This window comes from Dyadobacter jejuensis, assembly GCF_003149085.1.
Taxonomy (GTDB): Bacteria; Bacteroidota; Bacteroidia; order Cytophagales; family Spirosomataceae; genus Dyadobacter; species Dyadobacter jejuensis.
Genome location: NZ_QGDT01000003.1, coordinates 346029 through 403699, shown reverse-complemented (window position 1 = coordinate 403699; position 57671 = coordinate 346029). Strand labels below are relative to the sequence as shown.

The 57671-nt window shown below is 44.4% G+C and carries 42 protein-coding genes, 1 tRNA gene and 1 pseudogene (2 of these 44 cut by a window edge); 32 read left to right on the top strand and 12 right to left on the bottom strand.

The genetic code is table 11. The features are described from left to right. On the bottom strand, positions 1-289 hold the 5' portion of the coding sequence (locus CLV98_RS08605) for an SRPBCC family protein (protein ID WP_109673895.1). 125 nt of this gene lie to the left of the window's left edge; only the first 289 of its 414 coding nucleotides appear in the window; the start codon lies at positions 287-289; the stop codon falls past the left edge of the window. A 170-nt stretch (positions 290-459) separates the two neighbouring features. On the opposite strand from CLV98_RS08605, the gene CLV98_RS08600 reads away from it, so the two are divergent. The 3 genes from CLV98_RS08600 to CLV98_RS08590 all read left to right on the top strand — a co-directional run bounded on the left by CLV98_RS08600 (position 460) and on the right by CLV98_RS08590 (position 4482). After that, positions 460-1686 carry an RsmB/NOP family class I SAM-dependent RNA methyltransferase gene (locus tag CLV98_RS08600; RefSeq protein WP_109673894.1) on the top strand — a complete coding sequence of 409 codons (1227 nt, stop codon included), beginning with the start codon at positions 460-462 and terminating at the stop codon, positions 1684-1686. A 103-nt stretch (positions 1687-1789) separates the two neighbouring features. Continuing rightward, the gene (locus tag CLV98_RS08595; RefSeq protein ID WP_109673893.1) at positions 1790-3910 is read left to right on the top strand and encodes a Tex family protein; all 2121 of its coding nucleotides are present in this window, start codon (positions 1790-1792) and stop codon (positions 3908-3910) included. Between the two features lie 113 nt (positions 3911-4023). Beyond that, positions 4024-4482, top strand: a complete 459-nt coding sequence (locus tag CLV98_RS08590; protein WP_109673892.1) for an SRPBCC family protein — start codon at positions 4024-4026, stop codon at positions 4480-4482. Between the two features lie 130 nt (positions 4483-4612). Here the strand turns inward: CLV98_RS08590 and CLV98_RS08585 are convergent, their stop codons facing one another. Both CLV98_RS08585 and CLV98_RS08580 read right to left on the bottom strand, forming a co-directional pair. Next, the gene (locus CLV98_RS08585; RefSeq protein ID WP_229203269.1) at positions 4613-5935 is read right to left on the bottom strand and encodes a putative porin; all 1323 of its coding nucleotides are present in this window, start codon (positions 5933-5935) and stop codon (positions 4613-4615) included. 301 nt (positions 5936-6236) lie between these two features. Continuing rightward, on the bottom strand, positions 6237-8435 hold the full coding sequence (locus CLV98_RS08580) for a T9SS type B sorting domain-containing protein (RefSeq protein WP_109673891.1): 2199 nt from the start codon (positions 8433-8435) through the stop codon (positions 6237-6239). 60 nt (positions 8436-8495) lie between these two features. Between CLV98_RS08580 and rlmD the strand changes: the two genes are divergently transcribed. Then, positions 8496-9896, top strand: coding sequence for a 23S rRNA (uracil(1939)-C(5))-methyltransferase RlmD (gene rlmD / locus CLV98_RS08575; protein ID WP_109673890.1), 1401 nt, complete (start codon positions 8496-8498; stop codon positions 9894-9896). Between the two features lie 73 nt (positions 9897-9969). On the opposite strand, the gene dnaB is transcribed toward rlmD, so the two are convergent. Continuing rightward, positions 9970-11583: a replicative DNA helicase gene (gene dnaB, locus CLV98_RS08570; RefSeq protein WP_109673889.1), complete on the bottom strand. Its 1614-nt coding sequence runs from the start codon at positions 11581-11583 to the stop codon at positions 9970-9972. Between the two features lie 236 nt (positions 11584-11819). Here dnaB and CLV98_RS08565 point away from each other — a divergent pair, with 236 nt between their 5' ends. From CLV98_RS08565 to CLV98_RS08555, 3 genes are read left to right on the top strand one after another with little or no spacing between them, the layout of a single operon-like run. Continuing rightward, the gene (locus CLV98_RS08565) at positions 11820-12770 is read left to right on the top strand and encodes a PhoH family protein (protein WP_109674029.1); all 951 of its coding nucleotides are present in this window, start codon (positions 11820-11822) and stop codon (positions 12768-12770) included. Continuing rightward, a complete protein-coding gene (locus tag CLV98_RS08560) occupies positions 12760-14052 on the top strand; it encodes a M43 family zinc metalloprotease (protein ID WP_109673888.1) in 1293 nt (430 codons plus the stop codon). Before CLV98_RS08565 ends, CLV98_RS08560 begins: the two co-directional genes overlap by 11 nt. Before the next feature lie 26 nt (positions 14053-14078). Continuing rightward, positions 14079-16100, top strand: coding sequence for a ComEC/Rec2 family competence protein (locus tag CLV98_RS08555; RefSeq protein ID WP_158281221.1), 2022 nt, complete (start codon positions 14079-14081; stop codon positions 16098-16100). On the opposite strand, the gene CLV98_RS08550 is transcribed toward CLV98_RS08555, so the two are convergent. Beyond that, positions 16089-17159, bottom strand: a complete 1071-nt coding sequence (locus CLV98_RS08550) for a DUF922 domain-containing protein (protein WP_109673886.1) — start codon at positions 17157-17159, stop codon at positions 16089-16091. The genes CLV98_RS08555 and CLV98_RS08550 overlap by 12 nt on opposite strands. A gap of 83 nt (positions 17160-17242) precedes the next feature. On the opposite strand from CLV98_RS08550, the gene CLV98_RS08545 reads away from it, so the two are divergent. After that, positions 17243-17719 (top strand): deoxycytidylate deaminase, encoded by a 477-nt coding sequence (locus tag CLV98_RS08545; protein WP_109673885.1) that lies wholly within the window; start codon positions 17243-17245, stop codon positions 17717-17719. A gap of 34 nt (positions 17720-17753) precedes the next feature. Here CLV98_RS08545 and CLV98_RS08540 read toward each other — a convergent pair whose 3' ends face one another. Then, entirely contained in the window at positions 17754-18269 is a 516-nt protein-coding gene (locus CLV98_RS08540; protein WP_109673884.1) for an FKBP-type peptidyl-prolyl cis-trans isomerase, read from the bottom strand. Between the two features lie 97 nt (positions 18270-18366). Between CLV98_RS08540 and CLV98_RS08535 the strand changes: the two genes are divergently transcribed. Both CLV98_RS08535 and holA read left to right on the top strand, forming a co-directional pair. Then, entirely contained in the window at positions 18367-18969 is a 603-nt protein-coding gene (locus CLV98_RS08535) for an acyl carrier protein phosphodiesterase (RefSeq protein WP_109674028.1), read from the top strand. Positions 18970-19022: 53 nt separating this feature from the next. Continuing rightward, on the top strand, positions 19023-20042 hold the full coding sequence (gene holA / locus CLV98_RS08530) for a DNA polymerase III subunit delta (protein WP_109673883.1): 1020 nt from the start codon (positions 19023-19025) through the stop codon (positions 20040-20042). Positions 20043-20062: 20 nt separating this feature from the next. Here holA and CLV98_RS08525 read toward each other — a convergent pair whose 3' ends face one another. Next, positions 20063-21841 carry an ABC transporter ATP-binding protein gene (locus CLV98_RS08525; RefSeq protein WP_109673882.1) on the bottom strand — a complete coding sequence of 593 codons (1779 nt, stop codon included), beginning with the start codon at positions 21839-21841 and terminating at the stop codon, positions 20063-20065. A gap of 367 nt (positions 21842-22208) precedes the next feature. Next, a tRNA-Met gene (locus CLV98_RS08520) sits at positions 22209-22282 on the bottom strand. Positions 22283-22481: 199 nt separating this feature from the next. Between CLV98_RS08520 and CLV98_RS08515 the strand changes: the two genes are divergently transcribed. From CLV98_RS08515 to menD, 6 genes are all read left to right on the top strand, one after another. Continuing rightward, a complete protein-coding gene (locus CLV98_RS08515) occupies positions 22482-22874 on the top strand; it encodes an START-like domain-containing protein (protein ID WP_109673881.1) in 393 nt (130 codons plus the stop codon). Further along, positions 22874-24364, top strand: a complete 1491-nt coding sequence (locus tag CLV98_RS08510; protein ID WP_109673880.1) for an LptF/LptG family permease — start codon at positions 22874-22876, stop codon at positions 24362-24364. Before CLV98_RS08515 ends, CLV98_RS08510 begins: the two co-directional genes overlap by 1 nt. 102 nt (positions 24365-24466) lie before the next feature. Continuing rightward, positions 24467-24742 carry a 30S ribosomal protein S15 gene (rpsO, locus tag CLV98_RS08505; RefSeq protein ID WP_109673879.1) on the top strand — a complete coding sequence of 92 codons (276 nt, stop codon included), beginning with the start codon at positions 24467-24469 and terminating at the stop codon, positions 24740-24742. Between the two features lie 117 nt (positions 24743-24859). Next, the gene (gene pnp, locus CLV98_RS08500; protein WP_109673878.1) at positions 24860-26995 is read left to right on the top strand and encodes a polyribonucleotide nucleotidyltransferase; all 2136 of its coding nucleotides are present in this window, start codon (positions 24860-24862) and stop codon (positions 26993-26995) included. A 68-nt stretch (positions 26996-27063) separates the two neighbouring features. Continuing rightward, complete coding sequence (locus CLV98_RS08495; protein ID WP_025761602.1) at positions 27064-27927, top strand: sigma-70 family RNA polymerase sigma factor; 864 nt, start codon at positions 27064-27066, stop codon at positions 27925-27927. A 68-nt stretch (positions 27928-27995) separates the two neighbouring features. Beyond that, positions 27996-29720, top strand: coding sequence for a 2-succinyl-5-enolpyruvyl-6-hydroxy-3-cyclohexene-1-carboxylic-acid synthase (gene menD, locus CLV98_RS08490; RefSeq protein WP_109673877.1), 1725 nt, complete (start codon positions 27996-27998; stop codon positions 29718-29720). Positions 29721-29757: 37 nt separating this feature from the next. Here menD and CLV98_RS08485 read toward each other — a convergent pair whose 3' ends face one another. Then, positions 29758-30801 carry a tetratricopeptide repeat protein gene (locus CLV98_RS08485; protein ID WP_109673876.1) on the bottom strand — a complete coding sequence of 348 codons (1044 nt, stop codon included), beginning with the start codon at positions 30799-30801 and terminating at the stop codon, positions 29758-29760. A gap of 27 nt (positions 30802-30828) precedes the next feature. On the opposite strand from CLV98_RS08485, the gene CLV98_RS08480 reads away from it, so the two are divergent. The 7 genes from CLV98_RS08480 to trmB all read left to right on the top strand — a co-directional run bounded on the left by CLV98_RS08480 (position 30829) and on the right by trmB (position 40019). Beyond that, positions 30829-31080 carry a hypothetical protein gene (locus CLV98_RS08480; protein ID WP_109673875.1) on the top strand — a complete coding sequence of 84 codons (252 nt, stop codon included), beginning with the start codon at positions 30829-30831 and terminating at the stop codon, positions 31078-31080. A 152-nt stretch (positions 31081-31232) separates the two neighbouring features. Further along, the gene (locus CLV98_RS08475) at positions 31233-34244 is read left to right on the top strand and encodes a tetratricopeptide repeat protein (protein ID WP_229203268.1); all 3012 of its coding nucleotides are present in this window, start codon (positions 31233-31235) and stop codon (positions 34242-34244) included. A gap of 34 nt (positions 34245-34278) precedes the next feature. Further along, on the top strand, positions 34279-35961 hold the full coding sequence (locus tag CLV98_RS08465) for a TonB-dependent receptor (RefSeq protein WP_146202248.1): 1683 nt from the start codon (positions 34279-34281) through the stop codon (positions 35959-35961). A 31-nt stretch (positions 35962-35992) separates the two neighbouring features. Then, positions 35993-37012, top strand: coding sequence for an HU domain-containing protein (locus CLV98_RS08460; protein ID WP_109673872.1), 1020 nt, complete (start codon positions 35993-35995; stop codon positions 37010-37012). A 108-nt stretch (positions 37013-37120) separates the two neighbouring features. Next, positions 37121-38044 (top strand): hypothetical protein, encoded by a 924-nt coding sequence (locus CLV98_RS08455; RefSeq protein ID WP_109673871.1) that lies wholly within the window; start codon positions 37121-37123, stop codon positions 38042-38044. A gap of 3 nt (positions 38045-38047) precedes the next feature. Continuing rightward, entirely contained in the window at positions 38048-39346 is a 1299-nt protein-coding gene (locus CLV98_RS08450) for a bifunctional folylpolyglutamate synthase/dihydrofolate synthase (RefSeq protein ID WP_109673870.1), read from the top strand. A 13-nt stretch (positions 39347-39359) separates the two neighbouring features. Next, positions 39360-40019 carry a tRNA (guanosine(46)-N7)-methyltransferase TrmB gene (trmB, locus tag CLV98_RS08445; protein ID WP_109673869.1) on the top strand — a complete coding sequence of 220 codons (660 nt, stop codon included), beginning with the start codon at positions 39360-39362 and terminating at the stop codon, positions 40017-40019. A gap of 74 nt (positions 40020-40093) precedes the next feature. Here the strand turns inward: trmB and gap are convergent, their stop codons facing one another. Further along, positions 40094-41104, bottom strand: coding sequence for a type I glyceraldehyde-3-phosphate dehydrogenase (gene gap / locus CLV98_RS08440; RefSeq protein ID WP_109673868.1), 1011 nt, complete (start codon positions 41102-41104; stop codon positions 40094-40096). 527 nt (positions 41105-41631) lie between these two features. On the opposite strand from gap, the gene CLV98_RS08435 reads away from it, so the two are divergent. The 9 genes and pseudogenes from CLV98_RS08435 (at position 41632) to CLV98_RS08395 (ending at position 54370) form a co-directional block, all read left to right on the top strand. Further along, positions 41632-42447, top strand: a complete 816-nt coding sequence (locus CLV98_RS08435; RefSeq protein ID WP_109673867.1) for a 2,3,4,5-tetrahydropyridine-2,6-dicarboxylate N-succinyltransferase — start codon at positions 41632-41634, stop codon at positions 42445-42447. Between the two features lie 173 nt (positions 42448-42620). Next, positions 42621-43088 (top strand): helix-turn-helix transcriptional regulator, encoded by a 468-nt coding sequence (locus CLV98_RS08430; protein ID WP_109673866.1) that lies wholly within the window; start codon positions 42621-42623, stop codon positions 43086-43088. A gap of 377 nt (positions 43089-43465) precedes the next feature. After that, entirely contained in the window at positions 43466-45811 is a 2346-nt protein-coding gene (locus CLV98_RS08425; RefSeq protein WP_229203267.1) for a DUF1549 domain-containing protein, read from the top strand. 133 nt (positions 45812-45944) lie between these two features. Continuing rightward, positions 45945-47369 carry a DUF1501 domain-containing protein gene (locus CLV98_RS08420; RefSeq protein ID WP_109673865.1) on the top strand — a complete coding sequence of 475 codons (1425 nt, stop codon included), beginning with the start codon at positions 45945-45947 and terminating at the stop codon, positions 47367-47369. Between the two features lie 13 nt (positions 47370-47382). Continuing rightward, positions 47383-47745 (top strand): annotated as a pseudogene (locus tag CLV98_RS08415) (RagB/SusD family nutrient uptake outer membrane protein); the annotation flags it as partial. Positions 47746-48043: 298 nt separating this feature from the next. Next, on the top strand, positions 48044-50728 hold the full coding sequence (locus CLV98_RS08410) for a PQQ-dependent sugar dehydrogenase (RefSeq protein WP_109673864.1): 2685 nt from the start codon (positions 48044-48046) through the stop codon (positions 50726-50728). Between the two features lie 189 nt (positions 50729-50917). Further along, positions 50918-51784 carry a hydroxypyruvate isomerase family protein gene (locus tag CLV98_RS08405; protein WP_109673863.1) on the top strand — a complete coding sequence of 289 codons (867 nt, stop codon included), beginning with the start codon at positions 50918-50920 and terminating at the stop codon, positions 51782-51784. A gap of 366 nt (positions 51785-52150) precedes the next feature. Next, positions 52151-53146 carry a phosphotransferase enzyme family protein gene (locus CLV98_RS08400; RefSeq protein WP_109673862.1) on the top strand — a complete coding sequence of 332 codons (996 nt, stop codon included), beginning with the start codon at positions 52151-52153 and terminating at the stop codon, positions 53144-53146. A gap of 177 nt (positions 53147-53323) precedes the next feature. Continuing rightward, positions 53324-54370 carry a ScyD/ScyE family protein gene (locus tag CLV98_RS08395; protein WP_109673861.1) on the top strand — a complete coding sequence of 349 codons (1047 nt, stop codon included), beginning with the start codon at positions 53324-53326 and terminating at the stop codon, positions 54368-54370. 90 nt (positions 54371-54460) lie between these two features. Here CLV98_RS08395 and CLV98_RS08390 read toward each other — a convergent pair whose 3' ends face one another. Then, positions 54461-55918, bottom strand: a complete 1458-nt coding sequence (locus tag CLV98_RS08390; RefSeq protein ID WP_109673860.1) for a tetratricopeptide repeat protein — start codon at positions 55916-55918, stop codon at positions 54461-54463. Positions 55919-55990: 72 nt separating this feature from the next. Continuing rightward, positions 55991-57671: the 3' portion of a DNA gyrase subunit A gene (gene gyrA / locus CLV98_RS08385; protein ID WP_109673859.1), read on the bottom strand. 932 nt of this gene lie beyond the right edge of the window; the window shows 1681 of its 2613 coding nt (coding positions 933-2613); its start codon lies off the right edge, out of view; its stop codon occupies positions 55991-55993.

Genomic DNA, 57671 nt, shown 5'->3' with positions numbered 1-57671 from the left:
TCAATAAGGAAAGGGATGGAGATATCTGTTGGACCGAAATTTGGACCTGGGTGTCGGTGTTGGTGAAGTCCCAGTCAAAGCTCAAAGCCATAGGAGGCTGAGGGGACTTGAGCCGTATAGTTACCGACGTCTTATCCGGTTTATGCCATATATATCCGTCTGAATTGACCTGTAAGGAATGGTTATAAAGCTTAAAATAGGCAATCAGTTTATCCGAATTTATAATGTTGGCCAGTACTTCATTTTGCGGTTTGTAAATATACATCTCCGTAATAGCTCTAAGGCGCATAATAAAAAAGTAGGTTTCCTATTCTATATAACTGAAAATATGATTCGCTATGAATTTAGATAATTATTTTGAATTCATGTCTAAATTTATGTTTTAAGGGGTACATAATGGTTCTAGTCTGGGGTTTTCCTAGCTTTGTATCCTATAATTTAGACAATCAAGATGCGTTTATGAAGATACATAGAAGCTTGGCCGAGGCGGTAGTTCACGGTTTAGAAGATATTTTTAAGTCGGGCCGACAGGCCGATAAGGTCGTTGAAGCCCTATTGAAGTCCAATAAAAAATGGGGAAAAAGGGATCGCTCCTTCATTGCAGAACATATTTATGAGTCGGTGCGTTGGTGGCGGCTCATATCGTTCGTAGCCGACCAAGAACAGCCACATTCCCGACAAGATTTTTGGAAGGCTTTACAGATATGGCTCACTATCAAGCCAGTACGTCTGTCGATGGAACAAGGGTATTCCCTACCAGATTGGCCGGAATTTCCGCCTCTAGACCAAGCGGAGTTATTGCAACGCTACCATCAGGGAATGAAGATCAGGAAGATTGCTCATTCAATCCCAGATTGGCTCGACCGCCAAGGGGTAGGGGAATTATCTGAAAAATGGGTCAATGAGCTGATCGCTCAGAATAGCCCTGCTCCCGTATATTTACGTGTGAATTCGTTAAAAACCACCCTGGAAGACGTTCTGCAGATTTTCGGTCCTGACGACGCCTTAAAAGTTCCGGGGATTCCATCGGCCTTGCGGCTCGTGAAGAGGCAGAACGTAGCGACCCGGGATAGTTTTAAAATGGGGTATTTTGAGATTCAAGATGCTGGTTCACAGTTAATAGCCCCTTTTGTGAATCCACAACCCGGTGAGCTAATCATCGACGCCTGTGCGGGTGCTGGTGGAAAGGCCTTGCATATGGCTAGTTTGATGGGAAATCAAGGGCGTATCATCGCCATGGATGTAGAGGCCCACAAGCTTCAGGAATTGGAGCGTCGGGCCAAAAGAAATGGAGCCACTATCATAGAATCGCAGGTGATAAGGTCGGATAGGGACCTAGAAAGGTTTACGAATAAGGCCGATCGCGTGCTCCTTGATGTACCCTGCTCCGGACTCGGTGTGCTTCGACGCAACCCAGATGCCAAATGGAAACTGACTTCCGATTTTTTAGAGGAGATTAGAAAAGTTCAAGCTGATATATTATTAAATTATAGCCGTATGGTACGAGTGGGAGGCGCTTTGGTCTATGCCACCTGTAGCATACTCCCTTCTGAATCTGAAGTGCAGGTTGCGCAATTCTTAGAAAGGGCTGGTGACAATTGGAAACTTGTCAAAGAGCACCGTACGAACCCATTTACTGAAGATATAGATGGTTTCTATATGGCATTTTTAGAACGTGTTAAGTAAGTAAATTGTATAAATATAAATCATTATCCTTTTAATACTGGTTTATTATTGTGATTTTGTATTTACTTTATTAATTTGTTATTATTTCCTGAAATTTATCTAAATGAATACAAAATTAATTTCTTCTGCTGTAGGTGTTTCTGAAAAGCAGGTCAACGCCACTATCGCGTTATTGGAGGAGGGGGCAACGGTCCCCTTTATCTCCAGATATAGGAAAGAGGCTACGGGAGGGTTGGATGAGGTGCAGATTGGCGCCGTGCGGGATGCCCTCCAAAAACAAATGGAAGTCATCAAAAGAAGGGAGGCCATCTTGAAATCTATTGCCGAACAAGAGAAGCTAACTCCCGAACTTAAACGGAAGCTGGAAGGGGCCTGGACGCTTGTAGAGCTGGAAGATCTGTATCTGCCTTATAAGCAAAAAAGGAAGACTAGGGCCGTAATGGCCGTTGAAAAAGGGCTAGAGCCATTGGCCAAGCGTTTATTCGAGGGTAGGGTTAGCGATAGTGTTCAAACGGCCCAAGCGTTTGTTAACGATCAGGTGGCTAATACCGACGAAGCATTACAGGGAGCAAGAGATATTATTGCCGAATGGATCAACGAGGATCAAGAAGCGCGCCACCGAATCCGCTTGCTATTTAAGCGTTCGGCCGTGATAAGTTCCAAAGTGAAGAAGAATAAAGAGACGGAAGGGGCCAAATACCGCGATTATTTCGACTTTTCGGAGACTTTAGCCAAGATTCCATCACATCGGTTGCTGGCTCTGAGACGGGGGCAACAGGAAGGGATTTTGACGGTCAATGTCGCCCCCGATGAGGATCATGCACTGGAATCATTGGACCGGCTCTTCGTGAAGGGGGAACCCGACTCCAAAGACCAGCTTATTCTGGCCATATCCGATGGCTACAAACGCCTACTGAAACCTAGCATTGAGACAGAGTTCAATAATTTATCCAAGGAAAAGGCGGATCTAAGCGCTATCCAGATATTTTCTGAAAACTTGAGGCAATTATTATTAGCATCTCCATTGGGGCAGAAAACCGTGTTGGCTATCGACCCTGGTTACCGGACGGGTTGCAAAGTCGTCGTGTTGGATCCTCAGGGCACGTTATTAACCGATACGGTTATCTATCCCTTCGAAAGAAGTAGAGAGGCAAGTGCCGTCATCATGGAACTGCTCAAGGCCTATAAGGTCACCGATGTAGCCATAGGAAACGGTACGGCCGGTCGGGAGACCGAGGAGTTTGTCCTTAAGCTGTTGCAGACTATGGGTAAAGCGGAAGACATAGGCTTATACATGGTGAGTGAACAAGGAGCCTCTATTTATTCGGCATCTGACTTGGCGCGAGAGGAGTTTCCGGATAAGGATGTTACCGTTCGCGGATCTATCTCCATTGGTCGGCGGTTAATGGACCCCTTGGCCGAATTAGTCAAAATTGACCCTAAATCGATAGGGGTAGGGCAATACCAGCACGATGTGGACCAGGGGGCCCTTAAAAATGCCTTGGATACGGTGGTAGAAAGTTGTGTAAACTCGGTAGGGGTTAATCTGAATACGGCCAGCAAGCATTTATTGCGGTATGTGTCGGGCTTGGGTCCTGGATTGGCCCAAAATATTGTAGAATTCCGAGGAAAAAACGGGGTCTTTAAGAGTAGACAGCAGCTTCTAAAGGTTCCTCGACTAGGTAATAAGGCCTTCGAACAAGCCGCTGGTTTCCTAAGGATCGAACAGGCAGCAAATCCACTCGATAACAGTGCCGTTCATCCAGAGCGGTACAATATTGTGGAACAAATGGCCAAAGACCTAGGAACAACCGTGGCGCAACTGATGAAGGATGCTGAAAAACGGAAGCAGATCGATCTGAAGACTTATGTTTCCGATTCCGTAGGCCTACCCACCCTGACCGACATCTTAAAGGAACTGGAAAAGCCCTCTAGAGATCCCAGAGAAACGGTTCAACGTTTTGAATTTGATCGTACGGTTCGTCGTGCTGAAGATCTACAGGTGGGGATGATTTTGCCCGGAATCGTCACCAATATTACGGCCTTTGGTGCCTTTGTGGACATTGGGGTGAAGCAAGATGGGTTGGTTCATGTGTCACAATTGGCTGACAAATTTATTAAAGACCCTAATGAAGTCGTTCACTTGCAACAGGCTGTTCAGGTGAAAGTTACAGAGGTGGACTTGAATCGTAAAAGAATCGCTCTAACGATGAAAGGGCTGTGATGGAGGCCTTCTGTCCTTCTTAGCCCTTTTTTAAGGTGGCAGGTCGACCTGGAAGGAGGGGGTTGGAATGCTATTTGTAGAAGGTATCTTTTAGCATTCCTATCCCTATCCTCATGAGAGAACTATATTTTCGACAAACGCTTCCTATTTCCTTAGATGAAGCCTGGGCATTTTTTTCTAACCCAGACAATCTTAAGGAGATAACTCCATCCTACATGGGCTTCAAAGTGCTTAGTAAGCACCAGGGGAGTAAGATGTATCCGGGCCAAATCATTAATTACACGGTATCACCCGTCCTAGGTATCCCTTTAAAATGGTGCACGGAAATAACACATGTTTCCGATCGACACTATTTTGTGGATGAGCAGCGCTTTGGTCCTTATAGCTTTTGGCATCACCAGCACCGATTTACCGAAATGCCTGGGGGGGTATTAATGGAGGATATCCTCCATTATAAGGTACCTTTGGGCCCCTTGGGCCACCTGGTGGATCGCTTGATGGTGGGCCAACAAGTACAAGCCATTTTTGATTATCGCAAAAAGGTGTTGGAACAACGTTTTGGAACCATATAAAAGAGGTCAGATCACCCCGGATACGGTATACGAATTTTCCCCATAGGCACCGATCCACCAGCCTCATGCCAGACAATCGTTTACACGGAACGTCGGATGGCGAACCGACTTCTTGTAATTATATCTATTCCTAAAAATTGTATTGTACTCGGCAAGTAAATACGTTGTCGGGAAGGTCGGTCGTGAAGCCTTCTAGGGAAGTCTTTTCGTTCTTGATGATGTCGTAGTAAAATATAAATTTTAATGTACTGTTCGCTCGGTGGAGGTACCCGAATCCAAAGGTGTCGTACCGGACGTCAGCGGCAGTAAACCCTAAGTCTTCCGTTACTTGTTGACCGGTTGACTTGGTGTTGGGGTCATAGTAGTCGTATTTTAGGATGAGTTGATTGTCCTCGCCTCCCAGGTTTTGAATAAGACAAAAATAGGCTCCATTAAAGGACCGTATGTATAGGGGATCGAGCTGGCCGTTGACGGTGGGATAGCTTCCTGGCGACTGGCTGGTGCTTGCGGTGGCGGTTTGCAAGCCACCTATGAATTCGGCTCTAAGCTCCGTGGTAAACGGCTTCGGATTGACTTTGAGCTGTACATCGGCCCCAAAATAGCGCCTCGGTGCCGTGCTTTGTACATTCTGCTGGGAGGAGTCGGCTTGCATTTGATAACCACCATTGATGCGCTGGGCCTGGTAGAGCACTGGACTTCGATTGGTAATTCCACCTAGATACCCCGAAATACCCGCCGTCAGTATAAGCTCTTGACAGGAGAGTAGGCTGGTAGGTTTCAGGCTGAGGCGGCCAATCACGTCTTTATGGCTGTCGTAGTCCATGGTTCCAGCCAGCCCCTGGCCGTTGAAAACGCCAATATCTAATTTCAGGTAGCTGAGTCGATTGGTTATCGTTCGTGATGACATCGACAACATCGCGCCCAGATCTCTTTCAGATTTCATCAGAATCTGCGACATACGGCCCCGCTCTGGACTTTCTCGCCTAGAGGATGATAAGTTCACCTCATAGCCGAAGGGTCGGGCAAACATACCTGTGGTCAATGAAAATAACTTAAACTTGTTTTCATAGAATCGACCCCAGAAGTCCCGTATGGCTACTCCTCGCTCCGTACCGTCGAACTGGAAAACAAAATAGGAGCTCGGTTGGCCCTTATGGTTCATATGGGCATAGTCGACCCTGAGTCGGCCTCTTCGGAGCATAAAGCGGTTATTAGCGAACTCCGAAAAATTGGGCCCGGCATAGATTTCTGCTCCTTTAGCCGAGGCAATTTGAAATTGTGGCTGGATATAACCACTTAATTTGACCTTGTTGTAACGTTCGTATATGGATAACATCCCCTTGCCCATCTGATTGGTGGTGTCGATCATGTCCATTAAAAATCGTTGGGCTTGGGTACTCCTAGGTAAGGCTAAGAAGATAGACAACAGAATTGCCGCAAATACATTTTTCATTAAAGAATATTGAGTTGGTGTCTGAGACAAGACTCATGCAGGGCTTCTAATAAAGGAGCCCTGCATGATCTTTTTTGAATTACAAAGTTGTAGATACTGCCGAAGGATTAATAGAATTTTTAAAAAATTATTAGTCCCATATTATAAGTACTATATGGCACGTACTTATGATACTTATAATACGTATTTGAAGTATTTTTAAATGACCTGGGAAACAATGTTTTAAGATATATACCTATCTAAAATTATTATACTTTAGAAAAGTATATAAAGAATAATAATAACGAAAAGGTTGAAAAGGTTACTGTAGGATGGTTAATCCGCTTTTAATATTTTTGTGGGTATATCGAATCACGTAATAGTAATATCCCGCCGAAATATTTTCTGGGCACCAGTCATCGGTAGTTTTGGAATAGTATACTTTTTTGCCCCATCTATTAAATATGGTAAGGTCTATAAATTGTTGTGCACAGTTATCGGTTGGAAGGTCCGACAACACCAAACAGTCGTTTTTGCCATCATTATTGGGCGTGATTACGTTAGGCATTTCCGGAAAGGGTTGTTCTGGGGCATTTTCTAGGTTGATGGTCATCGAGATGGTATCAAGTGCCGCCGCGCAGGACTGATCGGCCACTACAAAGTCTATGATAAAACTACGGTTGGGATCTCCTTCCAATGCCTGGCAATTGGGCTGCCATTGAAATTGACTATTGACGACCGAGATACCCGATTGAGGTTCAAACTGCATTCCGACACTACTAAGGTCGAAACCCCGCCCTATGGCCGAAAGTACGATCCTATTGGTGTCGACGTCGGTTCCTGTTACCTGAAATGAGATAGGTGTTTTTTGGTCTAATCGATAATCGATGATATGATCACTTTCGGAGTAAGAAACCACTGGCGGAGTGTTGGCTGAGGAGCCGACTATGAAGTAAACCGTCTTAATTTTTTTTAGGGTATTGTCTGGGCATCGTTGGTCTTCTCCAAGGAAGTCGACAGCCAAAACATCGCCAATTTTGGCTGAACATGGGGGTGTCCATTCGAAGTTTTGTTGTATTTGTCCTTTACCACTGGTGGGTAAAAAATTCATCCCATAATCGGCAATTAGAAAGTTTTGCCCTGCCGCCGAGAGTGCGACAAGGTCCACGTCTATGTCTTCACAGAACACATCGAAGGTCGTTTTTTCACCAGCCGCTACGAATACGGTATCGGCAGCCAAGCTGGTCGACACCACCGGGGGATTATTACCTGCATCGGTCCTCTGAATATAGATATTGAGGGTATCGAGCAAGGGAATCGGACAGGTTTCATCCTCGGCAATCAATTGTAAACGGATGGGACGGGTGTCGTAGGAGATAAAACAATCGTCGAGGCATATCTGAAAGCGCAGCGTATCGTTGCCTGCGGTAGTCTTAAAGCTGTTGGGAAGTATTTGAAAATACTGGTTCGTATTATTGAAGGCGGTTCCCCTAATTTTTACTATTTGGTTGGGGGATGGGTCGGTCACCATTACTTCAAAGCATTGATCGTCTTCTTTACTGAGTTTAATTATTTCGTTTTCCGAATAAAATTGGTCGGTTCCTACCGGCTTAAAAAGGAGTAGCGGCGGGTCTTGTTTGGGGCAGTCCACCACCTTGAGCTGAAAATCACGGGTAACGGTACCGATTTTTACTCCTTTTCGGTATTCATCTATCTGAACTTGGAATACATATAGGCCCAGGCTGGAAGCTGTGACAGACAATTGCCCCGTTTTGTTGTCTATTGTAAGGGGTTTGGGTCCGGGTATAATGTTCTTTTCGCTGATACCATTCTCCCAGGTGATAGTAGGATAGTTAGACGATCCCTGCCCGAAGGCACTAGGGTTGTCGCTACTAGAAAAGCCCTGCCGGGGCGTCACTAAAGAATATACCAAGCTATCGCCGTCGGCGTCGGTTCCACCAAAATCGAAGGTAAAAGGGCTATCTACGCATGCATAATCTCCTTTTATTTCGGAAAAGGAGGGGGAGGAGTTGACAAATGCCACGCCTTGCTTTGAGATAGGGGGAAACTCCAGGTAAAACAGGCTCCCTGCCTGTCCGGGGTTTTTGATGTTGGTAATGGAATTGTTCCTACAGCATCGATCCCATATCATATAATACCCGTCTGGATCGGAAAATGCCGTCACTTCCAAGCGTAGGTCTATCGCATAGGTGATCATAAATGTTTGTAAAGTGGATATTCCACAGATCGGATTTGCGTAGGTAATAGATTTTCGACTTACTTTTGGGACTGGAATCTGAGCTATAGGTAAATTGTCTCTTTTTCGGAAGATATATATGTTTACTAACTCGTCTTCGGCACCTGCATTTCCATTTAAGGCATCGAAGTACATGGTAAGGCCTAGGGTATAATTGTACTGCCCCGCTTTGCTGGCTTGTATAAACAGGTTACCGCCTACAATATGAGAGGCTTGAACTTGGATCAATGTAAAAAGGAGTAATATTGTAAACCTTAATTTCATACGGCTTGCGATTGGAGAAGTTTAGAGAAATATACAAAAAGTTAAGAATAAAAGATAGGTATGAGTAAGAATCAAAGTTATGAGTCCGTAGAAATTACTGATTTTGCGGCTGAAGGCAAGTGTATTTATAAGTCGGAGGACGGGGTGATTTTCGTGGAAGGCGATGTAGCCCCTGGTGATATTGTGGACCTGAGAGTCGTCAAAACCAAAAAGAAACTAAAGGAAGCCGTAGTGACTAAGATACACGAACGGTCTACCATGCGCCAGGAACCCTATTGCCAGCATTTTGGAGTATGTGGTGGTTGTAAATGGCAGCATATCGGTTATCAACATCAGCTCAATTTCAAACAACAACAGGTAATGGATCACTTCCAAAGGATTGGGCATATCAAAGATGTGGCCATAAATCCTATTGTGGGCGCCCCTGTTACGGAATACTATAGGAATAAGCTTGAGTTTACATTTTCTAATTGGCGGTGGTTGACAAAAGAACAAATGGATTCGGAGGAGACCTTTAGCCGTAACGCCTTAGGTTTTCATGTTCCCAAGCGATTCGATAAAATATTTAATGTGGAGCATTGTCATCTACAACCCGATCCCTCCAATGCCATTCGGAATTCGCTTCAGGCCTTTGGCCTAGAAAGTGGGATCCCGTACTACGACGTACGTTTTAATAGAGGTGTGCTGCGTAACGTCGTGATACGTACAGCCAATTCTGGCGACTTAATGGTTATCGTACAGTTTGGGGAGGATAGCCCCGAGGCGATCGAGCAAGTCATGCAATTTCTGGTTAACAACCACCCTGAAATTACTTCCCTGAATTATATCATTAATTTGAAGGGCAATGATTCCTATCAAGATCAAGAGGTGGTACATTATGCCGGTGTGGAGAAGATTCGGGAGTACATGGAAGACCTAACCTTCTATGTAGGCCCGAAGTCCTTTTATCAAACCAATTCCCAACAGGCTTATGAACTATTTAAGATTACCAGGGAATATGCCGGACTTACAGGCTCGGAGTTGGTCTACGATTTGTACACGGGAACGGGAACGATAGCTAATTTTGTGGCGCAAAAGGCCAAAAAGGTGATTGGACTGGAATATGTGGAGGCTGCTGTGGCCGACGCCCGCATCAATTCGGAGCTTAACGGAATCACCAACACCGCCTTCTATGCCGGCGATATGCGACGCGTGCTCAATGACGACTTCCTGTCGGTTCATGGTAGGCCCGACGTCATTATAACGGATCCTCCACGGGCGGGTATGGACTTGCCGGTAGTGGAAACCATATTGAGGGCGGCTCCACAGCGCATTGTGTATGTGAGTTGTAATTCGGCCACTCAAGCCAGGGATCTGGCCCTTATGTCGCAAGACTACCGCGTAGCTAAGGTTCAGCCGGTAGACATGTTCCCCAATACCCATCATGTAGAGAACATCGCATTATTGGAACGTAGATCGTAGTATGCTTTCAACAAAAATGGCGGGGTTTAACCAATATAAACCCCGCCATTTTTTATTTTATCATTCTGCCTGTTTAGAATGGAGGCTCTTGGCTGGGACCATTATAATCAAAATTACTCAGGTCGTTGGCCCGGCTTCTTAAGGTGCCTCCGCTTGCTGGTGGGGACATCTGTTTTTCAAATGAATCGATGGGGTTACCAGTTGAAGGAAGAGGGCGGTCTGCCGCCATGGGAGCTGGGGCAAATTGGCTATCTAAGTCGGCAAACTTGGTGTATTTACCTATAAACCGCAGTTGAATGGTATCCAAAGAACCAGCCCTGTTTTTGGCGAGGATAACCTCCCCAATTCCGGCTACAGAGTTACCCGCTTCGTCTTCGGTAATGCCGTAATATTCGGGGCGGTACAGGAAAATAACCATGTCGGCATCCTGCTCAATTGACCCCGATTCCCTCAAATCGGAAAGTTGAGGACGTTTTTCACCTCCTCTGGTTTCAACGGCTCTACTCAACTGAGATAGGGCTATGACGGGAACATCCAGCTCTTTAGCCAAATTCTTCAAGGAACGTGATATCTGGGCAATTTCCTGTTCCCTATTCCCAGCACCTTTGCCGCCCGTGTCGCCAGTCATCAGCTGCAGGTAGTCAATTACGATCATCTGAATGTCGTGCTGGGCCTTTAGCCGTCTACATTTGGCCCTTAGCTCAAGAATAGAAAGAGCGGGGGTATCGTCGATAAAGATGGGTGCATTCGTCAATCGGTGAATGCGGTGATGTAGCTGTTCCCATTCGTGAGGGGCCAGGCTACCCTTCCTGATTTTTTCGCTGTCGATCTCCGCTTCGGCCGATATAAGCCTGTTGACCAGCTGCACCGACGACATCTCCAGGGAGAATATGGCGACGGGCATATTGAAATCCACCGCGGCATTCCGCAAAGAAGATACTACAAAAGCTGTTTTACCCATACCTGGCCTTGCCGCCAGAATCATAAGTTCGGTTTTTTGCCAACCTGAAGTTAGGCGGTCGAGGGCGCTAAAGCCAGAAGGCACCCCAGTAAGTCCATCTTTATTGTTTTTTTTCTGGTCGAGTTCTGCCAGAGCTTGGCGCATCAGAGCGCCCATATCGGCATAGTTTTTCTTAATATTGGACTCCGATATTTGAAACAGGGCCTGTTCCGTTTTGTCGAGTAGGCGAAATACATCCGTAGTCTCTTCAAAGGCCTCCTTTTGTATTTCAGAACTTATCTTGATCAGCTCCCTTTTTATGGAAGCTTGGGATATAATTCTCGCATGGAATTCGATGTTGGCAGCGGAGTTGACTCTGGAGGTAAGCTCCATGATATAGGAAGCACCACCTATCAGTTCAAGCTCTGCAGTGCTCCTAAGCTTGGCCGTCACCGTTAGCATGTCGATGGGCTCGGAGTCAGCAAATAAGGTAATAATGGCCTTGTATATTCTTTGGTGAGAGTCCTTATAAAAACTCTCAGGACGCAGGATATCGGCTACGGCCGTAAGCGCATCCTTTTCTATCATCAGCGCCCCCAATACCGCCTCTTCCAGGTCGGTAGCCTGGGGAGGTAACTTACTAAAAATCTGGTCGTTGCCAGAATTCCTAGCTGCCGACGGCCTTCGCGTAGAGGCTGGTCGAGGGGCATTTTTATTAAAATTGGTGTTTTCCTTTTGTTTATCCATGATTATTGCAAAAATAGTCATAGATCGGCACTCAGAAAAACTTAATTGAAGCACATTTTTATAAATGGCTGGGAAGTGTCACTCTGAGGCTGTAAATGAAACGGTTGGGGCTTCATTTAGATTGAATCAATGCAGGTCAGCGTAATGTTTTAAAGATTATTGGCATGATTTTTCCTAATTATGGGTTATTATTACTAACTTTTAGAAGTTTTTATGAACATTTAATACTTAATCGTTTGCTCGAAAAAATTATTACGCTTGAAGATGTTTCGATGGTCGATTTTTTGGGGATCCATAATTCGAACATCAAGGAAGTTGCCGCCGCTTTTCCGAAAAGTAAAATCATATCCCGCGGTAATGAAATTAAAATCCAGGGAACGGCACCCGAAATCATGCGCATTTCGGACCTGCTAGATTCTCTGGTAGTTCATTATCAAAAATACGGTAAAATAACCCAAGATCATGTAAGAGGGGTGTTGAATGGAATTGGTAGTGCTATTTCGGCCCCGGTAGAGGAAGAGGATGATGAGGTTATTCTGTATGGTAACAAGGGCGTTACAGTAAAGGCCAAAACGGACAATCAAAAGAAGTTGGTGGAAGCCTCTACGAAGTACGATCTTGTGTTTGCCGTTGGTCCGGCAGGTACGGGTAAAACCTATACCGCAGTAGCTATAGCCGTCAGAGCATTGAAAAACAAGGAGGTCCGTAAGATCATTATCACTAGGCCCGCCGTGGAGGCAGGGGAGAACCTGGGCTTTTTACCAGGGGACCTGAAGGAGAAAATAGACCCCTATTTGCGGCCGATCTACGATGCTTTGGACGATATGGTGGCTCCAGAAAAACTAAAATTATACCTTGAAAGTAGGGTGATCGAAATAGTACCTCTGGCCTACATGAGGGGACGTACCTTGAATAACGCCTTTATCATATTGGATGAGGCCCAAAATACGACACCCATGCAGATGAAAATGTTCTTGACCAGGATGGGGCCGAGTAGCAAGGCCATGATCACCGGTGATATGTCTCAGATAGACCTTCCTAAGAACTTAAAGTCGGGGTTGGTCGATTCCATTAATCTACTGAAGGGAATAAAAGGGATTAGTTTCGTTGAGCTTGATGGTAAGGATGTTGTAAGACACCGCTTGGTGCGGGATATTTTGGCCGCCTACGATAAGAATGAAAAATAGATATCTTTTGATGGGTTTTTTGGGACTGGCCAGTATCACTTTGGCCAGATCTCAACCGGCCCATGAACCGATTCAACGCTGTGCTACTGCCGATAGGGATGCTCTGCTGTATGCGGCTAACCCTGGCCTGCTCCAGCGCCGCCTTGAGGGAGAACGAGCCCTAGAACGCTACTTAAAGGGCTCCTCGACCAGAAGTTTTCGGAAGGCTGCCACTGAACTTATCACGATTCCGGTGGTTGTTCATGTGGTCTATAACTCCCAGGATGTAGGCAATAATCCGGGATCTGGGGCTGCCGACGATGGAAACCTATTGGATAGCCAGATTCAAGAACAGATAGCCGTGCTCAACGAGGACTATGGCAACTTGTCGGGGATTCAAACCTACTACTCCGACTCCTTAGGCGTGGATACGCAAATACGCTTTAAATTGGTGGAAATACGGCGGACTTACAGTGAAAAGGCCGATTTTGATCCTCGAAGGGACGGCCCTGTTCTGGCGGCTATTTCACCGGCTAGGCCCACCAATCAATTCCTAAATATTTGGGTGTGCAAACTTTCGTTGGGTTATCTGGGAGGCTCTCAGTTCCCAGTCGTTACCGAAGCTACGGGCAATACCCAAGGGCTCGATTTGGCCGACGATACGGACAACCCAGACATAGATGGCGTAATGGTCGATTACCGCTATTTTGGACGGTCTGGCCCCACCATTAATAGCCAGCTGTACAATCTGGGGCGTACTGCTACCCATGAAGTGGGGCATTGGCTGGGGCTCATACATATTTGGGGTGATACCAGTTGTGGCACCGATTACTGCGACGATACTCCCCAGGCACAGACCTTCAATCAACTGAAAGTACCCAATTGTCAACCCGTATTTTCTACTTGTCAACGGATCACTACTCGGAACATGACGGATAATTATATGGATTATTCGCCTGACCGTTGTATGGGGCTCTTTACGGCCGACCAAGCCGCCCGTATGCATGCTGTACTGGCTTTGAGCCCTCGACGAGCTCAGATGGTCGCTTTTGCCAATCGGTCCGATGAGCACTTGTCGGTGACCATAGCGCCTAATCCCGTGACAGAGTATTTGAATGCAGCAATCTATGCACCAAACTATTCCGATTTTACAGTGAATATCTATTCAAATAATGGTAAATTGCTTCTTCAAAATTTACGAAATCAGTCCCGTATTTCTTTAAAGAATTTTGCCTCTGGAGTTTATTTGATGAAAGTAAGTACCAATACCGAAACGGTTACTAAACGCTTTTTGATTCCCTAGAATGAATGATATCCCGGGCGCCTTTCATGGGGTTTGTCCTGTGTTATGGAATAGGACTTCTGCTAGGTGAATACTATTCGCTGAGTTGGAATATCGTGTACCTGATAGGCGGCTTACTGGCGTGCATTGTATTGGTTTTATTAATTTACAATTCCAGGGACCGCCTTTTCCCTGGTCTCCTTTGTGGAACTGCACTGTGTGTAGTGGGTGTGATGAACTCCGTAAGGGTCGATCTGAACTACCGCAACTCCGTCCAACATTCGGGACTAGGCCTAACGGAGTTTTATACTGCCATGGTAATAGCGCTTCCTCAAAAACGAACCAATTCTATTCAAATACCCTGTGAGTTACGGCAAATTTATTATGCGCAAGGTTGGCATTCCTTTCGTCAGAAGATCATCATTAGCCTACCGGCCGATCAGGGGCAGGTGCCTAAGCCAGGACAGTTAGTAGTCGTGAGGGGCAAACCAGAAATTCCTAGAGCGCCACTCAATCCGTTTCAATTCAACTATGCCCAGTTTTTAAAGAATAAAGGAATATATTTTACCGACTATATTCGTGGTCCCAGCCTGGTGGTTATTGATATTCCTTACCATCGAGGCCTGAAGCATTGGGCCTTAGAGGTATCGAGCTGGACGGACCTTACCCTACGTACCAATCTTCAGGACGACCGTTCTTATGGTCTTTTAAAAGCCATGCTGTTGGGGCGCCGCGACGACCTACGCTCCGACCAAATCCGAGATTATACCGTATCGGGAGCCGTACATATCCTGTCGGTTTCGGGGCTACATGTCGGAATCTTATATCTTTTCTTAAGTGCTCTTTTGGGGTGGATAAAAAGATGGAGATGGGGGCATTTTATCTATCTGGTTCTTATGCTGCTGGTTCTCGGGTTTTATGCCGTGCTTACAGGCTTGCCCGACTCGGTGGTACGTGCCACGCTGATGTTCTCCATATTTTTACTGGCTCAGGTATTTCAACGCAAGCAGGCTTCTGTCAATAGTTTGGCTATAGCCGCATTGCTGCTATTAATTTGGGATCCACGTGCTTTACATCATGTAGGGTTTCAGCTTTCCTTTTTGGCGATGCTGGGAATTTTATTGTTTTATAACCCTCTTTATAGGCTATGGGGGCCTGAGAACGCCGTAGTTCGCTTTATTTGGCAAGTTACCTGCCTTTCTGTCGCCGCTCAGTTAGGTACTTTCCCCTTGTCTGTTTTTTACTTTCATCAGTTTCCAGTCTATTTTTGGCTTATCAATCCATTCGTGATTCTGCTGACCGAATTCTTGCTTCAATCCACCTTAGGCTTACTTTTTTTCGAAGTATTTCACCTAGAAGTGCTCTCCGGAATAGCTGGTTTCTGGGTGGGTTGGTCGGCATTTCTAACCAACCTGCTGGTTTCAATGCCCAAGCATCTTCCGGGATATTTGCTCGAAGGTCTCCACTTCGATATTGTGGAGGTGCTATTACTGTATTCAGTCCTTTTGCTGTTGTGGCTCGCCAGCAGCTCGGGCCATCGACATTACCTTGGCTGGGCTGGGGCAGTCCTGGTACTAGCCACGGTATATTCAAGTTTGTTATCGGTGGAGCGCTTTAAGCTTCAGGAAGTCGTCGTTTTTTATAGCCCAGGCCACGATATACTCGCGTATAAGCGAGGGAATCGGCTAAGGGTGTTTAAAACGAACGAGGACGGGTCCGATACGCTGTTTCTCAAAAACCTGCTCAATAACTATGTCGTGGAAATGAACATTGATGAGGTGATTTATTTGAAATTGGACGACAGTACGGAGATTAGAAAATTAGGTCAGGGAGGGCTCATCTTCTGGAATGGAAAGACGATCTACTTAGGGCCTTATTTGTCAACTATTGACGGGGTCGATTTGGCTATTATAACCAAGATCCCAAATGTTCACCTCCTTGTATTTCCAGATTCTAACACGTTGTATGTGCTTGGTGGGCAAATAAGAGGTGAAAAGCGTCGTAAATCGGCTGAGGCTTTGCGTCGAGTACATTATTACGAACTGGCAGAGGGAGCTCTAAGGTTTTGAAAGGACTGAGTCGTTAATGGCCTTGTGGATCTTACGTTCCCAATCGGCCTGTTGCCCTGAAATGGTACCATGGGCCGTCGCAGCATCGTAGCGCTCTTGGTCGTTATTCATTTGCCTAAAGGCCTCAATAAACTGGTATTGTATTTCACTATCATAATCTTCGATGGTTAGCTCGGCCTTCATCAGTCTTTTTTTAAAATTTTCGGCCGCTAGTTTGGTTATGTCGAAGTGTATTTGCTCATGCCGAAGCGTGGAGGCAGTTTTAGACTCCTGTCTGGCCCAGGAGTTCGGTTTTACCATAAATACCTTCAATCCTATTTCGAGTACCAACGTATCTCCTGCTGCATGGGCATGACCTTCATAGGAGAAACTTGTAAACACGGCTGCAGCATATCGGCTAAGTGGCCTTTGTGAATTGCCTTTGAAATCGGTCCATACCAAGGGACGGTTGTGCTGATAATAGAGGGTGTCGCTACTTTCCTTTTCGGTTATATTTTTAAATCGAAGTGCTATCGTCCTGGTAAGCGCCGGATTTTTTCCTCTATTCAAATCAATCCATTTCTGTAAATGCGCCACAGTCTGGTCCAGGAGTTTAGGCATCACTTCCGGGTGTAATTGTTGACTTTCGGGTCTGGAAAACACCACTTTGGTTTCGAAACTGGTAAGCGCTACTGGTTGGATGGAGCGGTACCAATAGTAGGATACCTTAATTTTCGCCTCGCCATTCACTTTATTGGGGGCTATTCTTTTTTCCTGAATGTTGTAATCCTCCAACCGTACATATATGGGCCACTGCTGATGGCTCCGTTCGGGAGCGGCTGCCTGGAAATAGTCGAATAAAGTTTTTTCCAAAGCATTTTCTACCAGTAAGTTGTGCGGTTTTCCCTCATGTATCACAGATCCTACCGATCGACTGCGTGCAGAGCGCAGGTCCTCCACGGCTACAATATAATAATCTAAGGAAGTAGGGGCAGTGCGTGGAGGAGTGAGTCGTAGCGCTTTGGGCAGCGACTGGCCCCATACCCCATAGGGCATCAGAGCACCCAGTAGGATTACCATTAATTTTGGACCAATCGACCGCTGCAGTTGAATAGCAACCATGCTTTCCTTAATTTCGTGTTTATTTTCCTCAATATAGCATAATGACATTAGAGCCTTCAACGATTCGTCCAGATTTCGACGATATATTCATGGACCTGGCCCAAAACCTTGCATTAAAATCACATTGTATCAAAGCCCAGGTAGGCGCTGTACTGACCAAGGATACAAGAATTATTTCAATAGGTTATAATGGTCCACCCGCTGGAACGCACAATTGTGACGAAGAGTTTCCGGAAGTAGGGTGCCCTAGAGATGCCAAGGGAAGTTGCTCCTTAGCATTGCATGCAGAGCAGAATGCTATTTTGTTTGCCGTTAAAAACGGATCGAACATCGAAGGGTCTACCTTGTTTGTTACCTTAGCCCCTTGCATTGCCTGTGCTAGGGTCATCTATACCATGAAGATTAAGAAGGTGATTTTTCTGCATTCCTATGCCGCCTATAAGGGCATAGCCGTTGAGGAAGGCGTGGAGTTTTTAAAAAGGTTCGGCGTAGAAGTTCTTCAGTATAAGTCCAAATAGATAAAAATAAGGGGAGGGAGCCTCCCCTTATTTTTTATTCGTGGTCAACACCACCTTCACCATGCACATGTCCATGGTCGATCTCTTCTTGGGTTGCTTCCCTAATGGATAGTACTTTACCGCGGAAGTGCATTTCTTTTCCCGCCAAAGGATGGTTGAAGTTCATGATCACAACATCCTCCTTCACCTCCACGACCTGTCCATGCATTCTTTCTCCGTCTTCGTTGGTCATAGGAATGACATTTCCGATTTGGAGCAATTCCTCTTGCTCTACATCGGGCATTTCGAATACCGACTTAGGTAGGTCCACGACGGCCTCTGGGTCGAAATCGCCATAACCTTCTTCGGGAGACACGGTGAATTCGAAGTCTGCACCGGCTTCCAATCCCTCTAGCTGCTCTTCAAATCCCTCGGGTAGTCCGCTTACTCCTTGTATAAAATACATCGGCTCTTCTTCTGTTACAACTTCTACAAGGTCCATTTCTCCGTCTGAATCGGGGATTTGTAAATTGTAGGAAAGGGCGACGACACTATTTTTTTCAATTTTCATTTGCTTACCTGATTATAATTGGGTTGTAATAAGTGAATATATTCCTTTTTGTCTCAATATGACAAACGTACGGCAATTTTGTTACATTGCCAGTAATATGAACTATTTAGCACATTTATTACTCTCAGGATCCGATCCCCACGTGGTGATGGGCAATATGGTGGGTGACTTCGTAAAAGGACGGGTGTCGAAGGAGAAGTATCCCACTTGGCCTGATCATTACCTTTTGGGACTTCATTTGCATCGCTTTATAGACAGCTATACCGACGCTCATCCCCAGGTAAGAGTTGCTAAAAGGGAGGTGGCCAAAAAGTTTGGAAGAATTTCCGGTATTATCATCGACGTCTATTTCGATTATTTCTTGGCCAAACATTTTGATAAGTTTAGTAGTCAGCCATTATCCGATTATTCTCAAAGCATGTATCGGCTTTTTCGCAGCCAGCACGACCTGGTGCCTATCCAGATGGAAAGTATGGTCGATTATATGATTAGGCAGGATTGGCTCATGAGTTATGCCAGTTTCGAAGGGATCGATCTCACCTTTCATCGTATGTCGCGTCGCTTGCCTTATCTCGCCCCAATCCGAGAAGCAGGACTGGAACTGAGGGAACAGGAGGATTTTTACGAGAAAATCTTCCTGGATTTTTATCCTGAATTAGAATCGATGTGTGATAATTTTATTCGGCAATGGATGCTATAGCGCTTCGCTATTACTAAATTTGCCATTTTTAGAAACAAACCAGACGACCTTCCATGGCCCAAACGCCTGACGCCGTATTAAAAGATTTAAAAGCCAAAAAATTCAAACCGCTGTACTTCTTGTATGGCGACGAACCTTATTATATCGATAGTATTGCAGAAATTCTGGAACAGAAGATTGTTCCCGAGTCAGAAAGGAGTTTCAATCAGTTTGTGGTCTACGGCAAGGATACCGATTTGGCGGGGGTGCTCTCCAATGCCCGCCGGTTTCCTTTTATGGCCGATCTGCAATTGGTGCTCGTTAAGGAAGCACAGAAGCTGGTTGGTCTCGATCAAAAGGAAAGTCAGGAGCGACTAGCCGAATATGCTGAAAATGCCCCGGAGAGTACGGTTTTGGTTTTTTGTCACCACGGAAATATCGACGAGCGCAAGCGCTTTGTCAAGGCTATGGCTACTTCGGGCGTCGTGATGCAGTCCAAGAAATTGTACGATAACAAACTTCCCGATTGGGTATCCAGCTTTTGTGTGGCCGAGGGTGTTAAAATAAGCCCTAAAGCCATACAAATGTTGGTGAGTAATATTGGTAACGACCTAAAACGGCTTTCCAATGAGATTCGTAAGATCGAGGTCAACCTGCGGGTGGATCAGGGGATCGATGCCGAGGTAGTCGAACGCTTCGTGGGGATTAGTAAGGACTATAACGTTTTTGAGTTTCAGAAGGCCCTGAGTGTTAGAGATGTACTTAAGGCCAATCGCATTGCCAATCACTTTTGTAGCAATCCCAAAGACAATCCACTGGCACCGATTCTGATCATCCTTTATGGTTTCTTTTCGAAGCTATTATTATTATATGCCAGCCAGGATCGATCGGAGCGCGCTTTGGCCACCCAGCTAGGGGTAAATCCTTATTTTGTAAAGGACTATACGCTAGCGGCCCGGCATTTCCCACTCCCCAAAATAGCCTATATCATGGGCTATCTTCGGGAAGCGGATGCACGCTTGAAAGGGGTGGAGGGAGGCTCCATGGGCGAGGCGGAGATTTTGAAAGAGTTGGTCTTCAAAATATTGCACTAGTGTTCCGGCCTTGGTAGGCGTTAGTCTTGTAGGACCTTATCCGTTTTTCTTTCCCCAATTTGTTGGCGCCACATGGCGTAGTATAGGCCTTTTTCTTCCAATAGAGCCTGATGGCTGCCTGTTTCTATGATCTTACCCTTCTCCAGCACATAGATCCTGTCGGCGTGCATGATCGTCGAAAGCCTGTGGGCGATCATAACGGTGATATGTTGCCGCTGGTCGGTAATGTTTCGAATGGTGTTAGAAATCTCTTCTTCGGTAAGTGAGTCTAAAGCGGAAGTGGCCTCGTCAAATATCATCAAGTTGGGGTTTCTCAGTAGGGCTCGGGCTATGGAGAGACGCTGACGCTCGCCGCCAGACAGTTTTAGGCCACCTTCTCCAATGACGGTATGTATCCCGTTTTCGGCGCGCCCCAACAGATTATAGCAGGCCGCCTTCAAAAGCACTTCTCCAATCAGTTCATCGGTGGCTTCGGGATTTACAAAAAGAAGGTTTTCACGTATTGTGCCAGAGAAAAGCTGCGTGTCTTGAGTCACGAAGCCTATTTTATTTCTGATTTCATCGAAGTCAATGAGTCGGCCGTCGTGCTTATTGTATTCGATGCTGCCTTTTGCCGGGGCATAGAGGCCTACGAGGAGCTTCACCAGCGTGGTTTTCCCAGATCCTGACGGCCCTACAAAAGCGATCGTTTCCCCTTTTTTAACCGTGAAACTGATGTCCTCTAGGGCTGGTTTGGTAGCGGATTGATGTTGGAAACCTACCGACCGAAAATCTAAGGCTTCGATTTGGCCAATTGAAATGGGTTTTTCGGGCTTGGTCTCGATAGGTCGGCTCAGTAGCACTTGCAAATTGTTAAGAGAAGCTTCCGCCTCTCTATAGGATAGGATTACATTCCCTAATTCTTGCAAGGGGCCGAATATAAAGAAGGAATAAAACTGCATCATCATCATTTGTCCTACCGTGATTTGGTCCCGAAAGACGAAGAATAGCAAGGCAAACATGATACATTGCTGTAAAAAGTTTACAAAAGTTCCCTGGATAAAACTGATAGATCGAATGCTTTTTACTTTTTTAAGTTCTAGCTTCAATATTTTGAATGTCGTGGTGTTGAGCCGACTGATTTCTTGACTAGTAAGCCCCAGGCTTTTGACTAGCTCGATATTACGTAGCGATTCGGTGGTAGAGCCCGCTAAAGCGGTGGTTTCCCCCACAATATTTTTTTGGATGGTCTTGATCCTACGACTTAAGTAACTGGTAAGAAATGACAAAACTACGGCCCCTACCAGGTAGATCAGCGGAAGGATAGGGCTTAGCTTAAAGGCGACTATGACCACGAACACGATGCCTACCAATGTGGCGAATAGTACGTTGACAAAGCTGGTGATAAACTTTTCGCAATCGGCTCTTACTTTCTGCAAAATAGAAAGCGTTTCGCCACTTCTTTGATCTTCAAAATCCTGAAAGGGGAGGCGCAGGGCGTGTTTGAGGCCGTCAGTGTAAAGATTAGCCCCAAACTGTTGAATCACCACATTGACCACATAGTCCTGGAAGGCCTTGGCTATTCGGGATATCATGGCCGTCCCGATGATCATGAGCAAGCCGATGGTAATTCCTTTAAAAAAGGCGTTATCCAATGCGTTGGTTCTATAATATTCGGCCCGGTTGGCGTAAGGGTCGATTAGGTAATTCCCTAAAATATAAGGGTTTAACAAACTAAATACCTGGTTGATTGCGGCCAGTGCAAGGGCCAGTAATATGAGACCCTTATATCGGCTTAAATATTGTAGTAATAAACGCATCGGGAGTTTAAGTAAGGTTGATTGATAGTTTAAACTCTATTTTTTAAAATATAATTCTTTTTAAGGCTTTATATTGGAGACGAGGCAATGGCGGTCGGGCAAAGAGGGATCAATACCCAATATGGAGTGGATATGCCTGACCCTACCAAATCCTATCAAAGCTCTTTGAGAATAGTATGAAGCCTGGAGAGGTATCCTGGTGATTTGAGGATCATGCCATTTTATAGGTGAAGCTCATGTTTGAAAATGCTTGAATTCCTATCCCGACGACTGTAAATATTCAACTCCACAATTTTTTGACTTGATCCCGTTAAAGTCGGCAAAAACGAAAAAAGACACCTCTTTTGAAGTGTCTTTTGGAAGTCTGTAGCGGGGAGCAGAATCGAACTGCCGACCTCAGGGTTATGAATCCTGCGCTCTAACCATCTGAGCTACCCCGCCGTTTTCGTGGTGCAAAAGTAGAGGGAAATATTTCGAAAAGCAAGTGTGGTAAATTAAATTTTTCAAAAAAAATTGAAATTTTTTTCAATGCTTTTGGCAAACAGGCATTTATATATTGATTTTATGCTATATTACAACTTTCTAAGCCCAATAAGGTGCTTAGGCATGCATTCTTAAACAATTTTACGCTGTTGCAGATATGGAAAAATATAAATTTGTTGCTGAATTCGAGCTTCGTTCCTCACCGAAAGTATTATTTCCTTATATATCTACCCCATCAGGGCTGGAGCAATGGTTCGCCGAGAAGGTGACCATCTTGCCCGATCAAATATTTGATTTTGAATGGGATGGGGATAGTCATCGGGCGCAACTGACGGGGATCCGGGTCAATAAATCCGTTCATTTTGAGTTCCTGGATACGAGCGAAGACAATTTGGATAATAACTTTGTGGAACTAAAATTAGAGGTAAGTGAGTTAACCCAAACGACCTTCCTAAGAGTGGTAGAATATTCATCAAACAAGGATACCGAAGAGATGGAGTTTATCTGGAATGGCTTTTTAGAATCTTTAAAAGAAATAGTAGGAAGTTGATGAAAAAGCTGGACAAGCTTATCCTAAAATCATTTTGGGGTCCTTTTGTGATTACCATGTCGGTCGTGGTTTTTATTTTCTTAATGAAAATCATGATCTTTTATATTGACGATTTTGTCTCAAAGGACTTGGGGTTCATGGATTATGCCCAACTGTTCTTTTACTTTAGCCTAATAACTGTTCCAACTGCCTTGCCTTTGGCCATGCTCCTGTCGTCGCTGATGGCCTTTGGTAATTTGGGGGAGTTCTTCGAACTAACGGCCATTAAAAGCGCGGGAATTTCAGTAACCAGGGCGATGCTTCCGCTTTTTATTGTGGCGGTGGGCATCAGTATATTTTCGTTTTTTTTTAACGATAGGATTTCGCCCTGGGCTAACCTAAAGGGCTACAGCCTGTTGTACGATATTAAAACGGCGAAAGCCACCCTAAAAATTAAGGAGGGTATATTTTATAACGATTTACCGGGCTATAGTATCAAGGTCGATAAAAAACTCGATAATGGTAAATTGATCGGTATGGTGATCTACAAGCACGATCAACGCGCTTATGAAGTGGGTAACACGCAGATTATCCTGGCAGATTCGGGTCGGATGTACTCCATCCATAATAATGGGTATCTGGTTATAGAGCTCTATAACGGTACCATGTACAACGATCTGGTCAATAACACCAACCGGAACACCTCCTATGTTTCGACAGCGACCAATGAGACCAGACCATCCAACTTCCAGCGAAATTCATTTAAGCATTATAAACTCGTAGAGAGTCTGGCTTCCTTCGGGGTTAAGCGTACCAATGAGGATCAGTTCAAATATCATGAGTTTATGAAGAATATTGCCGATCTGAGTAAATCGGCCGATTCTTTGGGAGGGGTTTACAAGCAGGGTACTCAAAATTTGGTGCCCAATAGCCGCAATTATTTTACCTATCAGTACCGGCAGCCCTCCAAGGTGCCCATCGAAAAGGGAAAATGGATAGACTCGTTGTTACAGGTTTCGGTAAAGGATTCGATGAAGGTAGAAATCGTCAAGAACGCTCATTCGGCTGCTACCAGCATGGGGAGTTATGCCGAATCGAACTATAGTTACTTACAAGGGCAACTAAAAGATGCTAATAAATACAAATTAGAGATTCATCATAAGTATACTCAGGCAATTTCTTGCTTAATTATGTTTTTGATAGGAGCACCATTGGGAGCCATTATCAAAAAGGGAGGGTTTGGAGTACCTGTATTGGTCTCGATTATATTTTTCATCCTCCTTTATGTGCTCACCATTCAGGGAGATAAGTTTGTTAAAGACGGTCTTTTGGAGGTGGCAGTAGGAGCTTGGTTGGCCAACTCTATATTGCTAGTGGTTGGTTTGTACTTTGTAGACCGGGCAAGGAGCGACTCCCGACTCTTCGAAAAAGACAATTATCAGATGGTGATCAAAAAGATAAAGGGCAAAATAGCAAGTAGATTTCAGAAAACCACGCTTATTCAATCATAAGGCACCATTAATTTCATTTTTTAGAAAATAAATCGTACTTTTGCAAACTTATTTCAGCAAGGAGCTGAATTTTTATTATTTATTTAATCTGTTGTTAGAATCATGTATTTGACCGCGGAAAAGAAGAGAGAGATCTTCGAGGCTAAAGGTTTTAAAAAGGAAGGTGCCGATACGGGATCTGCCGAATCACAAATTGCGCTATTCACGTATCGTATCAATTATTTGAACGAGCACTTGAAAACGCATAAAAAAGATAACGATACAAGGCTAGGTCTACTGAAGATGGTAGGTAAGCGTAGAAGATTGTTGGATTATCTTTACAAAAATGACATTAATCGCTACCGTGCGATTATTGCCGAATTGAATATTCGTAAGTAAGGTAAAATCAGGGAACTTTAGTATTAGTAAAGTTCCCTGATTTTTTGCGGATTTTATCTAGAAATAATTAAAACGTCAAACTGGCGTTTAATAAGCTACACAAATATCAAACATTCTATGCTTTTCAATATAGTTACTAAGACTATACCCTTACCAGATGGCAGGGAGATTACGATCGAAACGGGAAAATTAGCGAAGCAAGCCGACGGATCCGTAGTGGTTCGTTTGGGAAAAACCATGCTCTTAGCCACCGTAGTGGCCAATAAAGAAATTAAGGAAGGACTCGATTTTTTACCGTTATCGGTCGACTATCAAGAGAAATTTGCCTCTGCGGGTCGTATTCCTGGTAGTTTTCAGCGTAGAGAAGGGAAGCTTTCCGACCACGAAGTGTTGGTATGTCGGTTGGTCGATAGGGTATTACGTCCTCTATTCCCCGACGATTATCATGCGGAGACTCAAGTAAACATCGTTTTACTTTCTGCCGATGAAGAAGCGGTTCCCGACGCATTAGCCGCTTTGGCCGCATCTGCTGCCCTTGCCGCTTCAGATATCCCTTTCAATGGGCCCGTATCGGAAGTTCGCGTAGCGAAAGTAGACGGACAGTTGATCATTAACCCAACCTATGCTCAGTTGGAGTCGGCTACCTTAGACCTCATGGTAGGTGCCACTCTGAACGACATCGCCATGGTAGAAGGGGAGATGGACGAAGTTTCGGAAGAAGAAATTATTGAAGCCTTACAAGTAGCCCATGAGGCCATTAAGGTACAATGCGCCGCTATCCAAGAATTTGAAATAGCCGTAGGGAAGACTGAAAAGCGTGAATACGTAGGTGACGAATCCGACGAAGACCTAGAGGCTCGGTTGCGTGCTGCATGCTACGACGCCATCTATAAGGTTGCTGGACTAGAGTCCAATAATAAGCAAGTGAGAAAAGACGGTTTTAAAGCCGTGTGGGAGGAGTTTATGGCAGGTGTTGCCGAAGAAGAAGAGTTCAATGCCGCTCTTGCCAAAAGATATTTTAACGATCTAGTATGGGAAGCTTCTCGTAGGTTGGTACTCGATGAACGGAAACGTTTGGACGGTCGTAAGTTGGACCAAGTTCGTCCGATTGCCTCTGAGGTCGATTTCTTACCCAACGCTCATGGATCAGCCTTGTTTACAAGAGGAGAGACGCAGTCGCTTACTACGGTAACCTTGGGAACCAAAAACGATGAGCAGATTGTCGATACCCCCATGAAATACGGCTATAGCAAGTTCATGCTTCATTACAACTTCCCTGGATTTTCGACAGGAGAGGTGAAGCCTAACCGTGGACCGGGTCGTAGGGAAGTAGGACATGGTAACCTAGCCTTGCGTGCTTTGAAGAAAGTATTGCCACAAGGAGAAGATAATCCGTATACCATCCGTATCGTTTCCGATATTTTGGAATCTAATGGATCTTCATCTATGGCTACCGTTTGTGCGGGTTCATTGGCATTGATGGATTCAGGATTGAAAATTAAGGCTCCTGTGTCAGGTATCGCCATGGGGTTGATCTCCGATGAGAAGACGGGTCAATATGCCGTGTTGTCGGATATCCTTGGTGATGAAGATCATCTGGGAGATATGGATTTCAAGGTAACTGGTACTGAGAAAGGAATTACAGCTTGTCAAATGGATATGAAGGTGAATGGCCTTTCTTTCGATGTTTTGACGGAAGCGTTGTTGCAAGCTAAAGCCGGTAGGCTGCATATTTTGGGGGAAATGAATAAAACCCTAAAAGAAAGTCGTGCAGATCTGAAACCTCATACCCCTCGTGCCGTCGTAATAAAAATCGACCGGGAGATGATCGGTGCTGTAATTGGACCTGGAGGTAAAGTAGTTCAAGATATTCAGAAGGAGTCTGGTGCTACCGTATCCATTGAAGAGAAAGATGGAGCCGGATTTGTAAGCATTTTCTCGGCCGATAAAGCCGCCATGGACAAGGCCGTTGCCCGTATTAAAGGAATCATTTTGGTACCGGAAATTGGGGAGCTTTATACCGGTAAGGTGAAGTCAATAATGCCTTTCGGTGCATTCGTTGAATTCCTTCCTGGCAAAGACGGTTTGTTGCATATTTCTGAAATTAAGTGGGAACGTCTGGAGAAAATGGACGGAGTACTTGAGGTAGGAGAGGATATACAGGTGAAATTGGTGGAGGTTGACAAGAAAACAGGTAAATATCGCTTGTCTCGTAAAGTATTACTTCCTAAGCCAGAGAACAAAAACGCCTAAAACGTTGTTTTTGTGTAGAGGGCATTTTTTAATGTCATTAAACAAACATATTTAATATAGGATTATAGATGAGACAGCTAAAGATCAGTAAACAAATAACCAACCGTGAAAGTCAGTCTTTAGACAAGTATTTACAGGAAATCGGGAAGGTTGATTTGTTAACGCCGGACGAGGAAGTGACATTGGCTCAAAAAATCAGGGACGGAGATCAGCTTGCTCTTGAAAGACTTACAAAAGCAAACTTGCGTTTCGTGGTGTCTGTTGCAAAGCAGTACCAAAACCAAGGATTGTCCCTAGGTGACTTGATCAATGAAGGAAATCTTGGCTTGATTAAAGCAGCTCAACGCTTCGACGAAACTCGTGGTTTCAAGTTTATTTCCTATGCCGTATGGTGGATACGCCAATCGATCCTTCAGGCTTTGGCTGAGCAATCTCGTATTGTTCGCTTGCCACTTAACCGGGTTGGTTCTCTAAATAAAATCTCTAAAACTTTTTCAGAACTGGAGCAACGTTTCGAAAGAGAGCCTTCTCCAGAAGAGTTAGCGGAGGTATTGGAGATCACTTCATCGGAGGTAGTCGATACCATGAAAATATCTGGTAGACACGTCTCGATGGATGCTCCATTCGTTCAAGGGGAGGAAAATAGCCTCTTAGATGTTTTAGAAAATGACCTGGAAGATAAGCCTGATTCCGGTCTTGTGAATGAATCTCTACGCAAGGAGGTACAAAGGGCATTATGTACGCTTACCCAACGGGAAGCCGATGTAATAGCCTTGTATTTTGGATTGAATGGAGAGCATGCCATGACCCTGGAAGAAATAGGCGAGAAGTTTAACTTGACCCGCGAGCGGGTACGCCAGATCAAAGAAAAAGCGATTCGTAGATTGCGGCATGTGTCTAGAAGTAAAGCGTTGAAAACTTATTTGGGCTAACACCCAGTATGATTTCCTAATGAAATTAAAGGCCTCGCAAGAGGCCTTTTTTGTCTTAAATTAATAAAATGGCCGTAATACAACCCCTTATAGACTTAGCCGAATTGCTTTTCCTGCAAGGAGTACGTCATGTGGTACTCTCACCAGGCTCTCGTAGTGCTGCCATCAGCCTGGCTTTTATCCGGCATGGAGGCTTTCAGGTACAAGCCGTTATGGACGAACGCTCTGCGGGTTTTATCGCATTGGGCATCGCCCAGCAGGCTCGTCAGCCAACAGTACTGGTGTGTACTTCAGGAAGTGCCGTTTATAATTTTGCACCTTCTGTTGTAGAAGCTTTCTTCCAACAGGTGCCTTTATTGGTGCTGTCGGCCGATCGCCCGGCGGAGTGGATTCACCAATACGACGGCCAAACGATTTTTCAGTCGGGAATCTTTGGGAAGCATGTCAAAAGTAGCTTCGAGATCGTGGTGGACGATCGGCACGCTGATGCCCTTTGGCATAGCAACAGAGTGGCAAACGAGGCCTATCTGTTGGCTACTGCGGTTCCCCTAGGACCCGTGCATATTAATATCCCCATCAGAGAGCCCTTTTATCCTACCGAAACGGATGTATGGAGAAAAAGCGCCACGGTGCGGGCCATCGCCAAAACGGATGCCGTACCCCAGCTGAGTACCACCCATTGGCATAGCTTATTGGATACCTGGGATAGTTATGACAAAATATTGATAGCCATAGGCCAACTCCCATGGAATGATGCCTATTGGAATTCACTGTCGAACTTGGCCGAGGACCTGGCCATACCCGTTGTGGCTGATGTAATTTCGAATGTAGACCTGCCAGAATATGTAATTAGGCATCATGATTTGTTTTTAGGCGCCCAAACCGATGATCGGCTTCAGCCGGAGCTGCTTATCACGGCTGGTATGTCTTTTATTTCGAAGGAACTTAAGCTATTTCTTAGAAATAACCCAGCTACGGTGCACTGGCATATTAGCCCCGATGGCATATTGGCCGACCCCTTGCGTTCCGTGACGGAGATCATTCCAGTATCGCCTGGTTATTTTTTCGATACCCTGTATGAGAAAATAGATTTTCAAAACTTTGTAGAGAATAACGAGGCCGATAGTAGGGAAGCCTATTATGCACTCTGGGAAGAGTTTGACCTTAAATCGTCCATCTTACTGGATCGATATATTCAGAAGCTATCATCATTAACCGATTTATCGGCGTTAGATTTTATTTTTAAACGCCTACATGGGCCCTACCAGCTTCAGCTGGGCAACAGTATGTCGGTCAGGTATGCCAATGTATTGCAGCTCCCACACCCTGAAAATGTGGTTGTATATGCCAACAGGGGTACCAGTGGGATAGATGGTTGTATGAGTACGGCCATTGGGGCCGCCTTGGCAGTGGCCATGCCGGTCTATCTGATTATAGGGGATATATCCTTTTTTTACGATCGCAATGGTCTTCTTGTCCAGCACCTGCCCGAAAACCTTAAAATTATTATCCTGAATAATGGCGGTGGGGACATATTTACCATGATAGATGGCCCGGCAAAGTTGCCCGAAAACAAGGAGTTCTTTAGGACTGCCCATAGCCTAACAGCCCAACATACGGCTCAGGATGCCGGCGTACCGTATATTCCTGTTACCACCATTGACGACTTACAACGCGGGGTCGATTTGTTAGCCAAAGCGACCACCTGCGTCATATTAGAAGTACAAACCGTTACAGAAGATAATCAGGCCGCCTGGAAGGGCCTAAAGGCTTTTTTAAAAGCCCATTTGTAATAGGGGATGAGCCGGGTGGACCGTGGGCGGGAGGCTACTACTTGCAATGTGCTTGTAAGTATTGGATGGCGGTGGAGTCTTTTAATAATTGGCCCTGAGTCCAAAGCTTACAGGCTGTAGCTGCTTGACCCGATTTAAAATAGGCCATTCCTGCTGCTGCATAGAGCCCATCGACCGGATCGGCTATCTCTATCGCTTTTTGAAAGGCTGTTATGGCCTTAGCCCAGTCGGATTGTTGGGCATAATAAAGCCCCAGATTCCTATGCGCATAGCCGTTTGTAGGCAGGATGGTAATGGATTTTTGAATATTTTTGAGGGCTTGCTCATTCTCATTCAATTGTAGGAGCACATATCCTAGGTTATTTAGGGAATAGGCATCGTTTGGTTTCAGTTGTAAGGCCCTGTCGAAATAGCCCTGTGCTAATGGGTATTGTTGGTTTTGAGTGGCGATGAGCCCTAAGTTGTTTAACGCCTCCGTTTGAGTGGGGTTAATTTTTAGGGCCTGTAGAAAATCTTGTTCAGCTAGTTTAAGATTGTTTTCATGATAATATAAATAACCTCTGTTTACATATGCCTCTACATGGTCAGAAGCCAGCTGAATGGCTCGGTCGTACGCTGTTAAAGCCTGTCCAGGCTGCCCCTGTTGGGTGAGCAGATTCCCACTTACCAGATAGTAATGACTGGAATCCTGGTAGGCGGTTTTTATGGATGAAAGGTCCTCTTGTGCGATTTGTATTTTACCTAATAACAAGGCCACCTCTGCGCGTGCCATATGGGCTTGCAAGAGGGTAGGGTCCTTGGCTAAGGCCGTGGTCAGACATTCATAGGCCAATTCGGTACGATGAAGTTTGGTAAGTACAATGCCTTTGTTTAAATAGGCATCTGAAAAATCCTCATTTTTAGCGATGGCCTCGTCATACCATTTTAAGGCTTCTTCGTAATTATTTTTGGCCAAAGCGGCGTTAGCTTTCAAAAAGAAATCGGAGGCATCCTTTTTGCTTTGGGAACTACAGCCGGTGAGCTGTAAATTAATTAGTATTATAAGTAGCGTAAAATATACGCTTCCGTTAAATTTGAACATTCAGTAGGACTATAAATAGATGAATAAATGCGACATATAAAAGATATTCCCAATAACCGTTACAAAATTGGCCTATATCAATGGAACAATAAGTACATTATAAAGGTAGAATCGGGTTTGTATGAACAAACTTACAAAATTGAGCAATATGAAGTATCGGGTCCGGAGGAAATAGAAACCGTGGTAGACGATCCTTTTATAGAAGCCATCACGGAGAAGTTCGACTCCATGCACCACGATTTTCAGTTATCATTAAAACGAAATGAGATATTATTTTAATGGAATATGCTGCATTGAATATAAAATATACGCATTTGGTGCCCTTAACGTTAAATAGCAAGAAAAAAAGAGGGTAAGGCCCTTAATAACTCGACTTTCATATATATATGTCAATAAACCGTAAAAAAGCTCAAAATAAATTGCGCCCCAATATGATGCAGAAAAATAAAGGTGCCTATACGCTCGGTGTTTTATTATGTGCTGGGGCTAGTCCACTGGTAGCTCAAAATACCCTAAGCCTAACAGAGCCTGAAGCACATTTTCGGAATGGTCTGGAGTATTATGAAAAATCTAACTTTATAGCCGCAAGACAAGAATTTGGGGAGTTTTTATCGACCCAAGATAAGCTGTTAAGTACAGGGGATTATAATAAGGTTACTGCTGAGTACTATTTTGCGGTAACAGGCTTGTATCTTAATTATCCGGAGGCGGAGGTTCAGGTCGATCGTTTCGTAAAAAATCATGCAGAACATCCGAAGGCACAGCAAATATATTCCGATTTGGGTAACTACTATTACCAGGCGGGGAATTATGAGAAGGCCATCTCTTATTTAGAAAAGGCGGTAACTTCTGCTGGCAACTCCGGTAAGAAGTTGTCTAGCACTTATCAATTGGCCATGGCTTATTATAATACTCAGCAGGTCGATCAGGCATTGCCGCTTTTCAATCAGTTGAAAAATGTAACGGACTTTGAAAATGCCGGCGACGCTTCGTTTTACGCTGGAGTAATCAATTACCAAAAGAATAACTTTCAGGAGGCCTATAGTGACTTTCTTCGGGTAGAAAATCATCCTTATTATAAGGATGAAGCGCCTAACTGGATTATTTCCTCCTTATATCAACAAAAGAATTATGATGAACTTTTAAAATATGGGGAAAGGGTTTTAGCAAACCAGAAAGGAAATACTAAACTCGACGACGTAGCCCTTTATGTAGCCGAGGTCTATTACGAAAAAGGAGAGTATGAAAAGGCCGTGAGCGCTTATGAGCGATACAAAAGGATGAAACCTGGACAAATTCTCCCTTCAGTGGCACTCCATTATGGTCACTCACTCTTCAGAACAGGGAAGTACGATGCTTCTATAACCGCCCTGAAAAGTCTTGGAAACGGGAAGGATTCTATTTCGCAGTACTCTTCATATCTACTGGGAATCAGTTATTTAAAGACGTCTAATTTAAGTTATGCTTTAACGTCCTTTGGGAATGCAGCCAACCTGAATCATAACCTTACGGTGCAGGAAGAGTCGGCTTATAACCATGCCAAGGTACAGTTGGATATGGGAAACAATAACGACGCCATTAGGGAGTTCAATGAATACTTGGCGGCTTATCCAGACAGTAAGCATCGGGAAGAAGCGACAGAGTTGGTGGCCGAAGGCTATACCAACGCCAGTAATAACGCTGGTGCTATAAAGTACATTGAGGGTTTAGCAAAGCGAAATGCTAAAATAAATGGGACGTATCAACGGCTCACTTACAACCAGGGAGTGGCCGAGTTTAACCAAGAGCGGTTTTCGAATGCGATTGCCTTTTTCGACAAATCGATTCAGTATCCTATCGACGAAGAACTTTATATTGCCGCTAGTTATTATAAGGCAGAGTCGACCTACGGTTTAAAAAAGATAGACGATGCGGTACGCCAGTACAATATGATAGCCAAAAATCCTAAGGCTGGTATTTATGCAAGGAAGAGTCTGTATGCCCTGGGTTATGTGTATTATAACCAGAAGAAGTACAGCCAAGCCTTACCTTATTTTAAAGACTTCGTGGCCAACACCGAGGGAATAGTTGGTTCGGTAATCGAAGATGCGCATACCCGTCTGGCGGACTGTTATTTGGCCGCCAAAAACTACGACGAGGCCATAAATACCTATGAGCAAGTGGCGGTAAGAGGGAAAAGCGACAAGGATTATGCGATGTTTCAGAAGGCCCGTGCCTTTGTGTATATGAAAAGGGAACAGGAAGCGCGCCGTCAGTTCGAATTGTTGATCAGCCAATTTCCTGGTTCGCGTTATTTGGATGATGCTTATTTTCAGATAGCGGATATCGATTTCCAGAACCAGAGTTATTCTGCAGCAGTGAAAGGCTATACGCGGATGATCAACGAAAAGCCCAAGAGTTTCTTGATTCCTGCAGCCTTACTTAAAAGAGCTCAGTCTTATTATAACCTTCAGGTATATGAGCAGGCCATTGTAGACTTCAAAAAAATATTGGCCGAATACCCTGATTCACCATCTTCTAGCAGCGCGCTGGAGGGAATCCAGGAAAGCTATTCGGCGGTAGGACGCCCCGAAGAGTTTAATCAGGTATTGGCGGTTGTTCGTAAAAACAACCCCGGGAACTCCAAATTGGAGGAGGTAGAATTTGACAATGTGCGCAATTTGTACTACGCACAGAAATATGAAAATGCCATCACCTCCCTGAAAGGATTTTTGGATAGCTACCCCAATAGTAAGCATCAGTACGATGCCCGGTATTTTATAGGTAGTTCTTATGATAAAATGGGGCAAATCGATCAAGCCCTGGAGTATTTCAGAAAAGTAGTTCAGGACAATCGTTCTACCTTTATTGCCGCTGCTGCACAGCGTTCGGCGGAGTTGGAGATTGGACGTGGCAATTATAATAATGCCGTTGCCAATTTCCGTACTTTTCTTAAGAATGCAGAGAGCAAGAAGGAGCAGGTGCAGGCGTGGACCGGTCTGATGGACAATTATTATACTCTAAAGAATTATGACTCTACCCTGTATTTTGCGAGGGAGATCGTCAATGTCGGTAATATAGTTCCTGGTAGCCTAGGCAAAGCCCAGATTTATATGGGGAAAGTGCCGATGGACAAAGGGGATCTTACAAAAGCCCAGGAAGAATTTAAGAAGATCATGGCAAGTTCTAAAGATGAGTTTGGCGCCGAAGCTAGCTACTGGTCGGCTATGATTCTCTATAAAAACAAGAAATATGCCGATGCCGAAAAGGCGATCATCGAATTAGGGAAATCCTATGAAGGCTATGACTACTGGCGCGTACGATCGTTTATCCTACTGGCCGATGTATATGTGGGTATGAACGATGTAGCTCAGGCAAGGGCCACCTTGGTGTCTATCATCGACAATAGTGATGATGAAGATGCTGTAACCTTGGCAAAGAGCAAGCTTAGTCAGTTAAAATAAGTTTTACCCTATTTTTTAACGGGAACCGTATCAAATGAAAATTAGACTCATGAACATCAATATAGAACGTGCTGGATTGGTTATGTTGACCCTGGGTATGACCATGCTACAAGCCAAGGCACAAAGGGGGGAAATAGAAAGTCAGACCTATGAAATTATCAAAGAGAAAAGTATCGAGTTTGGTACAGCCAACCGACTATTCGATAAAGTACAGCCCGTATCGGCCGATCAAAAGAAGACCAAGGTAGGCTACGAGTTAATCGACCCCAATATATCGATAGCCTCCCCAAAGTTGACACCCACGGTAGGGCTGTCATCCGACGATAAAGAACGCCTAGACGGCCCCGAGGTACTCAATAATTACATCAAACTAGGTGCCGGCAACTACAGCCGATTCTTAGGAGAGGCCTTTGTAGGAGCTAGGCCTACCGAAGATTTGGCATTTTCTGCCCAATTGAAACAACTTTCAAGTGGTACTGGACCCGTGGATGGCAAGAATTCGGCCAATGCTATGACCAATATTCGGCTAGGGGGTAAATATATCCAACCTCGCTATAAGGTGGATGGGAGCCTAGAGTATGACCGGAAAAACTACTATTTTTATGGATATAAGCCGCAACCAGAAAGCCAGTCGGTCAATCGGGATAGTTTAAGGCAAACCATCAATCAATTTGGCTTTTCATTGGGATTCGAAAACACGGATGCTGATGTGGCCGTCGACTATTCGGTCAAGACCAGCTTAAATTCTCTGAAAGATCATTATAAGGCTTCAGAACTAGACTGGGGAACCCAGTTAAAAGCCTCAGTGCCTATTTCAGAGTCATTTTATGCGCTTTTAAATGCCGATGCTTATGTGTCACAGCGGGTCGACCGGCTTACTTATAATCGGAATCTGTTTAGGGTGAGTCCTACCTTCAAATATGTGTCAGATTTTTTTTCAGTAACATTTGGACTTAACGCCGTTAATGAAACGGATAGTGAGTTGGATATCAATAAAACCAAGGCCTTTCCTAAGCTGAATATCGATGTTACTCCGATAGCAGGAATTCATATTTTTGCCAATTATAATGGAGACATTGTTCGTAACACGCTAAAAAGTATGTTGAATGAAAACCAATGGCTAGGTTCTAATGTATTGATTGTCAATACCGAAAAAACCTACGACCTTAGTGCCGGTGTGAAGGGAGAAGACCCGCAAGGATTCAATTATGAGGGTAAGGTTTCATTCGCTCAGTATCGTAATTTTTATAATTTTAATAACTCTCTGGCCGACACATCCAAGTTTTCGATTATATACGATCCCGGTAAAACCAAGGTGCTTACCTTATCGGCACAGGCGGGATATAATTTCAATGATCTGTTTAAAACCTCTCTTAAAGTCAATTTTTTCGACTATAAAATGGATCAGACTGAGCAAGCCTGGCACCGTCCCGACCTCACCGTCAATTGGTTTAATGCCCTGTCGATTAGTAAGAAATTGTTTATTACCTCCGATTTCTATGTGTTGAAAGGAATGAAAGCCAAGAATTTCCAAAGTGGCCAAGTTCAAAAGCTTCCGGTAGTCGCTGACCTTAATCTGAAGATAGACTACCTATTAACCCAAAACTTTTCAGCTTTTGTAGCCATCAATAACGTTCTGGGGAAACAGTATCAGAGATATCAGTATTATCCACAGCAGGGATTAAACTTTATTGGTGGATTGTCCTTTTCTTTTTAACTTCGTGTTAACATCAACACAATAAATCGGTATGGCACACATGGAAGCGATGATCAATAGCTTGGTTAAAGAACATGAATTCTTGGTGATACCCGGTTTTGGGGCACTACTGAGTCATGAGGTTTTGGCTTATTTCGATACAGCCAAGGGTAAATTTGTACCCTCCACTAGGAAGTTATCCTTCAATGAATTTGTGAGTCAAGACGACGGCTTTTTGGCCAACTATCTTTCTCGTAAAGAGTCGATCACCCATCAAGAGGCAATTTTGAAAATAAAGGCCTTTGTACTCTCCTTGCGGACCGATATTGCCCAATCTGGTAGTACCGAGATAAATGGGGTCGGTACATTTGGTAAGAATGTAGAAGGAAAATTGGTTTTTGAACCGAACAAAAATCAGTTTATTAAAGATGAGTGGTATGGTTTTGAACCCATTCCCGTTAAGTTGGTGGAACGGAATAATCCCGTGGTGTCGCCAATGGAAGCGGTCGAAGAGGTTGCGTTTTACGAACAGCAGTCTACAGAAACCACCTCTGGAAGTATAAAATGGTATCAATGGGCATCTGCCGCCGTGTTAGCGGGTTTCTTATGTTATTTTAGTTTCTTTTGGATGGCCGAGGGTGGGTCGATTAATAAAAGTGATCTAAATCCATTTGTAGCGGTAACACAACCATTGGAAGTGGATCCAACACCCGTTGAAACCCATATGGAAATAGTGCCTGAGGAGGCTATGGCAAGCGCTGTCGTGGATTCGCTGGTGGTGGAGCCTGAGCCAAAGGAGGAGATGATAGAAGTTCAGAAGATAGTGGAAGTAAAGGAACCCAAGTACTATTTGATAGCGGGCGCGTTTAAAGGAAGGAAGCAAGCGCAAGTTTTGATGGATAGAATGAAGCAGGAGGGCTATACCGAAGCTTGTATCGTGGGAGTAGATAAATATTCTTCGAAATACAAGGTAGCCGTTCAGGGCTTCGACGATCAACAATTGGCTCTTAAAGCCAATGTGGACTTGAAAAAGATTATTGGAGAACCCGGATGGGTCTATAAGGTACGTTAGTGTACGACCAAAAGCTAGGAAGAAAGGGGCCGTAGGCCCTTTTCGCCGTTATAATAAAAGGTATTATTTTTACGTTGAAGTGTATCAATCAATAATTTTAACTGTCATATGCTCGCATTACAAGCAGAAGATAAGCAAAGAATAACTGTTTCATGGGCCATGTCCATAGGCATTACGCTTGGAATGCTCTTGTTATTCTTTTTTATTAAACTTAATAGTAATCTGAAGAAGGCCGAACCTATGGAACTCTTCGTGGAGGTCAACTATGGCACTAGTACGGTAGGAAGGGGTGATATACAGACATTTAATAAGCCAAGCGATTCGAAGGTCGCTGAAAATATGCGTGCGGATGCGGCCGAGGTTAAAAAGGTTAAGGCGGTTTCTACACCCAAACCTAGCCCCCCTACACCTCCTAAAATACAGTCGAATAAGCCCACCAAAACCGTTGCTGAGCGTCCTGTAATCGCTTCGAAAGTCGATAGTCCGGTGGAGAGTCCAGAAAAATCGGAGGTTAAAAACTCGACAGGATCGGCCAATTCGTCTACTCCAGCAGCCAAGACCACCCCCACTAAAACGGTCAATAAGGATGCTTTGTTCAAGTCTTCAGGCAGTAAGGGGGGGAGCAATGGAACCAATGGTACCAAAGCCGGCGTAGGAGGCAATAATAACGGCGACGATGCCGACGGCGTAGGTGACAAAGGAGTTAAGACGGGTAGTTTGTTTGCCAAGACCTATAAAGGTGCTGGTGGTGGTGGTGGAACGGCCGTTGGTCTTTCACTTTCGGGATGGAGCTGGTCGCGGAAGCCTGAGGTCAATGACCAATCGGATGCCACTGGCGATATCACCTTCAAAATCACAGTAGATAAAAATGGAAGAATTAGGAGTATCATTACCCAGAGTACTACGGTAACCGATTATGCGGTAGTGAACCAATATAAGAATGCCGTACGTGAACTTACATTTATTCCAAAGTCTTCCAACGTTCCTGACGAGTCGGTGGGGACTATAACCTTTAAAATTAGGTCTCGATAGTATATGCAATATCAAGAGGCGGTCGATTATCTTTACAGTAGACTGCCTGTATTTCAAAATGTTGGTGGCAGGGCGTTTAAGCCAGGCCTGGAAACCACAATAGCCTTATGTGAGATCCTGGGTAATCCCCAGGATTTTTTTCCTATAGTACATGTTGGGGGAACCAATGGCAAAGGGAGCAGTTCTCATATGTTGGCGGCAATTCTTCAAAAGGCAGGTTATAGGGTTGGACTATATACCTCTCCGCACCTTAAGTCGTTTACAGAACGGATTCGCGTCGACGGTATAGCGGTGTCGGAAGGCTATGTAGCGAAGTTTGTCAGTGATCAGATAACTAACATCGATAACCTTTCCCCATCGTTTTTCGAATTGACGGTGGCACTGGCCTTAAAATACTTCAAAGATGAAGCTGTGGATATTGCAGTGGTCGAGGTCGGAATGGGTGGAAGGCTCGATAGTACCAACATTGTGAAGCCTATTCTGTCCTTAATTACCAACGTAAGTCTCGACCATGTCCAGTTTTTGGGCGATACACGTCCCAAAATTGCTGCCGAAAAGGCTGGGATCATCAAGGCCAATACGGAGGTCGTCATTAGTGAGTACGATCCTGAAACCGCTCCCGTTTTTAATGCCTATAGTGAGGCCCTTTCGGCCCCTATTGTTTATGCCGACGGTCTGATTGAAACGGACGATCCTGAGATGCTTTCGGATCGGTTGTTAGTGAAGGTGGTTAAGAATGACTACGACGAGGAATTGGCTGGGGAGTTTTATTTGGATTTGATGGGCCATTATCAGGCAAAGAATCTAGGAGGGGTGCTCGTTAGCAGTTCCATATTGAGGCAAAAAGGGTTTACACTTACCGCAGCGCATATTAGAGATGCTTTGGGGTCGGTTGGGGAGATAACAGGCCTAAAGGGCCGGTGGCATCGGCTGGGTAGCTGTCCTACCACTTATTGCGATACAGGCCATAATTATGCCGGACTGTCTCTGGCCTTAGGGCAATTTATATCGTTGCCATCTAGTAATAAGCGCCTGGTTATAGGTTTCGTCTCCGACAAGGATATCGATGGGGTGTTGGGGTTATTTCCCTCAGATGGGGTTTATTACTTTTGCCAACCACAAAACGCCAGAGCTTTATCAGCCGAAGCGTTGGCCGATAAAGCATATAAAAGAGGGTTAAAAGGGACGGTATTCGCAGACGTTAACCAAGCCTTGGAAGCAGCCCGAAGGGATAGTGAGCCTACGGATACCATTTTTGTAGGAGGAAGTACATTTGTTGTAGCTGATTTAATAGAATTATAATAGATAGAATTCAATGCCCAGAAGAAAGATGATGCATTATGAATATTGTGATAATGCAGAAAACATTATACAAGCCGGGAAACCCTTGTATACAGAAGTAAAAGGTAAATGGAATACCGCTTATTTTCAAAATGATAATCCCCTAGTGGTGGAGTTAGCCTGTGGAAAAGGGGAGTATACGGTAGGTTTAGCCCAAAAGTTTCCCGACAAGAACTTCATTGGTATGGACATTAAAGGGGATCGTATCGCCAGAGGAAGCAGGACGGCCGTAGAAGCGTCCCTGTCTAACGTTGCTTTCTTGAGGGCTGGAATACAGTATGCCGACGAGTTTTTCGAAAAAGGAGAAGTGGATGAAATATGGTTGGTACATCCAGATCCTCAGGTAAGAGACCGAGATGAACCCAAACGTCTGGCTAATCCCAATTTTTTGAAGCAGTATGCCTATTATTTAAAGGCTGGAGGTTCTTTTTGTTTAAAAACGGATAGTGACTTTCTGTATCATTATGCCTTGGAAATGATTTCGGAGGATTCGCAGTTCAAAATATTGGATTATACCGACGACCTCTATAGTAGTCCTCTCTTGGAGAAACATCATGGTGTAAAAACCCATTATGAGAAAATATTCGTCTCGAAAGGCTACACCATCAAGTTTATTGAGTGTCTTAGATTATAGCGCCAAGCCCAAGGTTCGGAATAAAAAAAGGGGGTTCATTTATAATGAACCCCCTTTTTAGGTTTATCGCTTACTTATTTGATCAAGGTAGCGAAGTAATGTACGGTACGTACAAGCTGTGAAACGTAGGACATTTCATTGTCATACCAGCTAACCGTACGAACCAATTGAGTTCCGCCTACATTTTGAACGCGAGTTTGGGTAGCGTCGAATAGAGAACCATAGCTAATTCCGATAATATCGCTGCTTACGATTTGATCCTCTGTGTAGCCATAGCTTTCATTGGCTGCGGCCTTCATAGCTGCATTCACTTCCTCTACAGTAGTTTCTTTACCAAGAATTACAGTAAGCTCGGTAAGAGATCCTGTAAGGGTTGGAACCCGCTGAGCAGAACCGTCCAATTTGCCTTTCAATGAAGGAAGTACCAATCCGATGGCTTTTGCAGCACCTGTACTGTTTGGAACGATGTTTTGAGCCGCAGCACGTGCTCTTCTCAAATCGCCTTTAGCATGAGGTGAATCTTGGGTATTTTGATCGTTGGTATAAGCGTGGATGGTAGTCATCAAGCCGTTTACAATACCAAATTGATCTTCCAATACTTGTGCCATTGGTGCCAAGCAGTTGGTAGTACATGAGGCACCACTGATAATGGTTTCTGATCCGTCTAATTCATTATGGTTTACGTTAAACACGATAGTTTTAACATTTCCAGTAGCAGGAGCAGAGATCACTACTTTTTTGGCACCAGCTGTAATATGCTTAGAAGCACCTTCTTCGCTAGCAAAGAAACCAGTACATTCAAGTACAACGTCTACATCGTGATTAGCCCAGGGAATTTGAGCGGGGTCACGCTGTGCGTAGATATTGATTTCTTCACCATTTACGATAATGGAATTGTCGGTAGACTTTACATCCTGATCGAAACGTCCTTGAGCTGTATCATATTTAAGAAGATGAGCTAAAACAGAAGGGCTAGTCAAATCATTGATGGCTACTATATCGATTCCGTCCATATTATAAATTTGACGGTAAACCAGGCGTCCGATTCTTCCGAATCCGTTAATTGCAACTTTTACTTTTGACATGTTGAAGTTATATTATGTTTTCTGACGGCAATATTAATAAAAAATAGCCGATATAACGAGGAAAAACACAATTTGATAAGGAAGGGAATAGATCCAAAGAAAGAATCAATATTAGTATACTAACTAATATGTTTAGCATTTTCCTTTAGTAATTTAGAATAATTGCTAATATAATTAGTAATTATTCTTCTTTTATTATATTAAATACTAATTAGGTCTATGACTTTCTTTGAATGTAGGGTAGGGGTCTTTTAATTTTACTTACTCACTATCTTTTGCTCCTGATTGCTCCTCTGAATCCCAGTATATATCTGTCGACTACTTATCTTCATTCATTTTGTTTCTCTCCGTATTCATTTGATGGGATGGCCTTGACTCGTACTATATTTTCGTATATTTGTAAGCTTAATCCAGTTCGAAGAGTTGGATTTTTGTTAGAATGCTTTATCAAAATATCCTTTTGTTAAAAACTCTAAACGATTAATAATCAATAACTTAAATAATTTATATTAAACTTTAACTTTAACATGGACTTTACTTCAAGTATAGAAGAGATTTGGAACGATAGAACTAAATTGACAGAACCATCTGCTATTGCACTCATCAAACAAATTGTAGAAGACGTAGATAAAGGACGCATACGTGTAGCCGAGAAATTAGCAAATGGCGAATGGCAAGTCAACCAAGCCGTGAAAAAGGCTATCCTCATGTACTTTCCTATCCAACAAATGGAGGTCAGCGAAGTAGGTATTTTTGAATTCCATGATAAAATGAAGTTAAAAACTGGTTATCAGGAACTTGGTGTACGGGTGGTACCTCCAGCCGTTGCTCGTTATGGTGCTTATATTTCCAAAGGTGTTATCCTAATGCCTTCCTATGTTAATATTGGCGCTTATGTAGACGAGGGAACCATGGTAGATACTTGGGCCACCGTAGGTAGCTGTGCACAAATAGGCAAAAATGTTCACCTTAGCGGAGGAGTAGGAATTGGCGGCGTTTTGGAACCCGTACAGGCCGCTCCAGTAATTATTGAAGATGGCGCCTTTATTGGATCCAGGTGTATCGTAGTTGAAGGCGCACATATTGGACCACGGGCCGTATTAGGAGCCGGGGTCACCATCACCGGTAGTTCCAAAATCATTGATGTCACTGGCGATACCCCCGTCGAGTATAAAGGATTCGTTCCTGCCGACTCGGTGGTTATCCCTGGATCCCTTGCTAAAGAATTCCCTGCAGGCACTTACCAAGTGCCTTGCGCCCTAATTATCGGAAAGAGAAAAGCCAGTACTGATTTAAAAACATCTTTAAACGATGCTTTAAGAGAAAATAATGTAACGGTTTAACTTTGTATAAAAGTACATTTATAAATACAGGGGCTGCTTCAGTCCCTGTATTTTTTTAAACTACTGGTTGATATATTTTTGTATACTGAATAGAGTTTACAATACGACCCTCCTCTTGCTTGCAATGTTGCCATGAATGATTTACATTTGTTTGGATATTAAATCATTTACATATGGAACTTAGCGATAAAATAAAACATATACTGGCTTCGAAGAATTTGTCCCCTTCCATCTTTGCCGACGAGATAGGTGTACAGCGTTCTAGTATTTCCCATATCCTGGCAGGTAGAAACAAGCCTAGTTTGGACATTGTGCAGAAAATTATACGTAGATTTCCCGATTTAGGCCTGAATTGGATTTTGGACGACGAAGATTTACCCTTTGATATTCCAGAGCCAACCCCATCAAAACCAGCCGCATATACCCCCGAAATAGAAGAAAAAGCCCCCGAAAAGGCTCCTCAGATTTCAATGAACCCTACACCTGTACAGGATGAAAGCATACAGGAAAATGTCAGCGCCTCCAAAAACAGCCTTCCTTCGGGCTCAGCAGCTGGCTTAGGAACGAAGGCTGTAGAAAGAATAATGATTTTCTATTCCGATGGGACCTTTCAGGATTTCACTCCCGATTTTAAAGCCTAGACAAGTAGCCCACCGAATTTCCTTTTCCCTGGATGACTACGACTGGTTCCTTTTGGATAGCCCCCGCCTCCCGTAGTCATCCACTTCACTATCTTCCCCTATTAGATGGTGCGACCGGCTAGGTGTGGCCGACTAGGTGTGGCCGACTAGGTGCGGCCGGCCAGGTTCGGCCAGCCAGGCGCGACCGGCCAAGTTCCAATCGGCATGAGAATCGATTTAAAGAAATCGAGAGATTCCGACAGCACAGGATGGTCCCAAAAGAAAAAATGTTTAGAATTGTATAGAAATAGAAGAATTCGAATATTTTTTAGTTCTTTTGGTTTTATGATAACTATAAAGCAATTACTAGCGCAATTGCTTTAAAAAATTCTTCCGCCGTGTCTGTTGAAATCTCAGAATCCTTTTGGCTATGGAAATTCCTTGGTCACCTACATCCCTTAGTGGTTCACTTCCCTGTCAGTTTGCTATGTGTTGCTTTATTTTTAGAATTTGTCGATTATACCCGCAAATCAAAGATCTACGCTCGGGCCATCTTGATGCTATTATGGCTTGGAACATTAGGTGCTTTCTTTTCAGTGGCCTTTGGCCTAGTACTCGCCAACACCGAGGAATATGGGGGAGATGATTTGCCCATACATCAATGGCTGGGTATTGCCACCCTCATTTTAGCAAGCGCCACCATCTATCTATCCCACAATCGGCACCTGCGTACTTACCGATTACTGCTCATTGCCACCGTCTTGGGGGTGAGCTTGGCTGGGCATTATGGAGCCATGCTGACGCACGGCTCCGACTACCTAAGCGGTACGCTCCCTGCTACGCATCAAGATCCAGCTCCTTCCCCCTCTCAATTTGCTCTGACCAGCACCACTGAGGAGCTCGATCCCAACCAGCTGCAAGAACTTAATATCGAAGTTAGAACCATACTAGCCCATAACTGTTATAGTTGCCACGGGGAGGTCAAGCAGAAAGGAGACTTACGGCTCGATAGCAAGGACGCCCTTATGGCTGGTGGAGAAAATGGCCCAATTTTACAGCCTGGTAATTCGGGAAAAAGTGAGATTATCAGGCGTATTAGCTTACCAGCAAACCATAAGGAAGCTATGCCAACGAAAGGCAAGCGCCTTACCAGCTCAGAAATTGAAATACTTCGTTATTGGATTGACCGGGGGGCCCCTTGGCCCGAAGGAGAAGAAAGAAGTATTTTTAGAATGGCCGAAATGGCTCCAAGATTGCCTCAAGTACCCCAAGGGGTCTATAAAAACCCTATCGATCGTTTCGTAAATTCGTATTTTCAAAAGCTAGGTTTAAAATGGACAGCTCCCGTAGATGACCGTACTTATGCCCGCCGGGTGTACCTGGACTTAATAGGCCTATTGCCTGAGCCTAAGGAACTGGAGGATTTTCTTACCGACAATGCCCCCAATAAAAGAGAAAAACTTGCACAACAACTATTAAATAGGAATGACGACTACGCCCAGCATTGGCTCACCTTTTGGAACGATGCACTCCGAAACGACTACACCGGAACCGGCTATATCACCCAAGGAAGGTCTGGAATAACTCCCTGGCTATATAGCGCATTGGCCCAAAACAAACCATACAATGAATTTGTCCATCAGCTCATTAGCCCCAATGAGGCGTCTCAAGGATTTATTAAAGGAATAAAATGGAGGGGAACCATTAATGCCAGTCAACGTACCGAAATGCAAGCGGCACAGAACGTGGCTCAAGTTTTTTTGGGACTTAACTTAAAATGTGCTTCTTGTCACGATAGTTTCGTCAGCGACTGGAAGCTCGAACAAGCCTATGGGTTTGCCAATATTTTTGCAGATACCCTCTTGGAAATAAACCGATGTGACAAACCTATCGGTAAGATGGCCAGCACACAAATGCTCTTTCCAGAATTAGGAGAGATAGCCATCGACGCAAGTACCGAGCAACGACTCCGTCAGTTGGCCGACAACCTCATAAAACCCGCCGATGGACGGCTTTATAGGACCCTAGTTAACCGGATCTGGGCTCAGCTGATGGGTAGAGGGCTGATAGAACCCGTGGATGTTATGGACAATCTGCCATGGAGCCAGGATTTGCTCGATTGGATGGCGTACGATTTTACAGAAAATGGGTTCGATATCAAAAGACTTATGCTGCAGATCGTCACCTCGGAGGCCTACCAACTACCAGGAACATCCGTTAAGGAGCCCGAAATACTCATGAATCAAGATTATCAGTTTACGGGAATGGTACGCAAGCGCCTCACCGCCGAACAGTTTGCAGATGCTATCAGCAGGACCTTCGTTCCTATGTACGCCGACTCCTCCCTTTCCGATAAATTGCCTGAGGAGATCAAAGGCAAAATCCCCTTTGTACGCGCAAGTTTGGTTAAGAACGACGCCTTTCTGACCGCCTTAGGACGCCCCAATAGGGAGACCGTCATGACCACACGCAACACCCAAGCCAACTTGTTGCAAGCCTTAGAACTTACCAATGGGCAACAACTGGACAGAACGCTAAAAGAGGGGGCCAAACAATGGAAACAACACTATCCTCAGCCCGATCTGTTAATTACTGAAATGTACAGAAGGGCCCTGGGAAGGACCCCTAATCAAAAGGAATCGGAAACCGCCAGGCGAATCGTGGGCAACCAACCTAATGAAAACAATATAGCTGATTTGATGTGGGCCATGGCGATGTTACCAGAATTTCAATTAATATACTAATCATTCTTTTAGTACATAAATAAAGTAATAAGCATATTAAATATATAGTACAATTAATACTATATTATACATTTATCACTTTTAATAAGTAAATAAATAGCAATCTGATTATCAATGAGATAACCCTAACGATATGCATCATTATAACTGGAATAGAAGGGACTTTTTGAAAGGCGCCAGCGCGGCTACCATGGCGGCATTGGCCGCAAGCTTGCCCACTTCACAAATTATCACGGGCTGTAGCCCCAAGCCTACTGCTTCTGCCGACACGGTAATCTTGCTATGGATGGCTGGAGGCATGGCGCATACGGAGACCTTTGACCCTAAACGGTTCACTCCTTATGAAACAGGAATGGAAGGGAATCGCGTGCTGAGTACCTTTCCATCCATGCCGACCGTACTCGATGGCATTCAGTTTTCGGAAGGCTTACAGTCCATCGGGGGAGTGATGGACAAGGGGACCCTCATCCGGTCCTATATGGCCGCCGACATGGGACATATCCTACACTCCCGACATCAGTACCATTGGCATACCTGCTACGAACCACCACAGACGGTAGCCGCCCCTCATATAGGCTCATGGATCGCCAAGGAACTGGGTCCTAAAAATCCGGTGATCCCAGCATTTATAGATATTGGCCAACGCTTCACAGTGGGCGAAGCCGAAGAGCTTAAGGCTTTTCATACGGCCGGGTTCCTAGGAAACGAATTTGGGCCTTTCTTTATTCCAGACCCTAGCCAGGGACTCGATAGCGTACGCCCTCCGGCAGGTATGGACAGCCAAAGGTTTGAACGACGCAACCAGCTTTACAATGAACTGATCAACAACAGTCCGGTGGGAGAGTTTGGCAGTGACTATCAACGGGAATCCTTACGGCGTTCTATGGAACAAGCCTATGCCTTACTTAACTCCCCAGAGTCTAAGGCTTTCGATCTTAGCACGGAGCCTCGAAATAGTTATGACATCTATAACACTGGGAAATTTGGTTTAGGGTGTCTTTTGGCGCGTAGACTTACCGAACAAGGCGCACGCTTCATTAGTGTTACCACCGAGTATGAGCCATTTAAGGGATGGGACACGCATGAGAATGGCAATTCACGCCTCGTCGAAATGAAAAAACAAATTGACGGCCCTGTAGCTCAGCTCATCAAGGATCTGGATCAATCGGGTCATCTGGACCGCACCATGATCGTACTGGCCAGCGAATTCAGTAGAGATATGATGGTAGAAGGTAGACCCGACGCTACCGTAAAAGAACAAGTTAATCAACCCGATATATTAAACGATCCGAAATTCTATGGCATGCATCGGCACTTTACCGATGGTTGCTCTATGCTAATGTTTGGAGGGGGTATTAAAAAGGGATTCGTATATGGTAAAACTGCCGATGAGCGGCCCTGTAAGACCATTGAAAATCCAGTAAAGATTGACCAAATTCACCAGACCATTTACCATGCCCTTGGGATTCCACCCGAAACCAATTATGAAATTGAGAAGCGACCCTTTTATACGACTCCAGATGGCAAGGGCCAAATCATCAAGGAGTTACTAGTTTAAATAAAAAAGAACACTCCTGTATCTGGCAGAAGCGCTCAATGAGCAAGGTAAGCCTACCCAAGCGGCCACCTACCTCAACATGGTACGGAGCCGAGCCAAGTTGGCCCCAACCACGGCGAGCTCTCAAGCCGATATGCGCAAGGCCATCTATCAGGAGCGAAGAGTCGAGCTAGCCTTCGAAAACAAACGATGGTTCGATCTGGTAAGGACCGATAGGGTACAGGAAGTCATTACGGCCTATGGACAAAGGGTCAAAAGTAATCCGAAAGCCTATTATTTTCCGGATGGTGCCGTCCCTCCAAACAATGCTTTTACTGTCTTGGATATCTACTATGGTCTTCCAGCAGTAGAGTCCGCTTTAACTCCATACTTTTAAGATACGTGGCCAAGTAGGATCCACGCAAAAGCAGTTCTTACTCCTGGGCAAGAACTGCTTTTGCTTTATAAATTGTCTCAAAAATTATATAGCTTACGGTAATATATAATTCAAAAAGTGGAGTTATAAGCCAATTTTAATCCAAAATTATAGTCATTCTGTATTTTTCTGAAAAAATACAGATAGTGCAGGACAGTGTTTTAAAGATAATCTTTTATTATTGTGTTAATTGGACATAACCCGCCAAAAATTTAAATAAACCAAGAAATAAAAACCAATTCTTAATACTAAATTGAATATGTACAAACCGAAAAAATGGTTAAATCTACCAACAGGGTTGGCCGCAATGCTAGCCGTGACCGTTTCCTGCGGGGTATTAGTCAGTAACCGTTCTGCCAAAACCATGGCTCCATCCGACGATAAAGTTGGAAAGCTTAAACTTGCCGATGGTTTTCAAGCAGATCACTTATACAGCCCCTCCGAGAATAACGAAGGGTCATGGGTGTCGATGACCTTCGATGACAAAGGGCGCATGATCGCCTCCGATCAATATGGCTTCTTGTACCGATTGAAACTTCCCCCCATTGGCAGCAATGCCCAACCAGAAGTCGAGAAACTCGGCATAAATGGAGACACGACAAAAATCCAAATGGGTTTTTCTCATGGGTTGCTCTACGCGTTCAATAGCCTATATGTGATGGTGAACAACCGCTCCAATCCAAAATTCTCGGACAAAAGTGGTCTTTACCGACTTCAGGATACCAATAACGATGACCAATACGATAAGATCACCTTGCTCAAGGCCATGAATGGTGAAGGAGAGCACGGTCCTCACAGCATCGTATTGTCGCCCGACAAGAAATCCCTCTATGTAGTAGCGGGTAACCATACCGATCTCCCAGAGATGGACATCTACAGATTGCCCAAAAACTGGGGTGATGACAACCTGTTTCCGCTCATAAAAGATCCACGGGGCCATGCCAACGATCGTCATGCACCAGGTGGCTGGATAGCCCATACGGATCCTGACGGTAAAAAATGGGAACTGATAAGCGCCGGATACCGGAATCCATTCGATATCGCCTTTAATGAAGCGGGCGATTTGTTTACCTACGACTCCGATATGGAATGGGATTTTGGAACCCCGTGGTACCGTCCTACACGCGTATGCCATACAACCAGCGGTAGCGAGTTTGGCTGGAGAACAGGCGATGCAAAATGGTCTCCTTCGTTCCCCGACAATATGCCCGCCATCATGAATATAGGCCAAGGCTCTCCAACAAACCTGATATATCTTAAAGATGCCAAGTTCCCCGCCAAATACAAAAATACCTTATTGGCTTTCGACTGGAGCTTCGGGATCGTTCATGGGCTACATCTAAAACCGAATGGAGCATCCTATAGTGCCGATCATGAGGAGTTCCTTTCTGGCTCTCCGCTTCCTTTGACTGATGGAGCCATTGGCCCCGATGGAGCACTGTACTTTTTGACTGGAGGTCGTAGATTGCAATCGGATCTATACAGGGTATATTACAAAGACTACCAAAAACTTCCTGCCAACTCGGCACTCGCCAAGGCGATCGTTACCCCAGAGAATAAATTGCGCAGAGAATTAGAAGCGTTTCATGTAGGCCCCAACCCGAAAGCCGTTGACACCGCATGGCCTCACCTAGATCATCCCGACCGTTTCGTTCGCTACGCGGCACGATTGGCCATAGAAAATCAGCCAGTGGTGGGATGGAAGCAAAAAGCATTAGCCGAAACTAACCCTAGTAAGAAGGTATATGCACTCTTGGCTTTGACGCGCCAGGGATCTGCTTCCGACAAATCGGCCTTACTAAAGGCGATTGCCAGTATCGATTTTAAAAAATTGAATGAGGAAAAACAGAGAGATCTTCTAAGGACTACAGAAGTAGCAATATTCCGTTATGGGCAGCCCGATGCCGCTACTAAAACGGCCTTGATCAACAATATAAATCCTCTATTCCCTTCTAAATCTGCCCTTTCCAATAAGCAATTCAGTAAAGTGCTTATTGCTTTGGAGGCACCGGACGCCGTTAAAAAAACATTGGCACTGTTGACTTCCAATGAAAAATTTGACGATGTGGACAACGAGACCGCTACGGCTTCATCCGATCTTATCCTGAGAAACCCTCAATATGGCTTGGACATAGCAGGTATGCTAGAGAAAATGCCACCTATGCAACAGACTTACTATGCATTCGTATTGAGCAGTGCCAAAACCGGATGGAATGATCAGATGCGTGATGAATACTTCAAATGGTTCGATAAAGCATTTAGTTATCAGGGGGGAAGAAGCTATATTGGCTTCATCGACAAGGCGCGTAACCTCGCACTCAAAAATGTCCCTAAGGATAAAAGAGATCATTATGATCAATTGTCAGGAGCTAGCAAATTGACCTCCAATGGAAATTCCTTAACCCAAACCTACAATCCAAAAGGACCAGGCCGTGGCTGGAAGGTAGAAGAAGCGGATAGCCTGGTTTCGGGTCATCTTGAAAATCGCGACTTCGAAAGAGGTAAGCTTATATTCTCGGCAGTACTTTGTAACCGTTGTCATACCATAGGTGGTGAAGGCTCGGATGTCGGTCCCGACCTTACTCAACTTGGCAATCGGTTCTCAGTGAAGGATATGATGGAGGCGATTATCGTACCGAACAAGGCTATTTCGGATCAATATGCTTCCTTCATTTATGAATTGAATGACGGTGAATCGGTACTTGGCCGCCAGCTGAATGAAGATGCAACGCATTATTATATCTCACAAAATCCATTTGATCCGACCACAGTTAGGAAAATAGCTAAAAAATCGGTGAAGGTTGTAAAGACTTCAACGGTTTCTATTATGCTACCAGGATTAATCAATGGATTGAACCCCGACGAATTACGTGATCTTACGGCATATCTAATGTCGGGAGGTAATGAAAAAAATCCAATCTATAACACCTCAAAAGGAAAATAGACGGGTATATTAATATCGGGTTTTGCTTTAAAGGGATAATTTTCTAACGGAAACTATCCCTTTATTTTTTGAATGTAGCGAAAGGCTCATTCGTTAAGACTGAGGAGCGTCAGCAATATCCAATTCAATAGGGCAGGAGGTAAGTACCTTCTAACGGTTAATCAATGAAATAAACAACAATAAACGCATATGAATAGGAGAGCCTCCATCAAAAAAGTGCTAGGAAGTGGGGTAGCACTGAGTGTCGCAGGAGCCACCAATAGCTTTGGTAGCCAACGACTTAGCCCCATGTCGCTTAAAGGAAATATAAACCATTCGGTTTGTAAATGGTGTTATGGTAAGATACCTCTGGACACTTTTGCCCAAGATTGTAGGAAAATCGGTATTAAATCTATTGAACTGTTGGGGCCCGAAGATTGGCCAACACTCAAGAAATATGGCTTGACTTGTGCCTTAGCCAGTGGTGCTGGAATGGGCATTGAGAAGGGATTCAATGATCCTAAACTACACGACGAACTGGTAGCCAGCTATGAGGCACTTTTCCCAAAACTCCAAGAGGCAGGCTATACCCAGGTAATATGCTTCTCGGGTAACCGGAAAGGAATGTCCGATTACGACGGGATGCGCAACTGCGCCGTTGGACTTAGGCGTCTGATGCCGCTCGCAAAAAAACACAACGTGACCATGGTGATGGAATTGCTTAATAGTAAGGTCAACCATAAAGACTATATGTGCGATCATACGGCTTGGGGTGCTGGTCTATGTGAAATGGTAGGATCCGAAAACTTCAAATTGCTATATGACATCTACCATATGCAAATCATGGAAGGCGACGTAATTGCATCCATCAATCAGTACCATCAGTACATCAGCCATTATCATACTGGCGGCGTACCAGGCCGTAATGAAATTGACGACAGTCAAGAACTGAACTATCCAGCCATTATGAAAGCAATTAAGGCCAATGGTTTTAAAGGATATGTAGCTCAAGAGTTCATTCCGAAGCGCGATCCAATCAGTTCGCTGCGCCAAGGGGTAGAAATCTGCGATATTTAACCGAAATTCGATACATTGAAATCTGCAACTAGTAAAAATAGTATGCAGATTTCAATGCTAACAAAATGATTGTAAAAAAGTTATCAGACTTTCTTTCGAATTCCTAAGCCCTGAGAATGGCATAGAAATATACATTCTAACCAATGACCCATACAGCAAAATCTAGAGGAGCCATTTTAAGAGGTAGTTGGAGCTCAAACTCCCAAATTAACCTATTAGTTCGATATATAAATGTTATATAATTTATATTATGTTAAATAAAATAGTCACTTTTGCCAGTTTTCCCTATTTTTGACTTCAAAATAACAATTATCGAAGTCAGTGAGATTAGCTACTTTTGCTATACAATTTTTAAAATCCGAATTCATGACATTCCCCGTAACAGAATCTACCTTATCTGCAGACCAGCTGAATTTATATCTTCAAGAAAAATATCATTTGGGGAAAGCCGCAAAATGTAGTTTGCTCAGAACGGGAATGAATCATCTGTACTTGGTGGACGATCCCGAGCATTCCATCAAATATGTATTTCGGGTTTATAGCTATGGCTGGCGCAGCCGAACTGAAATTTCTGAAGAACTCCGGCTTCTAGAGCTACTAAAAGAAAATACGATTCCCGTCTCATTTCCAATAGTTGACAAACAACAAAGCTATATACAAGAATTACAAGCGCCAGAAGGTCTACGCTATGGGGTCTTATTCTCTTTTGCTATGGGTATAAAAATTCCACTGTTTTCTCCAGAGGCAAGTTATACGATTGGCCGAACGATGGCTCAGATGCATCGAGCAACCTACCAGTTCGGCATAGACCGTATTCATTATGATGCTACCACGCTTTTGCACCAACCCGTTCAACGAATCCATCAGTTTTTCAATCAACCTTCTCAAGAGAAAGAATTTTTAACCCGGATCGCCGATTCCTTGCAGACGGAGTTTGCAACATTCCGCCAGATGGAGTTGCGAACTGGTGCAGTACATATGGACATTTGGTTTGATAACCTGCATATTGAAAATGACCAGACCCTCACGATCTTCGATTTTGACTTTGCAGGCAATGGATGGTTGTGCTTGGATATTGCGTACTTTTCGTACCAACTATTTCAAACCAATCTGGACCTGGACTTGTTTCAAAACAAAATGGATCAATTTCTTCAAGGGTATGAATCGGTGCATCGACTATCGAACGATGAAAAAAAAATTATCCCCATCTTGAGTCTTGGAATAATGGTATTTTATCTGGGTATTCAATGTCAAACTTTCAATACCTGGTCTAATGTGTTTTTAAACCATGGCCATCTGATAAGGTATACCAACGGCATGAAGCGCTGGATTAACCACCATCAGTTAAAGTCTATGATGTAATCCCCCCGGTCCCAGGCCCGTCCCCCCTACTCTAGATTCGCTAAGATCAATAGTATTTGGCAAAATCAATATCTTAATCGTACCGTTAAGTAAGTATCCCTAACTATTTGACTTTCAGACCCATATTTCCTTTAAATTGGTCCGCAATTCACGTTTCACCTATAACGGATTTAATGTATGAAAAGGCTTCAGGATTTTACTTTTTATGTGATGATGTTAGGTAGTTTGATGTTGGTCAACGGCTGCGTGCTACAGGACCATAAGATTCAAACCCCAATGCGCTTGTCTCCGTCCCAAGGTCCACCATTTGCGTCAGGCTTAAAGGCGCCTATTGGAATAACCGACGACCCTAAGGGAAATATATGGGTTACAGAAGCCGGAACCGGCACGAGCAATAATGGCCAGGTTACGGTAATCACGCCCTCCGGCATGGCCTATCCGGCAATTACCGGTTTTGCTTCTTCCATAAGTCCTGAGAATTCGCCAGAAGGCCTCACCCATTTGCTTTATATGAACGGCCAGTTGTATATTTTACATGGGGTGGAAGGGAAATTGTACGTAGTAGATATAACCAGCTTTAACCCTGGCACTTCAGCACCTATCGTTGCGAGTTCGCTGACCGGCATGGATATAGGAACCTTTGTTAAAAATGCGCACCCCAATGCACCGGATGACAAACTATCCAATCCTTATAACCTTACCTTCGGGCCTAATGGCGACCTTTTTATTGTAGATGCCGGAGCCAATGCCATCGTTCGCAGAGATAAGACCAACGGAGCCTTGAGCATTTATGCTGTACTGCCCGACGTTGCCAATCCCACTAGTCCCATGGTAGGCCCTCCTACCCTCGACGCCGTACCGACCGGCATCGCCTACGATGGCTCCGACTTTTTAGTTACCACACTCACCGGATTCCCTTTCCCTACTGGACACGCTCATATCTACAAAGTCAGTGGGTCGGGTTCAGCCCCTAGTACTCCTACATTGTACCGATCTGGATTCTCAGCGCTGACAGACCTTGTCTTTTCTCCAGGCGGCCAACTCTTGGTTACGGAATTTGGTTTTGGTTCGGCCGGTCGCATAGCTAGCGGAGAGGATGCTGCAGTAGCATTATACGCACCCGCCATTACGCCAGTCGATATACTGCTGAGTAAGACTAGCCCCGACACCTATTATGTATTGCATTATGGCCCTGGACTAATCACCAAGTTTACAGCCCAATGAGTTATTGAAGGGTATGATGCATGTACCAAAAAGAGGCCCCTCTGGAATTTCCAGAGGGGCCTCTTACTAACAATTATTATAGAGAAACTCTTATTCTTCTACACAAACAATTCCTTTACCTTCTAATTGGGCAATGATATTGGTAGCGTTTTCAAGTGCTTCTTTGGCTTCTTCTTCATCTTTAGCTTGTACCGCTTTTTCGAAGTATGGCTTAGCCTTTTTGAAACGACCACAAACACGTCCTTCTATTTCTTTACCGCGTTTCTGATAATCGGTCATGTTCATGTTATCGACTTCACTTTTTAGCTGAACGGCTTCATTGAAGTAAAAAGCACCCAGGTTATAAAGCGCATCGTAGTTATTAGGTTCAACCACTAAGGCTTTTTTGTAACTAGCTACTGCTTCGCTTACAGCCGTTTTTTGCTTCGCCTTCAATTCTGCCAATTCCTTTTCCAAGGCCGCAGTATCATTTCCTTTGGCCGCCTCTTTAGCTTCAGCAATTTGTTTTTCTAGGGAAGCAACAGATTCTACTGCTTCTTTTTTCTTGGCAGTCACATCCGCTAACTGACGCTTCAGGTCAGCACTTTTAGGTTGCTTCTTTAACAATCCAGTAATACGCTTAACTTCTCCGTCAAAAACTTCAATAGTTCCTTTCTCAGTTTCCAGATCCTTATTGAGGCTGGAAACCTTAGAAGTACCCTGACTTAGCTTACTATCGACCTCTTTGATTTTTTGGTTAAGTTTGCTACTGGTGTTATCATAAAGAATAGCCAGGTTCAAAATGTTCTGAATATTGTTAGGATCTTTTTCTGTCAAAGCCTTCAGCTCATTAATGGCCTGGTCTTCTTTTCCAGAAGCTAGATAAATATTAACAATCTCCGCCTTCAAATCTTTGTTGTCCGGCGAACGCTCCAATCCTTTATTCAAAGAAGCGAGTGCCATATCAAATTTGTCTTCGGCACGGTACAGCTGGCTCAAGCCATAATATACACTTGGGTCAGTACCACCATTTTCGGCATATTTTTCAAATTGAGCAATGGCTTCCGATTTTTTATCCAAAGATTGAGCTGCAATACCACCGTACAATGAAGCGAGGGTATCCTTCTTATTAATCTCTTGGGCTAGCTGGAACATTTCCAAAGCACCTTCCAAGTTTTGAGACTGGTACTTTTCGGCACCTTGTTTTACGAAGGCATTGAAAAGTTGAGTTCCTTCCTCTCCTTTCAATATAGATTCTGCTTCCTTAGAAGATTTTCCTGGCTGCCCTTTTTTAGTAACATCTAATTCTATTACTTTTTTATAGGCATCCATAGCCGTCTTGGCTGCACTAGAATCCAATTCGGTAGCCTGAAGGGCAATACTTTCATAGGTCTTGGCCCGATCCATCCAATATGCGGCCTTGGCCGTCGCTTTGGCATCGTCTATGCTTTTGTCACTTTTTTCCTTTTCCTTCTGGTATTGATCCAGTATCAATTTATTTGCCGCATCTTGTCCAAAAGCCGTTGCGCTAAACAGGGCAAGTGCTGAAACAAAGAGTAATCTTTTCATAAATCTTTTCTTTTGATGTTGGTTTGGTTTTCTACCGTAAATATAGGTTTATTATTGTTTTTTTTACAAAAATCATACCTCTGTATCCTCCTCCTGGTCATCTTCGTCGGAATCGTCCTCTAGGTCTTCAGTATCGATTGAGTCATCCAGAGCCAAATCTTCTGAAGCATCGGTTACAATGAGTGAATTCTTTTCGATCGGATTACCGTCTTCATCCAACGCTAATTCCTCTTTCTCGTCAGGATCCTTCAAAATTCGAGTCACCGAGGTTATTTCATCGGTATTATTGAGTCTAATCAGCTTGACACCTTGGGTATTTCTTCCGGCTTGGCGAACATCAGAAACGCTCATACGAATGGCTATACCGTTTCGAGTAATAATCATCAGGTCGTCTTGCTCGGTCACTTCGCATATCGCCACGAGTTTACCCACCTTATCGGTGGCATTCATGGTGGATACTCCCTTACCACCCCGTTTGGTAATCCGGTAGTCGGCTATCGCTGAACGTTTACCAAAGGCATTTTCGGAAACAACCAGTAACTGGGCATCGTCGCGGTTGATACACACCATGCCAATTACCTTATTACCTTCACCGAGATTAATACCTCTAACTCCAGCGGCGGTACGGCCCATGGGTCTTACCCCGGTTTCATTGAACCTCACTGCTCTCCCCGCACTCGACGCTATGATGATATCGTTGTCCCCATTGGTCAGGGCGACATTCAAGAGCCTGTCTCCTTCATGAATCGAAATAGCGATAATACCATTGGTTCTTGGACGAGAGTAAGCCTCCAATAATGTCTTTTTGATGGTGCCCTGTTCGGTACACATGATCAAATAGTTATTATTGATATAGTCGTCGTTGGTAAGCGTCTTCACATTAATCACCGAACGAATGGAGTCTCCCTTTTCTAGGCTGATCAGATTTTGAATCGGACGGCCTTTTGAGGTCTTGCTTCCTTCGGGGACTTCATATACTTTCATCCAGAACAACTTACCATACTCTGTAAATATCAGCAGGTAGTTCAGCATAGTAGCTGAGAACAAATGTTCGGTAAAGTCAGTATCCTTGGTTTTAACACCACGAGATCCTACTCCACCACGGGTTTGCGTGCGGTATTCGGCCAAAGGCGTCCTTTTAATATACCCCTCATGCGAGATCGTAATCAACATTTCGTCGTCCGGAATCATATCTTCATCGCTAAACTGTTCCGCAGCAAATTCGATTTCCGTACGACGTGCATCTCCGTAACGCTCTTTTATTTCGGTAAGCTCCGTCTTGATGATTTCATACTTCCGATATTCATTGGCCAAAATATCTTTTAAGTCTGTTATCAACAACATGATCTCTTCGTACTCCTTCACGATTTTGTCGCGTTCGAGTCCGGTAAGTCGTTGCAAACGAAGTTCCAAGATAGCCTTAGCCTGAATCTCTGAAAGTTGGAACTGCTCCATAAGGCCTATTTTGGCTACTTCCGGATCTCTCGCATTACGGATCAAGCTGATCACCGCATCCAGATTGTCGAGGGCAATTAACAACCCTTGAAGAATATGGGCGCGCTTTTCGGCCTCCCTCAGTTCATACTCCGTACGACGCGTAATCACCACAATACGGTGATCTATGTAATGCTTAATAAGATCCTTCAGGTTGAGCTGCACGGGGCGTCCTTTCACCAAGGCGACATTATTGACCCCAAATGAAGACTGTAAAGGCGTATATTTATAGAGGTGGTTTAAGACGATATTGGGTATT

Excerpts from the sequence above, each read along its gene's own strand:
- CLV98_RS08390 (WP_109673860.1), bottom strand. The coding sequence starts at position 55,918 with ATGAAAAGATTACTCTTTGTTTCAGCACTTGCCCTGTTTAGCGCAACG.
- CLV98_RS08590 (WP_109673892.1), top strand. The coding sequence starts at position 4,024 with ATGAGAGAACTATATTTTCGACAAACGCTTCCTATTTCCTTAGATGAA.
- CLV98_RS08465 (WP_146202248.1), top strand. The coding sequence starts at position 34,279 with ATGAAAATTAGACTCATGAACATCAATATAGAACGTGCTGGATTGGTT.
- CLV98_RS08450 (WP_109673870.1), top strand. The coding sequence starts at position 38,048 with ATGCAATATCAAGAGGCGGTCGATTATCTTTACAGTAGACTGCCTGTA.
- CLV98_RS08600 (WP_109673894.1), top strand. The coding sequence starts at position 460 with ATGAAGATACATAGAAGCTTGGCCGAGGCGGTAGTTCACGGTTTAGAA.
- trmB (WP_109673869.1), top strand. The coding sequence starts at position 39,360 with ATGCCCAGAAGAAAGATGATGCATTATGAATATTGTGATAATGCAGAA.
- CLV98_RS08460 (WP_109673872.1), top strand. The coding sequence starts at position 35,993 with ATGGCACACATGGAAGCGATGATCAATAGCTTGGTTAAAGAACATGAA.
- CLV98_RS08410 (WP_109673864.1), top strand. The coding sequence starts at position 48,044 with ATGTACAAACCGAAAAAATGGTTAAATCTACCAACAGGGTTGGCCGCA.
- rpsO (WP_109673879.1), top strand. The coding sequence starts at position 24,467 with ATGTATTTGACCGCGGAAAAGAAGAGAGAGATCTTCGAGGCTAAAGGT.
- CLV98_RS08510 (WP_109673880.1), top strand. The coding sequence starts at position 22,874 with ATGAAAAAGCTGGACAAGCTTATCCTAAAATCATTTTGGGGTCCTTTT.
- CLV98_RS08400 (WP_109673862.1), top strand. The coding sequence starts at position 52,151 with ATGACATTCCCCGTAACAGAATCTACCTTATCTGCAGACCAGCTGAAT.
- CLV98_RS08535 (WP_109674028.1), top strand. The coding sequence starts at position 18,367 with ATGAACTATTTAGCACATTTATTACTCTCAGGATCCGATCCCCACGTG.
- CLV98_RS08580 (WP_109673891.1), bottom strand. The coding sequence starts at position 8,435 with ATGAAATTAAGGTTTACAATATTACTCCTTTTTACATTGATCCAAGTT.
- CLV98_RS08540 (WP_109673884.1), bottom strand. The coding sequence starts at position 18,269 with ATGAAAATTGAAAAAAATAGTGTCGTCGCCCTTTCCTACAATTTACAA.
- CLV98_RS08480 (WP_109673875.1), top strand. The coding sequence starts at position 30,829 with ATGCGACATATAAAAGATATTCCCAATAACCGTTACAAAATTGGCCTA.
- CLV98_RS08545 (WP_109673885.1), top strand. The coding sequence starts at position 17,243 with ATGACATTAGAGCCTTCAACGATTCGTCCAGATTTCGACGATATATTC.
- CLV98_RS08435 (WP_109673867.1), top strand. The coding sequence starts at position 41,632 with ATGGACTTTACTTCAAGTATAGAAGAGATTTGGAACGATAGAACTAAA.
- CLV98_RS08395 (WP_109673861.1), top strand. The coding sequence starts at position 53,324 with ATGAAAAGGCTTCAGGATTTTACTTTTTATGTGATGATGTTAGGTAGT.
- CLV98_RS08485 (WP_109673876.1), bottom strand. The coding sequence starts at position 30,801 with ATGTTCAAATTTAACGGAAGCGTATATTTTACGCTACTTATAATACTA.
- CLV98_RS08585 (WP_229203269.1), bottom strand. The coding sequence starts at position 5,935 with ATGAAAAATGTATTTGCGGCAATTCTGTTGTCTATCTTCTTAGCCTTA.
- CLV98_RS08595 (WP_109673893.1), top strand. The coding sequence starts at position 1,790 with ATGAATACAAAATTAATTTCTTCTGCTGTAGGTGTTTCTGAAAAGCAG.
- CLV98_RS08495 (WP_025761602.1), top strand. The coding sequence starts at position 27,064 with ATGAGACAGCTAAAGATCAGTAAACAAATAACCAACCGTGAAAGTCAG.
- CLV98_RS08430 (WP_109673866.1), top strand. The coding sequence starts at position 42,621 with ATGGAACTTAGCGATAAAATAAAACATATACTGGCTTCGAAGAATTTG.
- menD (WP_109673877.1), top strand. The coding sequence starts at position 27,996 with ATGGCCGTAATACAACCCCTTATAGACTTAGCCGAATTGCTTTTCCTG.
- CLV98_RS08475 (WP_229203268.1), top strand. The coding sequence starts at position 31,233 with ATGATGCAGAAAAATAAAGGTGCCTATACGCTCGGTGTTTTATTATGT.
- CLV98_RS08455 (WP_109673871.1), top strand. The coding sequence starts at position 37,121 with ATGCTCGCATTACAAGCAGAAGATAAGCAAAGAATAACTGTTTCATGG.
- CLV98_RS08515 (WP_109673881.1), top strand. The coding sequence starts at position 22,482 with ATGGAAAAATATAAATTTGTTGCTGAATTCGAGCTTCGTTCCTCACCG.
- CLV98_RS08550 (WP_109673886.1), bottom strand. The coding sequence starts at position 17,159 with ATGGTAATCCTACTGGGTGCTCTGATGCCCTATGGGGTATGGGGCCAG.
- dnaB (WP_109673889.1), bottom strand. The coding sequence starts at position 11,583 with ATGGATAAACAAAAGGAAAACACCAATTTTAATAAAAATGCCCCTCGA.
- holA (WP_109673883.1), top strand. The coding sequence starts at position 19,023 with ATGGCCCAAACGCCTGACGCCGTATTAAAAGATTTAAAAGCCAAAAAA.
- CLV98_RS08525 (WP_109673882.1), bottom strand. The coding sequence starts at position 21,841 with ATGCGTTTATTACTACAATATTTAAGCCGATATAAGGGTCTCATATTA.
- CLV98_RS08405 (WP_109673863.1), top strand. The coding sequence starts at position 50,918 with ATGAATAGGAGAGCCTCCATCAAAAAAGTGCTAGGAAGTGGGGTAGCA.
- CLV98_RS08555 (WP_158281221.1), top strand. The coding sequence starts at position 14,079 with ATGGGGTTTGTCCTGTGTTATGGAATAGGACTTCTGCTAGGTGAATAC.
- pnp (WP_109673878.1), top strand. The coding sequence starts at position 24,860 with ATGCTTTTCAATATAGTTACTAAGACTATACCCTTACCAGATGGCAGG.
- gap (WP_109673868.1), bottom strand. The coding sequence starts at position 41,104 with ATGTCAAAAGTAAAAGTTGCAATTAACGGATTCGGAAGAATCGGACGC.
- rlmD (WP_109673890.1), top strand. The coding sequence starts at position 8,496 with ATGAGTAAGAATCAAAGTTATGAGTCCGTAGAAATTACTGATTTTGCG.
- CLV98_RS08560 (WP_109673888.1), top strand. The coding sequence starts at position 12,760 with ATGAAAAATAGATATCTTTTGATGGGTTTTTTGGGACTGGCCAGTATC.
- CLV98_RS08420 (WP_109673865.1), top strand. The coding sequence starts at position 45,945 with ATGCATCATTATAACTGGAATAGAAGGGACTTTTTGAAAGGCGCCAGC.